At 73.8% G+C, this 57,671-nt stretch carries 47 protein-coding genes and 1 pseudogene (1 of these 48 running past the window's edge); 13 read left to right on the top strand and 35 right to left on the bottom strand.

The window, feature by feature from the left end; translation table 11 throughout:
* Positions 1 to 1,992: the 5' portion of an aconitate hydratase AcnA gene (gene acnA, locus ACH4SL_RS04675; protein WP_398441955.1), read on the bottom strand. It extends 726 nt beyond the left edge of the window; the window shows 1,992 of its 2,718 coding nt (coding positions 1-1,992); its start codon is at positions 1,990 to 1,992; its stop codon lies off the left edge, out of view.
* Between the two features lie 252 nt (positions 1,993 to 2,244).
* Here acnA and ACH4SL_RS04670 point away from each other — a divergent pair, with 252 nt between their 5' ends.
* The 3 genes from ACH4SL_RS04670 to ACH4SL_RS04660 all read left to right on the top strand — a co-directional run bounded on the left by ACH4SL_RS04670 (position 2,245) and on the right by ACH4SL_RS04660 (position 6,174).
* Positions 2,245 to 3,066, top strand: coding sequence for a class I SAM-dependent methyltransferase (locus ACH4SL_RS04670; protein WP_398441954.1), 822 nt, complete (start codon positions 2,245 to 2,247; stop codon positions 3,064 to 3,066).
* Positions 3,063 to 4,376 (top strand): hypothetical protein, encoded by a 1,314-nt coding sequence (locus ACH4SL_RS04665; protein WP_398441953.1) that lies wholly within the window; start codon positions 3,063 to 3,065, stop codon positions 4,374 to 4,376. Before ACH4SL_RS04670 ends, ACH4SL_RS04665 begins: the two co-directional genes overlap by 4 nt.
* Positions 4,377 to 4,644: 268 nt before the next feature.
* Positions 4,645 to 6,174, top strand: coding sequence for a helix-turn-helix domain-containing protein (locus ACH4SL_RS04660; protein ID WP_398441952.1), 1,530 nt, complete (start codon positions 4,645 to 4,647; stop codon positions 6,172 to 6,174).
* 54 nt (positions 6,175 to 6,228) lie between these two features.
* On the opposite strand, the gene ACH4SL_RS04655 is transcribed toward ACH4SL_RS04660, so the two are convergent.
* The 4 genes from ACH4SL_RS04655 to ACH4SL_RS04640 all read right to left on the bottom strand — a co-directional run bounded on the left by ACH4SL_RS04655 (position 6,229) and on the right by ACH4SL_RS04640 (position 11,314).
* Positions 6,229 to 7,500, bottom strand: coding sequence for an MFS transporter (locus tag ACH4SL_RS04655; protein ID WP_398441951.1), 1,272 nt, complete (start codon positions 7,498 to 7,500; stop codon positions 6,229 to 6,231).
* A complete protein-coding gene (locus ACH4SL_RS04650; protein ID WP_398441950.1) occupies positions 7,497 to 9,143 on the bottom strand; it encodes a TfuA-like protein in 1,647 nt (548 codons plus the stop codon). Before ACH4SL_RS04650 ends, ACH4SL_RS04655 begins: the two co-directional genes overlap by 4 nt.
* Positions 9,140 to 10,300, bottom strand: a complete 1,161-nt coding sequence (locus ACH4SL_RS04645) for a YcaO-like family protein (protein ID WP_398441949.1) — start codon at positions 10,298 to 10,300, stop codon at positions 9,140 to 9,142. The genes ACH4SL_RS04650 and ACH4SL_RS04645 overlap by 4 nt, the downstream gene beginning before the upstream one ends.
* A 597-nt stretch (positions 10,301 to 10,897) precedes the next feature.
* The gene (locus tag ACH4SL_RS04640; protein WP_398441948.1) at positions 10,898 to 11,314 is read right to left on the bottom strand and encodes a cold-shock protein; all 417 of its coding nucleotides are present in this window, start codon (positions 11,312 to 11,314) and stop codon (positions 10,898 to 10,900) included.
* Between the two features lie 361 nt (positions 11,315 to 11,675).
* Between ACH4SL_RS04640 and ACH4SL_RS04635 the strand changes: the two genes are divergently transcribed.
* Positions 11,676 to 12,731 (top strand): family 2 encapsulin nanocompartment cargo protein terpene cyclase, encoded by a 1,056-nt coding sequence (locus ACH4SL_RS04635; RefSeq protein WP_398441947.1) that lies wholly within the window; start codon positions 11,676 to 11,678, stop codon positions 12,729 to 12,731.
* A 98-nt stretch (positions 12,732 to 12,829) separates the two neighbouring features.
* Positions 12,830 to 13,702: a geranyl diphosphate 2-C-methyltransferase gene (locus ACH4SL_RS04630; RefSeq protein WP_398441946.1), complete on the top strand. Its 873-nt coding sequence runs from the start codon at positions 12,830 to 12,832 to the stop codon at positions 13,700 to 13,702.
* A 72-nt stretch (positions 13,703 to 13,774) separates the two neighbouring features.
* On the opposite strand, the gene argF is transcribed toward ACH4SL_RS04630, so the two are convergent.
* From argF to ACH4SL_RS04585, 9 genes and pseudogenes are all read right to left on the bottom strand, one after another.
* Positions 13,775 to 14,785 carry an ornithine carbamoyltransferase gene (gene argF / locus ACH4SL_RS04625; protein WP_398441945.1) on the bottom strand — a complete coding sequence of 337 codons (1,011 nt, stop codon included), beginning with the start codon at positions 14,783 to 14,785 and terminating at the stop codon, positions 13,775 to 13,777.
* 161 nt (positions 14,786 to 14,946) lie between these two features.
* Positions 14,947 to 16,170: an arginine deiminase gene (locus ACH4SL_RS04620; RefSeq protein ID WP_398441944.1), complete on the bottom strand. Its 1,224-nt coding sequence runs from the start codon at positions 16,168 to 16,170 to the stop codon at positions 14,947 to 14,949.
* 93 nt (positions 16,171 to 16,263) lie between these two features.
* Entirely contained in the window at positions 16,264 to 18,855 is a 2,592-nt protein-coding gene (locus tag ACH4SL_RS04615; protein WP_398441943.1) for a polynucleotide kinase-phosphatase, read from the bottom strand.
* Positions 18,852 to 20,372 (bottom strand): 3' terminal RNA ribose 2'-O-methyltransferase Hen1, encoded by a 1,521-nt coding sequence (locus ACH4SL_RS04610; RefSeq protein ID WP_398441941.1) that lies wholly within the window; start codon positions 20,370 to 20,372, stop codon positions 18,852 to 18,854. The genes ACH4SL_RS04615 and ACH4SL_RS04610 overlap by 4 nt, the downstream gene beginning before the upstream one ends.
* 104 nt (positions 20,373 to 20,476) lie before the next feature.
* Complete coding sequence (gene mmuM, locus ACH4SL_RS04605) at positions 20,477 to 21,394, bottom strand: homocysteine S-methyltransferase (protein ID WP_398441940.1); 918 nt, start codon at positions 21,392 to 21,394, stop codon at positions 20,477 to 20,479.
* An 81-nt stretch (positions 21,395 to 21,475) separates the two neighbouring features.
* A complete protein-coding gene (locus ACH4SL_RS04600) occupies positions 21,476 to 22,396 on the bottom strand; it encodes an LLM class F420-dependent oxidoreductase (RefSeq protein ID WP_398441939.1) in 921 nt (306 codons plus the stop codon).
* A 33-nt stretch (positions 22,397 to 22,429) separates the two neighbouring features.
* A complete protein-coding gene (locus ACH4SL_RS04595) occupies positions 22,430 to 22,891 on the bottom strand; it encodes a DUF6099 family protein (RefSeq protein ID WP_398441938.1) in 462 nt (153 codons plus the stop codon).
* A gap of 160 nt (positions 22,892 to 23,051) precedes the next feature.
* Positions 23,052 to 23,471 (bottom strand): nucleotide pyrophosphohydrolase, encoded by a 420-nt coding sequence (locus ACH4SL_RS04590; RefSeq protein WP_398441937.1) that lies wholly within the window; start codon positions 23,469 to 23,471, stop codon positions 23,052 to 23,054.
* Between the two features lie 323 nt (positions 23,472 to 23,794).
* Positions 23,795 to 24,994 (bottom strand): annotated as a pseudogene (locus ACH4SL_RS04585) (AAA family ATPase); the annotation flags it as partial.
* A 220-nt stretch (positions 24,995 to 25,214) separates the two neighbouring features.
* Here ACH4SL_RS04585 and ACH4SL_RS04580 point away from each other — a divergent pair.
* Entirely contained in the window at positions 25,215 to 25,760 is a 546-nt protein-coding gene (locus ACH4SL_RS04580; RefSeq protein ID WP_398441936.1) for a DUF1697 domain-containing protein, read from the top strand.
* Positions 25,761 to 25,828: 68 nt separating this feature from the next.
* Here ACH4SL_RS04580 and ACH4SL_RS04575 read toward each other — a convergent pair whose 3' ends face one another.
* The 4 genes from ACH4SL_RS04575 to ACH4SL_RS04560 form a co-directional block, all read right to left on the bottom strand.
* Complete coding sequence (locus ACH4SL_RS04575) at positions 25,829 to 26,221, bottom strand: type II toxin-antitoxin system death-on-curing family toxin (RefSeq protein WP_398441935.1); 393 nt, start codon at positions 26,219 to 26,221, stop codon at positions 25,829 to 25,831.
* Complete coding sequence (locus tag ACH4SL_RS04570) at positions 26,218 to 26,412, bottom strand: ribbon-helix-helix protein, CopG family (RefSeq protein WP_398441934.1); 195 nt, start codon at positions 26,410 to 26,412, stop codon at positions 26,218 to 26,220. The genes ACH4SL_RS04575 and ACH4SL_RS04570 overlap by 4 nt, the downstream gene beginning before the upstream one ends.
* A gap of 51 nt (positions 26,413 to 26,463) precedes the next feature.
* The gene (locus ACH4SL_RS04565; RefSeq protein WP_398441933.1) at positions 26,464 to 27,783 is read right to left on the bottom strand and encodes a class I SAM-dependent RNA methyltransferase; all 1,320 of its coding nucleotides are present in this window, start codon (positions 27,781 to 27,783) and stop codon (positions 26,464 to 26,466) included.
* Between the two features lie 150 nt (positions 27,784 to 27,933).
* Positions 27,934 to 29,985, bottom strand: a complete 2,052-nt coding sequence (locus ACH4SL_RS04560) for an APC family permease (protein WP_398441932.1) — start codon at positions 29,983 to 29,985, stop codon at positions 27,934 to 27,936.
* 237 nt (positions 29,986 to 30,222) lie between these two features.
* Here ACH4SL_RS04560 and ACH4SL_RS04555 point away from each other — a divergent pair, with 237 nt between their 5' ends.
* Together ACH4SL_RS04555 and ACH4SL_RS04550 are read left to right on the top strand one after the other, a co-directional pair.
* Positions 30,223 to 30,891: a potassium channel family protein gene (locus ACH4SL_RS04555; protein WP_398441931.1), complete on the top strand. Its 669-nt coding sequence runs from the start codon at positions 30,223 to 30,225 to the stop codon at positions 30,889 to 30,891.
* Positions 30,888 to 31,571 carry a potassium channel family protein gene (locus tag ACH4SL_RS04550; RefSeq protein ID WP_398441930.1) on the top strand — a complete coding sequence of 228 codons (684 nt, stop codon included), beginning with the start codon at positions 30,888 to 30,890 and terminating at the stop codon, positions 31,569 to 31,571. Before ACH4SL_RS04555 ends, ACH4SL_RS04550 begins: the two co-directional genes overlap by 4 nt.
* A gap of 89 nt (positions 31,572 to 31,660) precedes the next feature.
* Here ACH4SL_RS04550 and ACH4SL_RS04545 read toward each other — a convergent pair whose 3' ends face one another.
* From ACH4SL_RS04545 to ACH4SL_RS04495, 11 genes are all read right to left on the bottom strand, one after another.
* The gene (locus tag ACH4SL_RS04545) at positions 31,661 to 32,365 is read right to left on the bottom strand and encodes a DUF3159 domain-containing protein (protein ID WP_398442669.1); all 705 of its coding nucleotides are present in this window, start codon (positions 32,363 to 32,365) and stop codon (positions 31,661 to 31,663) included.
* Between the two features lie 90 nt (positions 32,366 to 32,455).
* Positions 32,456 to 32,854, bottom strand: a complete 399-nt coding sequence (locus tag ACH4SL_RS04540; RefSeq protein ID WP_078861927.1) for an OB-fold nucleic acid binding domain-containing protein — start codon at positions 32,852 to 32,854, stop codon at positions 32,456 to 32,458.
* Between the two features lie 24 nt (positions 32,855 to 32,878).
* The gene (locus ACH4SL_RS04535) at positions 32,879 to 33,562 is read right to left on the bottom strand and encodes a response regulator (RefSeq protein ID WP_398442668.1); all 684 of its coding nucleotides are present in this window, start codon (positions 33,560 to 33,562) and stop codon (positions 32,879 to 32,881) included.
* Between the two features lie 77 nt (positions 33,563 to 33,639).
* A complete protein-coding gene (locus ACH4SL_RS04530; RefSeq protein WP_398441929.1) occupies positions 33,640 to 36,189 on the bottom strand; it encodes a DUF4118 domain-containing protein in 2,550 nt (849 codons plus the stop codon).
* A gap of 129 nt (positions 36,190 to 36,318) precedes the next feature.
* Complete coding sequence (locus ACH4SL_RS04525) at positions 36,319 to 37,041, bottom strand: ABC transporter ATP-binding protein (RefSeq protein ID WP_398442667.1); 723 nt, start codon at positions 37,039 to 37,041, stop codon at positions 36,319 to 36,321.
* A gap of 23 nt (positions 37,042 to 37,064) precedes the next feature.
* Positions 37,065 to 38,060 carry an ABC transporter ATP-binding protein gene (locus tag ACH4SL_RS04520; RefSeq protein WP_398441928.1) on the bottom strand — a complete coding sequence of 332 codons (996 nt, stop codon included), beginning with the start codon at positions 38,058 to 38,060 and terminating at the stop codon, positions 37,065 to 37,067.
* Positions 38,061 to 38,127: 67 nt separating this feature from the next.
* On the bottom strand, positions 38,128 to 41,007 hold the full coding sequence (locus tag ACH4SL_RS04515; RefSeq protein ID WP_398441927.1) for a hypothetical protein: 2,880 nt from the start codon (positions 41,005 to 41,007) through the stop codon (positions 38,128 to 38,130).
* Between the two features lie 94 nt (positions 41,008 to 41,101).
* Positions 41,102 to 44,446 carry an FtsX-like permease family protein gene (locus ACH4SL_RS04510; protein WP_398441926.1) on the bottom strand — a complete coding sequence of 1,115 codons (3,345 nt, stop codon included), beginning with the start codon at positions 44,444 to 44,446 and terminating at the stop codon, positions 41,102 to 41,104.
* 278 nt (positions 44,447 to 44,724) lie between these two features.
* Entirely contained in the window at positions 44,725 to 45,495 is a 771-nt protein-coding gene (locus ACH4SL_RS04505; protein WP_398441925.1) for a DUF3710 domain-containing protein, read from the bottom strand.
* 2 nt (positions 45,496 to 45,497) lie between these two features.
* A complete protein-coding gene (gene dut, locus ACH4SL_RS04500; RefSeq protein ID WP_398441924.1) occupies positions 45,498 to 46,022 on the bottom strand; it encodes a dUTP diphosphatase in 525 nt (174 codons plus the stop codon).
* Complete coding sequence (locus ACH4SL_RS04495) at positions 46,019 to 46,624, bottom strand: PaaI family thioesterase (RefSeq protein ID WP_398441922.1); 606 nt, start codon at positions 46,622 to 46,624, stop codon at positions 46,019 to 46,021. The genes dut and ACH4SL_RS04495 overlap by 4 nt, the downstream gene beginning before the upstream one ends.
* Positions 46,625 to 46,700: 76 nt before the next feature.
* Here ACH4SL_RS04495 and ACH4SL_RS04490 point away from each other — a divergent pair, with 76 nt between their 5' ends.
* Positions 46,701 to 47,195 carry a DUF3093 domain-containing protein gene (locus ACH4SL_RS04490; protein ID WP_398441921.1) on the top strand — a complete coding sequence of 165 codons (495 nt, stop codon included), beginning with the start codon at positions 46,701 to 46,703 and terminating at the stop codon, positions 47,193 to 47,195.
* A gap of 43 nt (positions 47,196 to 47,238) precedes the next feature.
* On the opposite strand, the gene ACH4SL_RS04485 is transcribed toward ACH4SL_RS04490, so the two are convergent.
* The 4 genes from ACH4SL_RS04485 to ACH4SL_RS04470 all read right to left on the bottom strand — a co-directional run bounded on the left by ACH4SL_RS04485 (position 47,239) and on the right by ACH4SL_RS04470 (position 50,676).
* Positions 47,239 to 47,940 (bottom strand): hypothetical protein, encoded by a 702-nt coding sequence (locus tag ACH4SL_RS04485; RefSeq protein WP_398441920.1) that lies wholly within the window; start codon positions 47,938 to 47,940, stop codon positions 47,239 to 47,241.
* Between the two features lie 67 nt (positions 47,941 to 48,007).
* Positions 48,008 to 48,307, bottom strand: coding sequence for a DUF4193 domain-containing protein (locus tag ACH4SL_RS04480; protein WP_031512922.1), 300 nt, complete (start codon positions 48,305 to 48,307; stop codon positions 48,008 to 48,010).
* Positions 48,308 to 48,758: 451 nt separating this feature from the next.
* Positions 48,759 to 50,018, bottom strand: coding sequence for a sensor histidine kinase (locus tag ACH4SL_RS04475; protein ID WP_398441919.1), 1,260 nt, complete (start codon positions 50,016 to 50,018; stop codon positions 48,759 to 48,761).
* A gap of 4 nt (positions 50,019 to 50,022) precedes the next feature.
* Positions 50,023 to 50,676 carry a response regulator transcription factor gene (locus ACH4SL_RS04470; RefSeq protein WP_031512924.1) on the bottom strand — a complete coding sequence of 218 codons (654 nt, stop codon included), beginning with the start codon at positions 50,674 to 50,676 and terminating at the stop codon, positions 50,023 to 50,025.
* A gap of 232 nt (positions 50,677 to 50,908) precedes the next feature.
* On the opposite strand from ACH4SL_RS04470, the gene ACH4SL_RS04465 reads away from it, so the two are divergent.
* A complete protein-coding gene (locus ACH4SL_RS04465) occupies positions 50,909 to 51,082 on the top strand; it encodes a hypothetical protein (RefSeq protein WP_167984092.1) in 174 nt (57 codons plus the stop codon).
* A gap of 134 nt (positions 51,083 to 51,216) precedes the next feature.
* On the opposite strand, the gene ACH4SL_RS04460 is transcribed toward ACH4SL_RS04465, so the two are convergent.
* Entirely contained in the window at positions 51,217 to 52,038 is an 822-nt protein-coding gene (locus ACH4SL_RS04460) for an inositol monophosphatase family protein (protein ID WP_398441918.1), read from the bottom strand.
* Between the two features lie 63 nt (positions 52,039 to 52,101).
* Positions 52,102 to 53,262: a ferrochelatase gene (locus ACH4SL_RS04455; RefSeq protein WP_398441917.1), complete on the bottom strand. Its 1,161-nt coding sequence runs from the start codon at positions 53,260 to 53,262 to the stop codon at positions 52,102 to 52,104.
* A gap of 126 nt (positions 53,263 to 53,388) precedes the next feature.
* Between ACH4SL_RS04455 and ACH4SL_RS04450 the strand changes: the two genes are divergently transcribed.
* From ACH4SL_RS04450 to sepH, 3 genes are all read left to right on the top strand, one after another.
* Entirely contained in the window at positions 53,389 to 54,654 is a 1,266-nt protein-coding gene (locus tag ACH4SL_RS04450; RefSeq protein WP_398441916.1) for an MFS transporter, read from the top strand.
* Positions 54,590 to 55,933, top strand: coding sequence for a D-arabinono-1,4-lactone oxidase (locus tag ACH4SL_RS04445; protein WP_398441915.1), 1,344 nt, complete (start codon positions 54,590 to 54,592; stop codon positions 55,931 to 55,933). Before ACH4SL_RS04450 ends, ACH4SL_RS04445 begins: the two co-directional genes overlap by 65 nt.
* Positions 55,934 to 56,315: 382 nt before the next feature.
* A complete protein-coding gene (sepH, locus tag ACH4SL_RS04440; RefSeq protein WP_398441914.1) occupies positions 56,316 to 57,398 on the top strand; it encodes a septation protein SepH in 1,083 nt (360 codons plus the stop codon).
* Positions 57,399 to 57,671 lie beyond the last annotated feature (273 nt).

Below are 57,671 nucleotides of genomic sequence, written 5' to 3'. Positions count from 1 at the left end.
GTCCATCTGCATGCCCTCGAAGTACGGGGGCTTGCGGACGTAGGTGGACTCCGCGTCCCACTCGAAGGTGTTGCCGGTGGGCACCGGCAGCGCCTGCCACTGGGCGTCGCCCGCGAAGACGTCGCTGTAGGAGGTGCGGAACATGTCCTCACCGATCGCGGACGCGACCACGTCGTTGACCTCGGACTCCGACGGCCAGATGTCGGCCAGGTGGACCGCCTTGCCGTCCTGGTCGGTGCCCAGCGCGTCCCGCGTGATGTCCAGCTTCATCGAGCCCGCGATGGCGTACGCGACGACCAGCGGCGGCGACGCCAGGTAGTTCATCTTGACGTCCGGGTTGATCCGGCCCTCGAAGTTGCGGTTGCCGGAGAGCACCGAGGTGACCGCGAGGTCCGCCTCGTTGACGGCCTTGGAGACCTCCTCCGGCAGCGGGCCGGAGTTGCCGATGCAGGTCGTGCAGCCGTAGCCCACGAGGTTGAAGCCGAGCTTGTCCAGGTACGGCGTCAGGCCGGCCTTGTCGAAGTAGTCGGTGACCACCTTCGAGCCGGGGGCCAGCGTGGTCTTGACCCACGGCTTGCGGGTCAGGCCCCGCTCGACCGCCTTCTTGGCCACCAGCGCGGCGGCGACCATCACGTACGGGTTGGAGGTGTTGGTGCACGAGGTGATGGCGGCGACCGTCACCGCGCCGTGGTCGAGTTCATAGGTCGAACCGTCCTCGGCCGTGACCAGGGTCGGCTTCGACGGCACGCCGTTGCCGGAGGGCGCCGGGGAGTCGGAGGCCGGGAAGGACTCCTTGCCCGCCTCCTGGTCGTCCGTGACGTAGTTGCGCACGTCGACGGCGAACTGCTCGGCGGCCTTCGCCAGCACGATGCGGTCCTGCGGGCGCTTGGGGCCGGCGATGGAGGGCACCACCGTCGACAGGTCCAGCTCCAGCTTCTCGGAGTAGTCCGGCTCGGCGGCCGGGTCCAGCCACAGGCCCTGCTCCTTGGCGTAGGCCTCGACGAGCGCGACCTGCTGGTCGGAGCGGCCGGTCAGCCGCAGGTAGCTCACCGTCTCGGCGTCGATCGGGAAGATCGCGGCCGTCGAGCCGAACTCCGGCGACATGTTGCCGATGGTGGCGCGGTTGGCGAGCGAGGTCGCGGCGACGCCCTCACCGTAGAACTCCACGAACTTGCCGACCACGCCGTGCTTGCGGAGCATCTCGGTGATGGTCAGCACCAGGTCGGTGGCGGTGGTGCCGGTGGGCAGCTCGCCGGTGAGCTTGAAGCCGACGACGCGCGGGATGAGCATGGAGACCGGCTGGCCCAGCATCGCGGCCTCGGCCTCGATGCCGCCGACGCCCCAGCCGAGCACGCCCAGGCCGTTGACCATGGTGGTGTGCGAGTCGGTGCCGACCAGCGTGTCGGGGTAGGCCTGGCCGCCGCGGACCATGACGGTGCGGGCCAGGTGCTCGATGTTCACCTGGTGAACGATGCCGGTGCCGGGCGGGACGACCTTGAACTCGTCGAAGGCGGTCTGGCCCCAGCGCAGGAACTGGTAGCGCTCCTTGTTGCGGCCGTACTCCAGCTCCACGTTCTGCGCGAAGGAGTCGGGGGTGCCGAAGCGGTCGGCGATGACCGAGTGGTCGATGACGAGTTCGGCGGGCGCGAGCGGGTTGATGCGCGCCGGGTCGCCGCCCAGCTCCTTGACCGCCTCGCGCATGGTGGCCAGGTCCACCACGCAGGGCACGCCGGTGAAGTCCTGCATGATCACGCGGGCCGGCGTGAACTGGATCTCCTGGCTGGGCTGCGCCTGCGAGTCCCAGCCGCCGATGGCACGGATGTGGTCGGCGGTGATGTTCGCGCCGTCCTCCGTGCGGAGCAGGTTCTCCAGCAGCACCTTCAGGCTGTAGGGCAGCCGGGCGGAGCCCTCGACCTTGTCCAGCCGGAAGATCTCGTACGACTCGTCGCCCACCTGCAGCGTGCTGCGGGCGTCGAAGCTGTTCGCCGACACGGCAGTCTCCTTCATGCGTCGTGTTGCGTGCGTGCGCGCGTGTCCCCGGGACCGTCTGCACCACGGTCCCGGAACGGCTCGGCAGATATCTCGATGTCGAGATAACTCTAGTACATGACCGCCGGAGGTTCATGTGGGGCCACGGCCTCCGGGCTCCCGCCTTGCGCCGGACGGGTGGCGCGATGGTACGAAAGGGGATGACGGGACGTCATGTCCCTTTGTGCGCACGCCAACCTTGGGGGGTACCGCCGTATGCACGCCGGAGTAGCACTCACCGCCTATCTCGTCAATGAATCCCGGGCCCGGCGGCCCGAACTGGCCGCGGATCCGCTGGCCGGGGCATGGATCCCGGAGCCCGACCGGCCGGGCGTGAAGGAGCTGTGGCAGGGCTTCGCGGACACCGTCTACCCACACGACGACCTGGTCGTCGCTCTGCGTGGCCGCATCATCACGGACGTGCTCGCCGAGGCGCTCGCCGCCGACCCGGACACGGTGCTGGTGGTGTGCGGCGCGGGCTTCTCCTCCTACCCCTGGCTGCTGCCCTTCCGCGCCGCCGTCGAGGTCGACCTGCCGGACATGGCCGCCGCCAAGGAGCACCGCGCCGCCGAGCTGACGGCCGAGGGGACCCTGCCGCGCCGCGCGGTGCGGCACCTCGGGGCCGACCTGGGCAGCGCCGCCGACCGGGAGGCGGTGGCCGCCGCCGTGCGGGAGGTGTCCGCCGGGCGGCCGGTCGCCTACGTCGTGGAGGGCGTGCTGTTCTACCTGCCGGCCGCGGACGCGCTGGCGGTCGCCGGGCTGGGCGCGGCCTTCGGCGGCACGACGGTCAGCGCGGTGAGCTACTGGCCCGCCGCCGCCTCCGGCAGCCGGGTGCTGGCCGCGCAGCGGGAGTGGTTCCGCAGCCGCGCGGTGCCGCCGGAGGCGTCGTACCAGACCAACGCGGAGCTGACCGAGCTGTTCGGGTGCCCGCTGCGGGACCTGGGGCCCGAAGACCTCCAGCGCCGCTACCTGGGGGGTGTGCAGGTGCCGGAGTCCGAGCTGATCCCGGAGTACGTCGCCGTGGCGGTGGCCGGATGAGCGGGCCCGTACCGCCCGCGCCGGGGGGCGGCCCGCGCCCGGTGCTGCATCTGCAGAGCCGCGCCTACCCGCTGCACCACAGCTCCCCCGGCGCGGCCCTGGAGCCGTTGCCCGTGCCGGGGCTGGGCGACCTGCGGCCGGTCGCGGGGACCCTGAGCACGCTGGCGTACAACCCGGACGGCACCGTGGAGATCGACCTGACGCAGCTGGTCGGGCGCGCGGTGTCGCTGCCGGGCACCGAGATCGTCGCCTGCCATGCGCGCGTCCTGACCGCGGGGACGGTCCTGGTCGTCTACGCGCTGCGGCACGAGCAGGATCTGCGCGCCCTCGACCTCACGGCGCTGGACGCGCTGGACGCCGAGGTCAACCGGACCCTGCGGGAGGCTGACGCGCCACTGCTCACGGCGGTGCTCGCGGCCGCGGTGAGCAGCGGGCTGCTGCGGGACGTCGCGCTGCGGCCGGACCTCGCGCTGAGCGGCGAGCGGTCGCCCGTCGACCGCCAGTCCGCCCGCTACAACTGCCACTTCGTCACCCAGGACCCGCCGTGGGCGCCCGACGCCCGGCTGCCGCAGCTGATCGCGGGTCCCGGCTGCCGGATCCTGCTGCCGTACACCTACGCCTGGGACGGCGACCCGGCCGCGCCGCTGGACGACCTGCTGGCCATGACCGAGCCGACCGACATCGCCGTGGCCCAGCAGTCGCTGCTGATCGGGGCGCTCATCGCGGGGCGCTGGGTGCTGGCGGACCTCGCGCACGGGCATCCGGAGGGCACCGACGTGCACGCCTTCCGCCGCTTCCTGGACGGGCTGTGGGCCGACTTCCACCACCTCGACGGCTACCGCATGGAGTCGACGCAGACGCACCGGGCGAGCTACCTGTGCGCGCGCCAGGTGATCGGCCTCGACGACACCCAGGAGCGGGCCGACCGGCTGCTCGGCTACGTCAGCAGCTCCCTGCAGGCCGCCTCGTCGCAGCGGGCGGAGGAGCTGGACACCCGGCTCAACCGGGTGGCCGCGGCGCTGGCCGTGGTGAGCGCCGCGTCGTTCGGCCTGGACATCGCGGTCTTCCTGCTGCCGCAGGTGTCGCTCGCGACCAAGCTGGGCGTGGTCACGGGGCTGATCGGGATGGCGCTGTCCTGCCTGCTGGCGGTGATCGTGCCGCGGGTCAGGAGCGCCCCTGCGGCCGCCGCCCGCCGCCGGTCCGCCGCCCGCCGGGCGACGCGGGAGGCCCGGCAGGCCGTGGCCGGGGCCGCTGCCGTGCTGCCGGGGGCCGAGCCGGGCGGGGCGGCGGCCGTACCGAACGAGGGGTGAGGAGGCCGGGATTCACCCGGACGGCTGCGGGCGGCAGAGCGGGGAAGACGGACCGGGGGCGCCGGGGATCCCGGTGCTGCCACGGCGTGGCGCGTGACGGACCCGCTGGTCAGCCCGGGTGTGACGGCTGGTGCGGAGGTTGCGCGCGGGAAACGCGTGGATACGGTGGGTCCGTCGGCACCAGCGGACACGCCACAAGCGTATGAGGCACGCCACGAACGGCGGTACCGGCGTTGCCTCATCTCATATATGAGATAGGGTCACTGTCATGACCGACGACTACCTGGTACGTATCGGCAGGCTCATCCGAGACGCCCGTCAGCACCGGAACTGGACACAGACGCAGCTCGCGGAGGCCCTCGGCACCAGCCAGAGCGCGGTGAACCGGATCGAGCGGGGCAACCAGAACATCAGCCTTGAGATGATCGCCAGAATCGGCGAGGCGCTGGACAGCGAGATCGTGTCCCTCGGCTACGCCGGTCCGATGCATCTGCGGGTGGTGGGCGGCCGACGGCTGTCCGGCTCCATCGACGTCAAGACCAGCAAGAACGCCGGCGTGGCGCTGCTGTGCGCGACGCTGCTCAACGCCGGGCGCACCACGCTCCGCCGGGTCGCCCGGATCGAGGAGGTCTACCGCATCCTCGAAGTGCTCGGCAGCATCGGTGTGAAGGCCCGCTGGATCAACGACGGCAACGACCTGGAGATCGTGCCGCCCGCGACCCTCGACCTCGCCTCGATCGACACCGAGGCGGCCCGCCGCACGCGCAGCGTCATCATGTTCCTGGGCCCGCTGCTGCACCGGACCGACCGCTTCCGTATCCCCTACGCGGGCGGCTGCGACCTCGGCACCCGCACCGTCCAGCCGCACATGAACGCGCTGCGGCACTTCGGCCTCGACATCACCGCGACCGACGGCTCCTACCACGCCGAGGTGGCCGGCGGGATCACCCCGCACCGCCCGATCGTGCTGACCGAGCGCGGCGACACCGTGACCGAGAACGCGCTGATGGCCGCCGCGCGGCACGACGGCGTCACCGTCATCCGCAACGCCAGCTCCAACTACATGGTCCAGGACCTGTGCTTCTTCCTGGAGGAGCTGGGCGTCCGGGTCGAGGGCATCGGCACCACGACGCTCACCGTGCACGGCGTCTCGCACATCGACCGCGATGTCGACTACGCCCCGTCCGAGGACCCGGTCGAGGCGATGAGCCTGCTCGCGGCGGCCATCGTCACCGAGTCCGAGCTGACGATCCGCCGGGTGCCGATCGAATTCCTGGAGATCGAGCTGGCCGTGCTGGAGGAGATGGGCCTCGACTTCGAGCTGGCCCCCGAATACCGCGCGGACAACGGCCGTACCCGGCTGACCGACCTCACCGCGCGCCCCTCCAAGCTGCGCTCGCCGATCGACAAGATCCACCCGATGCCCTTCCCCGGGCTGAACATCGACAACGTGCCCTTCTTCGCGGCCATCGCCGCGACGGCGCAGGGCTCGACGCTCATCCACGACTGGGTCTACGACAACCGCGCGATCTACCTCACCGAGCTGACCCGGCTCGGCGCGTCCGTCAAACTCCTGGACCCGCACCGCATCATGGTCGAGGGCCCGACCCGCTGGCGCGCCGCCGAGATGATGTGCCCGCCCGCGCTCCGCCCCGCCGTCGTCGTGCTGCTCGCGATGATGGCCGCCGAGGGCACCTCGGTGCTGCGCAACGTCTACGTGATCAACCGCGGCTACGAGGACCTGGCGGAGCGCCTCAACTCGATCGGCGCCCAGATCGAGATCTTCCGCGACATCTGAGCCGCGGCGCCCTGACGGTACGGCGGTGCCGGGCGGTGTCCCGGCCCGCCGGCCTCATGGGGTGAGGTCGCGCATGCCGCGGATCGGGGACGCGTACAGCCACCCGCAGGACATGGCGGTGCCGAGCGCCCCGGCCAGCACGGCCCCCCGGACGCCGACGACCCCGGCCAGCGCCCCGCCCGTCAGGGCCCCCAGCGGTCGGGCGCCCCAGGAGACGAAGCGCATGGTGGCGTTGACCCGCCCCAGCAGGTCGGGCGGCACCGTGCGCTGGCGGTAGCTGATCTGCGCCACGTTGTAGACGACGATGCCGCCGGAGAGCGCGAAGCTCGCCAGCGCAGCCGACCAAAGGCCCCAGCCGGGGGACGCGAACGCGGCCGCCGGGGTCAGTGGTCCGGTGAGCAGCACGCTGAGCTTGAGCGCGGTCGCGTCGCCGAAGCGCGCGATCAGCCGGCGGACGCACAGGGTCGCGGCGACGCCCCCGCAGGCGCCCACCGTCAGCACCGCGCCGACGGTGGCCGCCGCCGCGTGCAGCCGCTGCACGAGCAGGACCAGCAGCATGGCGTACGCGACGCCCCAGAAGAACGTGATGGTCGTCGAGGTCAGCAGTACGGCGCGCAGCAGCCGGTCGCCGGTGACGTAGCGGATCCCCTCCCGGACGGCGCGGGTGAGACCGGTACCCGGCGAGCGGACGGCGGGCGCCTCGGGCCTGCGCACGAGGGAGAGGAAGACCGCGGAGCCGGCGCAGCCGGCCGCGCAGACGGTGAAGGCCTGCGGGGCGGTGAGCAGTTGCACCACCAGCCCGCCGAGTGCGGGACCGAGCAGTCCGGCGACCTGTTCGACGGCGGTCAGCGCGGAGTTGGCGGCCACCAGCTGGTCGCCGGCGACCACATGCGGCAGGTAGCTCTGGCCGGCCACGTCGAAGAAGACCGTGAGCGTCCCGACAACGGTCGCCACCGCGCACAGCAGGGCGAGCGAGAGGACACCGCACCACCACGCCACGGGGATCGCCAGCAGGGCCACGGCGCGGCCGGCGTCCGCCGCGACCATCAGCGGCCGCCGTCGCACGCGGTCCACCCACACCCCGGCGGGCAGCCCGATCACCAGGAAGGGCGCGGTCTGGCAGGCACTCACCGCACCCACGGCGAACGGCGAGGCGTGCAGCGTACCGGCGGCGAGCACCGGCATGGCCAGGCTCATGACGCGGAAGCCGAAGGTGCCCAGTGCCTGGGCGTACAGCAGCTGCCGCAGGGCCTGCCCACCGCCCCTGGTCGCCCCGGCCCGCCCGGTGGGCGGCCGCGCACCGGCCCGAGGCGCCGTCGCTGTCACTGTCCGCGACCACCGGTCACGGGCTCGGGAACGGGCCCGGCGGCCGCGAGCCGGGAAGCGGGCGCCCCGGCGGCCGCGGTGGCTTCGGCGACCGGGTGGGGGGCCGCGCGGTCGCCGATGCCACGGTCGGCGGTCCCGCGGTCAGCCCTGTCGCGGTCGGCGGACTCGCGGTCGGCGGACTCGCGGTCGCCGATGCCACGGTCGGCGGTCCCGCGGTCAGCCCTGTCGCGGCCGGCGTTCGCGCGGTCGGCGGACTCGCGGCAGGCCACCGCGAAGTAGCGGAAGACCTCCGTCGCGGCGGTGAAGGTCGCGAAGCCGCGGTCGCGGGCGGCGCGCAGGAGGTCGCCGGGGGCGTGCTCGTCCGTACCCCACAGTGCGCCGAGGTCGCGGCGCAGTACGTCGGGGCGGATGGTGTGGACCCGGCGGCGCGGGTCCGCCGCGGTCATGGCGGCGTTGGCCGCGAAGGCGGCCGCCACGGCGGCGCGGGTCGCGGCGCGGTCGGCGACGAGGGCGGCGACCCACCGGTCCGTCGCTCCCGGGTCGTCGGCGCCGGGCAGCACGCCGGGCGACATGCCCGAGAGGCGCACCAGGAGCCGCAGGAGGGCGGCGTCCCGGCTGAGGCCGGAGCGTTCGGCGTCGGAGAGGAGCGTTCCGACGTGGTCGGGGCGCAGGGTCGCGAGCGTCAGCCCGCGCTCGGCCGCCTCCGCGAGGACCTTCGCCTCGGCCTCGGCGAGGCCGCGGGCGCCGGCCGCCGCGGGGACGACCGGGAGGTCCGCCATCCGCCGCAGGCACGCGGCGTACCAGCGGGCGGGGAGGGCGGGGTCGGTCAGCTGCGCGTAATGGATCTCGGCGCCGGCCGGGACGTCCCGGCCGTCCGCCTCGCGGACGTCGTGGCGCAGCGTCCACCCTCGCAGCCGGTCGGTGCGCCAGAGCTGTGGGCTGCCGGCCTCGCGGAGCGGTGGCCACGGTGGCCCGGCGGGCGCGTCCGCCGTCCCTTCCGGGGACGTCACGAAGGCCAGCGCTTCGAGCGCGTCCAGCCGTTTGAGGTCGGTCTCCACCCGGTGGGCAGCGATCCAGGCAAGGAGGCGCTCGCCGGCCGCCGGGTCGAGTCCGCCGGTCCTGCGTACGGCCAGCCGCCATGAGCGTGAGGGGAAGGGAAGGGCGCGCGCCGACTCGACGACGCGGGCGGCCTCGTCGTGCGTGACCACGCCGGCGCGCGCCGCCTGCCGGGCGCCGTGGCGAATGTTGACGAGCGGGTCGCCGACGGCACGGAAGTCCCCGTCGCCGGCGTGCGCCACCGCGACCTCGTCGTCGGCGGTGAGGACGCCGTCGCGGTACATCGCGAAGATCCGCCCCAGGCCCGTCATCCCGAAGGGGTGCAGTTCGGCCGCCCGCAGCGCGCCCATACTGCTCGATCCGAAGACCCTGACCCCGCGGTCGAGAAGGTGCAGGACCTCCTTGTGCCGGACCGGCAGACTCTGGTGGAACAGCCCGTCCACGACGAGGACGGTGTCGCCCGCGCGTGCGGGCAGCCGCAGCAGGTCACCGTGCCGGACAGGCGGCAGCAGCAGGGCCCGGGGCGCCACGGCGAGCGCGTCGGCGGCGGGCAGCGAGGGGCCGAGGAAAACGTGGAGGGCGCTCATCGCGTCGCCGCCTCCTGGTGGCGGGGGATGTCGTGCAGGGCCATGTGCCCCAGGCCGGGGCAGAAGACCTTGGTCACGCAGAAGTCCTCCTCGTCCCTCAAATCCACGCAGAGCGGCTCCGTACCCGTCACCGTCTCGATGCGCCCGGCGAGCCGGCGTGCCTCGTCCTCGAAGGAGACCGCCCCGGCGTCGGGGACGTGGGAGACGTGCTCCCGCCACGGGGTGAGGGGGCCGGTCGTCACCGGGCGGGGAAGGATCCGCCGTCCCGGGCGGTAGACCTGGGCGCCGATGTCGTCGCGCGTGCCGGTGATGAACGTGAGCTGGCTCTGCGCGGCTTCGGTGAGCGCCCGCGAGAGGGCCACCGCGGGGTCCGAGTGCGCCCCGGCGCCGCTGAAGAGGGACAGCCCGAATCCGGGGGACCACAGGTAGCAGACGAAGCAGGTGACGCCGACCCGGCTGGGCGCGCTCACCAGCTCCACCCAGGCGCCGTGTTCGTCCAGCCGGTCGAGTAGCGCCCGCGCGTTGGGCTCGTCCACCGACGCCGGGTCCACGTACGTGCGGGCGGCGGCGGGCACGTCCGCGAGGGCGGCGGTGGCATCGCGCTCGGCCACCTCGTACAGCCCGTGCAGGACGGCCTCCCAGCGGTTGTTGCCGGAGGCCAGGCCGTTGCTGGTGGCGATCAGCGGCGGCGGCCACGCGCTCGGCTGCCACCGCATCTCCACCGCCGCGCGGGGCACGAGCGTCGGCGTTCCGGAGCGCACTCCGGCGGCCGGCACCCAGTCCAGCCGGGTGGAGTCGGTGGCGACGGCCCGCGCGTCGGTCTCCATGTCGGCGATGCGGTAAGGGAGGCGCAGTTCCACCGCGGCGGCCCCGGACGCGGCCGCGGGCGGTACCGCGTATTCGGCGTACCAGGTCTCGATCGCCTCCATTGCCGCGGAGACCTGGGCGGACACCAGATCGGCGCCTTTTCCCTGCGAGACGGAAAGGGTCGCCGCGAGCGGGCGGACAGCGAGGACCACCGGGACACCCAGGGTGTCGAGGCCCGTGACGTCGGCGAGCCGTGTGATACCGAACCGCGGGAAATGCGGCCGGATCAGCTCCAGGGTCTCGGCGGGCAAGCGGGCGCGGTGGGTGCCCTTGAAATAGGTCCTGTGCACAGGCCGCCTCCGGTCGGGAGCGGGTGGAGCGGTCGGGTCCCGCGGCACGGCTGCCGCGGGACCCGACCGGTCACCGGCTGCTGGGTCGGGTCAGCCCTCGTACGTGACGTCGTCGCAGAAGGCGACGCCAGGCGCGTTCTCACAGGCGGCCTGCACCGAAGTGGCGTCGGCGGGGGTCTCGGGGGTGAAGTCCTCGTTGGTCATGGCGGATCCCTCCGTGTCGTGGTGTGGCGCTCCGGCGGGCAAGCGCCGGGCCCGCGGTGCGGACGGGGTCATCCTTGCGCTGGGCCGCAGGACACCAACAGAGATAAATGAGCCAGATGGACTCATTCATCTTGGCTAAAAGGAATCTGGCGCCGCCGCAATACTCCGGAAATACGCAGCACACAGGCTTGCGCGCGCTTTCCCGTAGTAATTACGCATTCAATGACCGACGGGGGGAATGAGTGAAGGAAGTGAACCGAGGGTCTGCAGAATTCTGCTGTGAATTCCTGTGGATGGTGATGACCCGGTTTTTCCTTCAGCCCACGACGGCGACCGGGGCGACCCGTGTGTCACGGTCGACGGTGACGGCCGCGCCGCCGATCTGCGTAGGGCTCAGTCCTCGACCCAGCCGTGGCCGCGGGCGAAATCCACCGCGCGGCGCCGGATCTGGAGTATCTGCTCGCCGGTGAGCGAGGGGGCCGCCGCGAGCAGGGCCTCGGTGAACTCCCGGGTGAAATCCTCCCGGGAGAGCACGTCGCACATCGGCTCGCCGTCGACGACCGGGCCGGAGATCCCGGGCGCGAGGCCCTCGGCCGGCCGCTCGACACCGTCGGCCAGGCGTACGGAGGAGGCCTTCAGACCGCGGTCGCCCTCCTCGATGTCGAACTCGACCTGCAGTCCGGAGCGGAGGTACGACTCCGGGATCAGCAGGTCGTTCACGTGCAGGAAGACGTCCTCACCGCCGAACGCCGGAGCGATGAACCCGTAACCCCGGGCACTGTCGAAACGCAGCACTCGACCGGCAACCACAGCGACCCCCACCCGACACGAACCCGACGCGAACCCGCCACCATCGTATCGAGCACGCGATCGCAGCGTCAGCCGCCCAGTGGACAACCGGGCGCGCGCGGCGCGGGAGGCGGTGCGAAGGTTCCCGCGCACCCCCGGCGTGCGGAGGCGTACGCCGGAGCACTCTGCCTCAACTCGCATGTTTACACCACCAGTTGCGCGTAGCTCCCCCTTTCACGCCATACCCGGCGGCACCACCCGCTGCTTGACTTGGTCCCGCGGATGGCCACCGGGCCGGCAGCGCAGGCGCGGTACGGCCGGCGGGCGTCCGCGGGAAGATCCGGATCGGCCCCGCGGCCGAGTGACCGAGTGGAGTGACGCGATGAGCGCCCCCGCGAACGCCGGGCCCCGGCGCCCGCTGCCCGGGCCGCCGGTTCTCCGGCCCGCCGGCATGCGCCGCCGCGGGGTGATCCCCGGTATCAGGCACCGCCCCGTACCCCCCGCGGACCCGCAGAAGGCCGCGGCCGTCGACGAGCGGCTGGAGGCGTGGGCGCGCGAGCTGGACCTCTTCCCGCCGGCCTGGAACGGCGACTTCGCGGGCTTCCAGTTCGGCCGGGCCGTGGTGCTCCAGCACCCGAACGCCCTCGACCTGGACCGCCTGACGGTCGCCGGCGAGCTGCTGCTCGCGGAGAACCTGGTCGACAGCTGCTACTGCGAGGAGGACGAGGGCCGCGGCGCCTCCCGGCACGGCCTGGGCGGCCCGCTGCTGCTGGCGCAGTCCGCGATCGACCCCTTCCACGGCACACCGGAGCTGGAGCGGGACTGGCAGCGCGGGGTGCAGGCGGACGGCCCGCTGCGCTCGTACCACTGGGCGATGAAGGACCTCGGGCGCTTCGCCACCCCGAGCCAGACCGACCGCTTCGTGCACGACATCGCCCGGCTGCACCTGGGCTATCTCGCCGAGGCCGCCTGGGCCGAGACGCGCCACGCCCCCCAGGTGTGGGAGTACGTGGTGATGCGGCAGTTCAACAACTTCCGCCCGTGCCTGTCGATCGTGGACGCGGTCGACGGCTACGAGCTGCCCGAGGCCCTCTACGCCCGCCCGGAGATCCAGCGGATCACGGCTCTGGCCTGCAACGCGACGACGATCGTCAACGACCTCTACTCCTTCGCCAAGGAGCTGGAGAGCGATCCCGACCACCTCAACCTGCCGCAGGTGGTGGCCCGCAACGAGGGCCGCGGGCTCAAGCACGCCTATTTCCGCAGCATCGAGATCCACAACCAGGTGATGGACGCCTTCGAGGAGGAGGCCGCGGCGCTGTCGCTGACCTCGCCGCTCGTCGGCCGCTACGCCCAGGGCCTGTCCGACTGGGTGGCCGGCAACCACGAGTGGCACGCGACCAACAGCCACCGCTACCACCTGCCCCAGTACTGGTGAGCGGGCCCTGCCGCGACGGCGGGCGCGTTCACCACGGGCGACTCACCGCGCCCGCATCCATATCAGTACACCGGTACCAGCACCGCTAGGAGCCACCGTTGGCCATCCCCCAGTCCGGCGCCACCGTCTCGCTGCCCGCCCAGTCGACGTACCAGTCCCGCGTCGCGGACTACTGGAACGCCGAGGAGAATCCGGTCAACCTCGAACTCGGCAAGATCGACGACCTCTACCACCACCACTACGGGGTCGGTGACGTCGACTGGTCCGTCGTGGAGGAGCCGGATCCGGCGCGGCGGCAGCAGCAGGTGACAGCCGAGCTGCACCGCCTGGAGCACGCGCAGGCGGAACTCCTCGCGTCGCACCTCGGAGCGCTCTCCCCCGCCGACCGGGTCTTCGACGCCGGCTGCGGGCGCGGCGGCGGCAGCGTGGTGGCGAACCAGCGCTACGGCTGCCACGCCGACGGCGTGACGCTCTCCACCAAGCAGGCCGACTTCGCCAACGAGCAGGCGCGCGCCCGCGGCATCGACGGCAAGGTGCGCTACCACCACCGCAACATGCTGGACACCGGCTTCGAGACCGGTGGCTACGCGGCCTCGTGGAACAACGAGTCGACCATGTACGTCGAGCTCGACCTGCTCTTCGCCGAGCACTCGCGGCTGCTGCGCCGCGGCGGCCGCTACGTGGTGATCACGGGCTGCTACAACGACACCTACGGCCGCGCCTCGCGCGAGGTGTCGCTGATCAACGCGCACTACATCTGCGACATCCACCCGCGGTCGGAGTATTTCCGCGCGATGGCCCGGCACCGCCTCGTGCCCGTGCACGTGGAGGATCTGACGCCGGCCACGATCCCGTACTGGGAGCTGCGCAAGACCGCGGACCATCTGGTCACGGGCGTCGAGGACGCCTTCCTCGACGCCTACCGCAACGGCAGCTTCCAGTATCTGCTGATCGTGGCCGACCGGGTCTGACGCCGCCTGCCGACGCCCTCGCGGCCGGGCCCCGGACCGGGCCCGGCCGCGAGGGCGTCGCCGTCCGCCGTGTCAGGCGAGGGTGGCGACCATGATGGCCTTGATGGTGTGCATGCGGTTCTCCGCCTGATCGAAGACGACCGAGTGCGCCGACTCGAAGACCTCGTCGGTGACCTCCAGCTCGCTCAGCCCGTACTGGTCGTGGATCAGCCGGCCGACCTCGGTGCCGAGGTCGTGGAAGGCGGGCAGGCAGTGCAGGAACTTCACGTCCGGCTTGCCGGTGGCGCGCAGCACGTCCATCGTGACCGCGTAGGGCGCGAGCGCGGTGATCCGCTCCGCCCAGACCTCCTTGGGCTCGCCCATCGACACCCACACGTCGGTGACGACGAAGTCGCAGCCCCGCACGCCCTCCGCGATGTCCTCGGTGAGGGTGATCGCGGCGCCGGAGGACTCCGCGAGCTTGTGCGCCTGGGCGACGACGTCGTCGGCCGGCCAGTACGCGCGGGGGGCGACGATCCGCACGTCGAGGCCGAGCAGGGCGCCGGTGACCAGGTAGGAGTTGCCCATGTTGAACCGGGCGTCGCCGAGGTAGGCGAAGGAGACGCCGCGGTCGGCCAGGCCCGCGACCCCGCCGGTGTGCTCGGCCATGGTGAGCACGTCGGCCAGCATCTGGGTCGGGTGCCAGTCGTCGGTGAGGCCGTTGTAGACCGGGACCCCGGCGTGCGCGGCCAGCTCCTCGACCGCGGCCTGGCTGGCGCCGCGGTACTGGATGGCGTCGAACATCCGGCCGAGCACCCGGGCGGTGTCCTTGACCGACTCCTTGTGCCCTATCTGCGAGCCCGCGGGGTCCAGGTAGGTGGTGGCGGCGCCCTGGTCGGCGGCGGCGACCTCGAAGGAGCAGCGCGTACGGGTCGAGGTCTTCTCGAAGATCAGCGCGATGCTGCGGCCGCGCAGCCGGGGCTCTTCGGTACCGGCCTTCTTCGCCGCCTTGAGCTCGGCGGCCAGCTCCACCAGGCCCAGGAACTCCTCGGGCGTGCAGTCCAGCTCCTTGACGAAGGGGCGGCCCTTGAGGTCGACGGCCATGACGGGGACTCCTCGGTTGGTGGTACACGGCAACCATGGAAGTCTATACGAGACCTGGCATGCTTATACAGTGCCTCTTTCGGGCGGTCCCGGGCTGCTGTGCCCCTACCCCTGCGATGCCCGGCCGGGGCGCCGCTCACACGGCTCGCGGCGGGTCCTCCTCACACGGGATCCCGCTCGATCGGGCAGCTCATGCAGCGCGGGCCGCCGCGGCCGCGGCCCAGCTCGCTGCCCGGGATCTCGATGACCTCGATGCCGCGCTTGCGCAGGAAGGTGTTGGTCGTCGCGTTGCGCTCGTAGGCCACCACCACGCCGGGCTCCACCGCCAGCACGTTGCAGCCGTCGTCCCACTGCTCGCGCTCGGCGGCGTGCACGTCCTGCGTCGCGGTCAGCACCTTGACCGAGTCCAGGCCGAGCGCGGCCGCGATCGCGCGGTGCATGTGCTCCGGCGGGTGGTCGGTGACCTTCAGCTCGCCCTCCTCGCCGCCGGGCTCGATGGTGTAGGACGGCAGCATCCCCAGGCCGGCGTACTGCGTGAAGGTGTCGCCGTCGACCATGGTCATCACCGTGTCGAGGTGCATGAACGCGCGCCGCTTGGGCATGTCGAGCGCCACGATGCAGCGGGCCGAGCCGGCCGCGAACATCCTGCGGGCCAGCATCTCGACCGCCTGCGGGGTGGTGCGCTCGCTCATCCCGATGAGGACCGCGCCCGAGCCCAGCACCAGGACGTCGCCGCCCTCGATCGTCGAGGGGTAGGCGCTCTGCCCCTCGGACCAGACGTGGAAGCGGCCGCCCGCGAAGAGCGGGTGGTGCCGGTAGATCGCCTCGAAGTGCACGGTCTCGCGCTGCCGGGCGGGCCAGCGCATCGCGTTGATGCTGACCCCGTCGTAGACCCAGGCCGAGGTGTCGCGGGTGAAGATGTGGTTGGGCAGCGGGGCGAGCAGGAAGTCGTCCAACTCCAGGGCGTGGAAGCGGACCGAGACCGGCTCCCCGTGGCGGGCCAGGAATTCGCGCTTGGTCATCCCGCCGACCAGCGCCTCGGTCAGCTCCGGGGTGCTCAGCTCGTCGAAGGCGGCCCGCAGGTGCTCGGTGGCGAGCGGGCCGTACTCCTTCTCGTCGAAGACCCGGTCCAGGACGAGCGCCTTGGCCGCGGGGCGCTCCAGGGCCTCGGTCAGCAGGTCGCCGAACAGGTGCACCTCGACGCCGCGGTCGCGCAGCACGTCGGCGAAGCCGTCGTGCTCCGCCCGGGCACGGCGCACCCACAGCACGTCGTCGAAGAGCAGCGCGTCCTTGTTGCTGGGGGTCAGGCGCTTCAGCTCCAGGTCCGGGCGGTGCAGGATGACGCGGCGCAGCCGCCCGGCTTCGGAGTCGACGTGGAATCCCATGGGATCAGACCTTCCCACCGGGGATGGGCTTTATCACCTGCCCGGCCCCCGCCCGGCGGACCCGCACCCCGCGGCGGGGTGCGGGTCCGCCGGTCACAGCCGGGGGTCGACCGCTTCGGACTCCAGGGCCAGGACGGCGAAGACGGGCTCGTGGACGCGCCACAGCGGCTCACCGCCCGCGAGGCGGTCCAGGGCTTCGAGGCCGAGGGCGTACTCGCGCAGGGCGAGCGACCGCTTGTGGCCCAGGGAGCGGTGCCGGAGGCGGACGAGGTGGTCGGGGCGGGTGTACTCGGGGCCGTAGATGATCCGCAGGTACTCCCGGCCGCGGCACTTCAGGCCCGGCTGGACGAGGCCCCCGCCGGGCTCGCGCAGCCCGGTCGCGAGCGGCTTGACGACCATGCCCTCGCCGCCCGCCGCCGTGAGGTCGAGCCACCATGTGGTGCCCGCGGCGACGGACGCCTCGTCGGCGGTGTCGACCAGCAGCCGCCGGGTGGTGCGCAGCAGCCCGGAGCTGTCACCGGCGGCCAGCCGGTCGAGCAGGGCGAGCTGCCGGTCCTGCGGCAGCTCGGCCGCGAGGCTGCGGCCGCGGACGGCGAGGATCTGGAAGGGCGCGAACTCCACGCCCGCCAGGCCGTCGGTGGTCCAGCAGTAGCGGCGGTAGGCGTCCGTGAACGCCTGCGCGTCCGCGGCCCTCCCGCGCTGCCGGGCCAGCAGCGCGCCGACGTCGGCGCCGCGGCCGGCCGCCGACTCCAGTGCGGCGAGCGCCGGGGGGAAGGCGGCGCCCGCGGCGGCCCCGACCGCCGCGTACTGGGTGCGCAGCAGGCCGGAGGCCTTGAGGGACCAGGGCAGCAGCTCGCCGTCCAGCAGCAGCCAGTCGGTGTCCAGCTCCGCCCACAGGCCGGCCGTGTCGGCGGCGGCCCGCAGCCGGCCGAGCACCTGCTCGGTGACCGCCGGGTCGTCGAAGAAGGGCCGCCCGGTGCGGGTGTGCAGCGTGCCCGTCACCCCCGCGGCCGTGCCGAAGCGCTCGGCGGCGGCCGCCTCGTCGCGGCACACCAGGGCGATCGCGCGCGAGCCCATGTGCTTCTCCTCGCACACGACCTCGCGCACCCCGGCGTCGCGGTAGTAGGCGAAGGCCTCCGCGGGGTGTTCGAGGAAGCCCTCCTCGGCGGAGGTCGCGCAGGGCGCCATGGTCGGCGGCAGGTGGCACAGCAGCCGCGGGTCGACCGCGAAGCGGCTCATCACCTCAAGCGCCGCCGCGGCGTTCTCCTCGCGCACCGCGAGCCGGCCCATGCGGGACGTCTCCACGATCCGGCGGCCGGCGACGTCGCCGAGGTCGAGCGGGCGGCCCTCGCGCCCGCCGGGCGCCTCGCTGAGCAGCGGCCGGACCGGTTCGTACCAGACGCGCTCGGCGGGGACGTCCACCAGCTCGCGCTCCGGCCAGCGCAGCGCGGTCAGCCGGCCGCCGAAGACGGCGCCGGTGTCGAGGCAGAGGGTGTTGTTGATCCAGGAGGCGGCGGGCACGGGCGTGTGGCCGTAGACGACCGCCGCCCGGCCGCGGTAGTCCTCCGCCCACGGGTAGCGGACGGGCAGGCCGAACTCGTCGGTCTCGCCGGTGGCGTCGCCGTAGAGGGCGTGCGAGCGCACCCGGCCGGAGGTGCGGCCGTGGTATTTCTCCGGCAGCCCGGCGTGGCAGACCACCAGCCGGCCGCCGTCCAGGACGTAGTGGCTGACCAGTCCCTCGATGAAGGTGCCGACGCGGCGCCGGAAGTCGGGGTCGCGCTCGTCCTCGGCGGCGAACTGCTCCACCGTCTCGGCCAGGCCGTGGGTGAGCTGGACCTGGCGGCCCTTGAGGTGGCGGCCGAGCTTGTTCTCGTGGTTGCCGGGCACGCACAGGGCGGTGCCGGCCTCGACCATGCCCATGACGCGGCGCAGCACGCCGGGGCTGTCCGGGCCCCGGTCGACGAGGTCGCCGACGAAGACCGCGGTGCGGCCCCCGGGGTGCCGGCCGTCGTCGTAGCCGAGCTTGGCCAGCAGCGCCTCCAGCTCCGCGCTGCAGCCGTGGATGTCGCCGATGATGTCGAACGGCCCGGTGAGATGCCGCAGGTCGTTGTAGCGCGGCTCGGTCACCACCCGGGCGGCGTCGATCTCCTCGGTGCCGCGCAGGATGTGGACCTTGCGGAAGCCCTCCCGCTCCAGGCCGCGCAGCGAGCGGCGCAGCTCGCGCTGGTGGCGCTGGATGACGTGCCGCGGCAGGGCGGCGCGCTCGGGGCGCGCGGCGTTGCGGTCCGCGCACACCCGCTCGGGGACGTCGAGGACGATCGCGATGGGCAGTACGTCGTGCTCCCGCGCCAGCTTCACCAGCTGCCGGCGGGCCTCCGGCTGGACGCTGGTGGCGTCCACGACCGCGCGGCGGCCCGCGGCGAGCCGCTTGCCGGCGATGTAGTGCAGGACGTCGAAGGCGTCGGCCGTCGCGCTCTGGTCGTTCTCGTCGTCGCTGACCAGGCCGCGGCAGTGGTCGGAGGAGATGACCTCGGTGGGCTTGAAGTGCCGTGCGGCGAAGGTGGACTTGCCGGAGCCGGTGGCGCCGATCAGCACCACCAGGGACAGGTCGGTGACCGCGAGGCTGCGTCCCTCGGCGGACGCGGCGGGGGCGGTGCTGCCGCGGGTGTCGTCGGTGCCGGTCATGCCGCCTCCTCCTCCTTCTTCTTCTCGTCGTGCGGTGCGTGCGGGCCGTGCGGTCCGTGCGTGGTGAACAGGGCGAGCTGGGTCGGCGGGCCGACCTCGGGGTCGTCGGGGCCGACGGCGTGGAAGTCCACGGTGTAGCCGTGCCGTCCGGCCACCGCCCGCGCCCAGTCGCGGAACTCCCGCCTGGTCCACTCGAAGCGGTGGTCGTGGTGCCTGCGGTGGCCCGCGGGCAGTGTCTCCCAGCGCACGTTGTACTCGACGTTGGGCGTCGTCACGACCACCGTCCCGGGCCGGGCGGCGCCGAAAACGGCGTATTCGAGCGCGGGCAGCCTCGGCGGGTCCAGATGCTCGACCACCTCGCTGAGCACCGCCGCGTCATAGCCCTTGAGCCGCTTGTCGGTGTACGCGAGCGATCCCTGGAGCAGGGTGACCCGGGACGACTGCCGCTCGCCCATGCGGTCCAGCCGCAGCCGGCGGGACGCGATCTCCAGGGCCCGCACCGACACGTCCATGCCGACGATCTCGGTGAAGCGCGGGTCCTTCAGCAGCGCGGCCACCAGCTGGCCCTGGCCGCAGCCCAGGTCCAGCACGCGGGCGGCACCCGCCGTGCGCAGCGCGGCGAGGATCGCCTCCCGGCGCTGCACCGCGAGCGGCTCAGGGCGCTCCTTCCCCTCCTTCCCCTCTTCGGCCTCCTCCGGCTCCTCGGCCGCGACGGCGTTGTCGATCTCCTCGACCTCCACGTCGTCGGCGTCCGCGAGCCGCACCAGCTCCAGCCGCTCGTCGGCCTCCCGGGTCAGCGACCGGCGGCGGGACAGGTACCGGTGGCTGATCAGCCGCTGCTCGGGGTGCGCGGCCAGCCAGCCCTCGCCGAACCGGAGCAGCTTGTCGACCTCGTCGGCCGACACCCAGTAGTGCTTGGCGTCGTCCAGCACCGGCAGCAGGACGTACAGATGCCGCAGGGCGTCGGCGAGCCGCAGCTCGCCCTCCAGCACCAGCCGCACGTAGCGCGACCCGCCCCACTCGGGGAAGGCGGCGTCCAGCGGCACCTGTTCGGCCGCCACCTGCCAGCCCAGCGGCTCGAACAGCCGGGCCACCAGTGCGGCCCCGCCGCGCGCGGGCAGCGCGGGCACCTCGATCCGCAGCGGCAGCGGCGCCGCCGCCCGCTCGGGCAGCTCCCGGCACTCGCCCCGCAGCGCGCTCGCGAACACCGTCCGCAGCGCCACCGCCAGCAGCGACGACGCCGCGTACGGGCGGTCGTTCACGTACTGCGCCAGCGCCGCGTCGGGCGCGGTGCCCTTGCGGCCCTTGCTCCGCCCGCGCCGGGCGAGCGCCGGCGGATCGACCTCCAGCAGCAGCGCCGCGGTACAGCGCTCGGCGTCCGCCTCGGGGTAGAAGACGTGCGCGTCGCCGTAGGAGGTGGCGAAGGTCTGCGCCTTGCCGGGGTGCTTGTGGAGCAGGAAGCCGAGGTCCGTCGCCGGGCCCGCAGGCGTTCCGCTCGTCGAGATCGTCAGGAACACCCGCCGAGTATCCGCCTGCCGCCGCCCCCTTGACGAGGCGTTTTCCCATCCGGCGCCGCGCACGGTCCTGGATCACCGCACCCCGGGATCACCGCGGCCCGGGATCACCGCGCCCCGCGGTCCAGCCGGCCGCGCAGGGCCTGGATCGTCGCCGGGCCGACGCGGCAGCAGCCGCCGATCAGCCGGGCGCCGGCCGCCTGCCAGGCGAGGGCCGCCTCGGCGGTGAAGGTGGGCGGGCCCACCCAGCTCCGCGCGGCGGCGTCCCACCGCTCGCCGCTGTTGGGATAGGCCACGGCGGGCTTGCCGGTGACCGCGACCGCCAGCTCGACGGCGGCCAGGACGTCCTGCGGCGCGCAGCAGTTGACGCCCACCGCCACCACCTCGTCCCGCCCCGCCGCCAGCGCGAAGGCCTCGGCGAGCGGCTGGCCGGCCCGCGTCCTGCCGCCCTCGACGGTGTAGGACAGCCACACCGGCAGCCCCGTCGGCGCCGCCGCGCACAGCATCGCCTCGGCCTCGTCGATGTCCGGCACCGTCTCCAGCGCCAGCACGTCGGGCGCCGCCTGCGCCACCGCCTCGATGCGCGGCCGGTGGAAGCCGGTCAGCTCCCGCACCGTCCTGCCGTACCGCCCGCGGTATTCGCTGCCGTCGGCCAGCACCGCGCCGTAGGGCCCGACCGAGGCGGCCACCGCGATCCCCGGGCGCTCCGCCGCCGCTTCCCGGGCCAGCGTGACGCTGCGCCGCAGCAGCGCCGACGCCTCCGCCCGGCCGATGCCGCGGCGGGCGAAGCCCTCGTAACCGGCCTGGTAGCCCGAGGTGATGAGCACGTCCGCGCCGGCCCGGACGTAGGCGGTGTGGGCGGCGCGGATCTGCCCGGGGTCGTCGGCCAGCAGCCGGGCCGTCCACAGCGGGTCCGCCAGGTCGCAGCCCTGGTCGGCCAGTTGGTTGGACAGCCCGCCGTCGAGCACCAGCGTGCCGCCCGCCGCCGGCCACCGGCGCTCCCCGCCGGGAGCCGGCGGAAGCACCGGCCGAAGCTCCGGAGGATCCGGTGGAGGGTCCGGCGGCTGCGCGGACGGCGGGGCGGGCGGCGGGGTCATCGCGTGGTCTCAGCCCAGCTGCGGCTTGACCTGGGAGGCGATCAGCTCCAGGTGCTCCAGGTCGTGCAGATCCAGGGTCTGGAGGTAGAAGCGCGTGGCTCCCTGCTCCGCGTAGCGCCCGATCTTCTCGACGACCTCGGCCGGGGTACCTGCCAGCCCGTTCTCCTTCAGTTCGGCGACCTCGCGGCCGATCGCCGCCGCCCGCCGGGCCACCTCCGCGTCGTCCTTCCCCACGCACACCACCAGCGCGTTGGAGTACGTCATGCTCTCCGCGGGGCGGCCCGCCGCCCGCACCGCCTCCCGTACCCGGGTGAACTGCGTGCCGGTGTCGGCGATCGAGGCGAAGGGCACGTTGAACTCGTCGGCGTAGCGCGCCGCCAGCTCGGGGGTGCGCTTGGCGCCCATCCCGCCGATCAGCACCGGCACCTTCTCCTGCGCGGGCTTCGGCAGCGCCGGGGACTCCGCGAGCCGGTAGAACTTCCCTTCGAAGTCGAAGGTCTTGCCCACCGGGGTCGCCCACAGCCCGGTGATCACCGCCAGCTGCTCCTCCAGGCGGCCGAACTTCTCCTTCGGGAAGGGGATGCCGTACGCCGTGTGCTCGGCCTCGAACCAGCCGGCGCCGAGGCCGAACTCGATCCGGCCGCCCGACATCGCGTCGACCTGTGCCACCTGGATCGCCAGCACCCCCGGCAGTCGGAAGGTGCCCGCGGTCATCAGCGTGCCGAGCCTGATCCGGCTGGTCTCCCGGGCCAGGCCCGCGAGCGTGATCCACGCGTCCGTCGGCCCGGGCAGCCCGTCGCCGCCCATCGTCATGTAGTGGTCCGAGCGGAAGAAGGCGTCGAAGCCGAGGTCTTCCGTCGCCTTGGCGACACGCAGCAGCGTGTCGTAGTCGGCCCCCTGCTGGGGCTCGGTGAAGATTCGCAGGTCCATTCCCCCATCCTGCACTCCTCGCGCGCCACCACGTCAAACGCCACATGACGACTCCCCGCCGCGCGCCCCGCCGCCGTCCGCGCCCTCGCGGACCAGCGCCCGTACCCGCTCCCTCGCCTCGTCCACCGCGTCCAGCGCCTCGACGCAGCTCCAGTACGCCCCCTCGTCCTCCACCGCGCATGTCAGCACCACCAGCGCCTGGTTGATCTCGCCCAGCAGCATCCGCAGTGCCCGCAGCGTCCCCGACGGATCGCGCACCGCCGTCAGCCGGGCGGCGCGCGGCGGCCCTGCCCCCGCGACCGCGACCGGCGGCACCACCCGCCCCGGCCGCGTCTCCTCCCCCGCGGGACCGGCCGACGCGTGCCCCGCGGACAGCAGCCGCGACACCGCCTCGACCAGCTCGCCCGCCTGCCAGGCCTCCTCGATGACGTCCTCGGGCCGCGGCGCGCCGCGCATCACCCGCTCCGACTCCGCCACCAGCCGTGCCGCATCCATCGCCTACCCCCTGGGTCCACGGGGTGGTGACCCGTTCACCACCTGCCGTCATGACTCAGCGTGACAGATCGTGAACAGTCGGCGAAAGGGCCTGCTCCCCCGCCTGTGGATAACTTCGCGAGGCGGCCTCCTCAACAGGAAGGAGAGCAATCGGCGCGGTTCAGCCGGGCTCCGGCGCCCCGTCCGCCGGCCGCTCCGCACCCGCTCCCGCCCCCGTCCCGCCCGCGGCAGTAGCTGCCCCCGGGCCCCGCGGCGTCCGCGGGAAGCGCTGCTCGTTGCGGTCGATCTTCGCGTCGAGCGCGGCCAGCACGTCGACGTCCAGCACCGCGCAGAACTGCAGCAGATACGCCAGTACGTCGGCGACCTCGTCCCGCACGCGGTGGGCGGATTCCGGGTCCGCCATCACCGCGGCCGCCTGCTCGGGCGTCAGCCACTGGAAGATCTCCAGCAGTTCGGCCGCCTCGACGCTCAGCGCCGACGCGAGGTTCTTGGGGGTGTGGAAGGGCTGCCAGTCGCGGGCCGCAGCGAAGTCGACGAGGCGGCGCTGCAAGCCCGCGACGTCCAGTGGTTGTCCGGTCACCCCGCCTGGTCTACCCCATCGCCCCCGCCGGCCTCGCCCCGGGCACCCGCGCCGCCCGCCGGCTCCTCGCCCGCCGGGGCGCCCGCGCCCGGTCCGGGGAGGTCGTCCAGGCCGAAATCCCCGTCCGGCCCCGGTTCGCCCTCCGGATCCGGGTCGTCGCCCAGCGCGAATCCGCCCTGCTCCGCACCGCCGTCCGCCTCCGGGACGCCGCCCGCGCCCCAACCGCCCGCTGCCCCCGTCGCCGAGCCGCCCGAGCCCGGATCGCCGCCCGCGCCCGGATCACCGCCCGCCCCCGCGGAGCCGCCCTCCCCCGTGTCCTGGGCCGGCACCCGCCGCTTCACGCCCAGCCGCGCCAGGGTCACCCCGGCCGAGCCCTCCGCGCACGCGGCGTCCTGCAGCGTGCCGATCAGCCGGATGTGCCCGCGGTTGGCGGCCACCCGTGCGAGCCGGAGCAGTTCGCGCACCTGCCTGCCGTCCAGCCCGACGTCGAAGCCGTCGGCCAGCACGGTCAGCACCTGGCCGGCGGGCAGCAGCTCCGTGCTCGTGTCGACGTCCAGCACTCCCGGGCCGGTGAGCAGCACCAGCGCGAGCGCCACGAAGCGGAGTTCGCCGTCGCCGAGCCGGTCGACCGGCACCACGCCGAGCGGACCGCGGTCGACGGCGGCGATCACGGCGTCCAGCGGCGCGAGCCCGTCGCGCGGCGACGGCAGGAAGGCGGGCAGTACGGTCAGCCCCTTCACGGGCGGGGCGCACACCTCGCGCACGGCGTTGACGAGCGCGGCGTGCCGGGTGACGCACTCGCCCTCGGTCCTGGCCAGGACGGCGGACAGGTTGTCGCACGCGGCGCGCAGCCGCCCGTCGCCCGGCACGACCGGCGCACGCATCAGCTCGGGCCGCGGCGCGACGGGGAAGACGCCGCGCAGCGCCACCACCAGCTGCTCCGCGGCCGCGAGCACCTGCCGCTGCCCGTCCGTACGGCCCGAGACGCGCAGCGGCAGCAGCGCGGTGGCCAGGACGTTGTCGGGCAGCGGGGCGCGCGTCACCGGAACGTCGCCCGCGGTGTGCCAGGCGGCCTGCACCGTGGGCCGGGAGGGATCGCGCAGCGCGGTGGTCAGCAGCGTCCGGCCCGCACCGATCAGCCGCTCGCCGACGATCCGCAGCGTGGGCTCGGCCTGCACCGCGACGTCCAGCCGGACCGCGCCCACCGGCCCGTTGACGGTGCATCCGAGGCGGAAGCCGCGCCGCCCTTCGGGGTCCGCCGGCAGGCCCTGCGGCACGCACGCGCCCGCGCCGCCGCGCACGCCGGCGTCGAAGACCTCGGCCAATTCCGCGCCGGAGGCCAGCTTGCCGAGCGCGGCGAGTCCTTCGAGGGCGCTGGACTTGCCCGTGCCGCTGCCGCCGGTGAGCAGGGTGAGGGGGCCGAGCCGGAAGGTCGCCCCGCGGTGCGACTTGAAGGCGGACAGCCGCAGTTCGGTGACGGCGGGGCGGAGGTGGCCCGCGCGCCGGGGGGCACTGGTGCTCATGGCGGCGAAGGTAGTCAGCGTCCGGCGTGCGGAACCGTTCCACCGTCCCCCACATCACCCGAACGAGGGACGTTACGCGTGTTTCCGCGAAAAACGCGCCCTCTTGCGCCCCGGCACCGCTCCCGTACGCCCGTCCCGGTACGCCCCCGCACGCCCCCACGCCTCTCGCCGGTCCCGCCGCCCGCGCCCGTTGTCGTACCCCAGGGCTACCGTGTCGGACGTGACCACCACCAGATATGTGGCGCTGCTGCGCGGGATCAACGTCGGAGGCAAGGCGAAGGTCCCGATGCAGACGCTGCGCGAGCTGCTGGCCGCCCTCGGCGGTACGGACGTCCGGACGCATTTGCAGAGCGGCAACGCGGTCTTCGCGCACGAGGAGCGCGACCCGCGCCTCCTGGAGGACGCGCTGCGGCAGGCGCTCGCCGACGAGCTGGGCCTGGACATCACCTGCATGGTGCGTACGGCCGCGGATCTCGCGCGGGTCGTCGCGGCGAACCCCTTCGACATGACCGGCGTGAACGGATCGCGCTTCCTGGTCGTCTTCCTCGCCGGCCCCGTCCCGCAGGACCGCCTCGCCGCGCTGGACCTCCCGGCCTTCGCCCCGGACGAACTGCGCGCGGGCGAACGGGAGATCTACGCCCATTTCCCCGACTCGATCCGCGACTCCAAACTCGCCGCGCGCCTCACCGACCGCGGCCTCGGCACAGCGGCCACGTCCCGCAACTGGAACACGGTCACCAAGCTGCTGGAACTCAGCGGCGGCTGAGCGCCCGCCGCCCGCGTAGTACGCGACCGTGTGACGCCTCCGCCCGGCGGACGCCCGGCCGCCGGGCGTCAGGAGAGGGGGAACCACGCCGACAGGCACTTGGCGATGGCGGGGACGTCGAGGGCGTCCTGCGCCACTTCCTCGACGAAGGGGCCCGCCACAGAGACGGGCGGCGGGGCGGTGTCGCCACCGGCGCCGTTGAACCGCAGGAAGACGCGCATCGCGAGCCAGGCGGTGCGCTTGTTGCCGTCGACCAGCGCATGGTTGCGGGCGACCGAGTGCAGCAGCGCCGCGGCCTTCTCGTGCAGCGTGGGATACAGCTCGACCCCGAACACATGGGTCCGGGGCCGCTCGATCGCCGACACCAGGAGCCCCATGTCCCGCACGCTGTGCTCGGTGCGGTTGACCGCGCGGACGACGGCCAGGATCTCGTCGATCTGGACATACCGCACCGCGGTCACTTCAGGTAGTCCAGGATCTCCGCATCGCTGTCCAGGAGCTCGGCCAGGACGTCGTCGACCTTCAGCTCGGCCCGGTTCTGGGCGTCACGGATGGCCTCGACGGCAAGCTCCTGCTTGCTGCGGCCCTCCCGGCGCGCACGCTCGGTGAGCTGCGCGTCGAGGTCGTCGGGGAGCCGGAGTGTCATCGCCATACACCGATGATACCGGACTGGTATCACGGCGGCGAGGCGTCGACGGCCGCGCTACTTCGCCGGTTCCAGGATCGCCACGCACTCCATGTGGTGGGTCATCGGGAAGAGGTCGAAGGCGCGCAGGCGGACCGGGTGGTAGCCGGATGCCGCGAAGTAGGCGAGGTCGCGGGCCAGGGCGGCGGGGTCGCAGGCGACGTAGGCGATGCGGCGGGGGGTGAGGGTGGCGAGGTGGTCGACGGTGGGGCGGCGGGCGCCGGTGCGCGGGGGGTCGAGGACGACGAGGTCGACCTCGGTGATGCCGGTGCGGGGCAGGACGTGGTCGACCTTGCCCTGCTCGATGCGGACCCGCGGGAGGTCCTGGAGGTTGTGGCGGGCGTCCTGGACCGCACGCCTGCCGGACTCGATGCCGAGCACCGCGCCGCTCTCGCCGACCCGCTCGGCCAGCGCGCCGGCGAACAGGCCGACGCCGCAGTACAGGTCGAGGGCCATGTCGCCCTTGCGCGGCATCAGGCCCTGCATGACGGCCTCGACGAGGAGGTCGGCCGCCCGGAGGTGGACCTGCCAGAAGCCGCCGTCGCCGACCCGCCAGGTGCGGCCCGCCGCGCGCTCGCGGACGAAGTCGCGGCCGTGCACGCGGTGGACGGCGTGGTCGCGCTCGCCGATGCGCAGTACGGAGACGGGGCGGTCGAGCTCGACGATGGGCAGCCGCCCGCCGGGGCGGGGGGTCAGCACGACCTGGCGGTCGCTTGAGCCGGTCGCCGCGATCGCCTCGACGGCGGCCATCTGCGGCCAGGTCCTGGCCTCGACGCCGAGCTCGGAGACCTCGGGCGCGGCGATCATGCAGTGGTCGACGACCTCGACGTCGTGCGAGCGGTGCCGGCGCAGGCCCGCGCGCCCCTCGGCGTCCACCGCGTACTGCACACGGGTGCGCCACGCGGGCACCTCACCCTTGGCGACCTTGTCGCCGGGCGCGGGCTCCACCGTGCCGTCCCACCCGGCCTGCTCGGGAGTGAGGCCGGCGAGGCGGGCGAGCTGCTCGGTCAGGACGGCGGCCTTCAGGCGGCGCTGCGCGCCGGGAGCGGCGTGCTGCCAGTCGCAGCCGCCGCAGCGGCCGGGCCCGGCGAAGGGGCAGGGGGCCTCGACCCGGTCCTTGGACGCGGTCAGGACGCGTACGGCGTCGGCCCGCAGGTAGCGGGCGCCCTCCTCGCCCTCGGTGACGCGGACGACGACCCGCTCGCCGGGCAGCGCGTGCCGCACGAAGAGCACCTGTCCTGCCTCGTTGCGGGCGAGGCAGTGACCGCCGTGTGCGACCGGCCCGATCTCTACCTCGTACTCCTGGCCGACCAGTGACGGGGCGGGCTCGGTCTGCATGGCGGTGGTGCTCCTGCGGGTGCGTGGGTGCGGTGCCGTGCCGTGCGGGTGCTGTGCCGTGCGGTCACAGGCGTGCGGACGGCATGCCGGAAGGTGCGACGGTCCACTCTACGGGCCCCGGAGGACACCCGCCGCCGCCCCGGCCGGGCCTCAGTGCTCGCGCGGCCGCTCGGGCTGCTGCGACTGGGGGCCGACGGGGCCGCGGCGGATCGAGCCCGGGGCGTTCCAGTCGGCGCGCCGGCGGGCCCGGACCCGGGCCACCTCGGAGGACTCCAGCTGGTACGGCACCGAGGTGACCATCACGCCCGAGGTGAAGAGCAGCCGGCCCTTGAGGCGCAGCGCGCTCTGGTTGTGCAGCAGGTGCTCGTACCAGTGGCCGACGACGTATTCGGGGATGTAGATGGCCACCACGTCGCGCGGGCTGTTGCGGCGCAGGCCCTTGACGTAGTCGATGATCGGCCGGGTGATCTCGCGGTAGGGCGAGTCGAGGACCTTGAGGGGTACGTCGATGCCGCGCCGCTGCCATTCGGCCTGGAGGGCCTTGGTGTCGTCGGGGTCGACGTTGACGCTGAGCGCCTCCAGCGTGTCGGAGCGGACCAGCTTGGCGTACGACAGCGCGCGCAGGGTGGGCTTGTGGACCTTGGAGACCAGCACGATGGAGTGCACGCGCGACGGGCGCACGTAGTCGTCGCCCGGCTCGTCGTCGGCGGCGATCTCGTCGGAGACCCGGGTGTAGTGGCGGCGGATCGCGGTCATGGTGGCGTAGAAGACGCACATGCCGAGGACCGCGACCCAGGCGCCGTGGGTGAATTTCGTCAGCAGCACGATGACGAGCACCAGGCCGGTGAGGAAGGCGCCGAAGGTGTTGATGGCCCGGGAGCGGACCATGTGGCGGCGCTTGGCCTGGTCGGTCTCGGTGCGCAGCAGCCTATTCCAGTGCCGGACCATGCCGGTCTGGCTGAGGGTGAAGGAGACGAAGACGCCGACGATGTAGAGCTGGATGAGCCGGGTGGAGTCGGAGCCGTAGACGACGACCAGGATGCAGGCGAAGGCGGCGAGCAGCACGATGCCGTTGGAGAAGGCCAGCCGGTCGCCGCGGGTGTGCAGCTGGCGGGGCAGGTAGCGGTCCTGGGCGAGGATCGAGCCGAGCACCGGGAAGCCGTTGTACGCGGTGTTGGCGGCCAGGAAGAGCACCAGGGCGGTGGCGGTGGCCAGGAAGACGAACGCCACGGAGTTGTGGCCGAAGACCGCCTCGGCGACCTGGGCGATGACCGGGTCCTGGGTGAAGCCGGAGCCGACCGGCCTGCCATGGTCGAGCAGGTCGGAGGCGGGGTTCTCGGCCATCCTGACCTTGGTGTTCACCGCGAGCGCGATGATGCCCAGGAGCATGGTGACCGCGAGCAGGCCGATGAGCGCGAGGGTGGTCGCGGCGTTCTTCGACTTGGGCTTGCGGAAGGCCGGGACACCGTTGCTGATGGCCTCGACGCCGGTGAGCGCGGCGCAGCCGGAGGAGAAGGCGCGCAGCAGCAGGAAGACCAGGGCGAAGCCGCCGATGCCGGAGGATTCGGCGTGGATGGTGAGATGCGCCGTGGGCGCGTGCATGTCGTGCCCGGTGGCGATCCGCAGGATGCCCCAGGCGATCATGCAGAAGACGCCGAAGACGAAGGCGTAGGTCGGGATCGCGAAGATCGTGCCGGACTCGCGCACCCCGCGCAGGTTCATCAGCATCAGCACGATGATCATGGCGACCGCGCCCAGCACCTTGTGCGTGACGAAGAACGGCACGGCGGAGCCGAGGTTCTCGATGCCCGAGGCGATCGACACCGCGACGGTGAGGACGTAGTCCACCATCAGCGCGCTGGCGACGGTCAGGCCCGCCCGGGGCCCCAGGTTGGTGGTGGCGACCTCGTAGTCGCCGCCGCCCGAGGGGTAGGCGTGCACGTTCTGCCGGTAGGACGCGACGACGGTGAACATCACCACCGCGACCGCGACGACGATCCACGGGCTGTAGTGGTACGCCGCCCCGCCGGCGATCGACAGGACGAGCAGCACCTCGCCCGGTGCGTACGCCACCGACGACAGCGAGTCGGACGCGAAGACCGGGAGCGCCAGCCGCTTGGGCAGCAGCGTCTCGCCGAGTCTGTCGCTGCGCAGCGCCCGGCCGATGAGGATCCGCTTCGGCAGGTCGGTCAGTTTGGACACCCCGCGATGTTAAGGGATCGTCAATACGTGCGGGTCCCCCCGGTCGGACTCGGGCTGTGGCGATCCTGTGTGCCCGGCGGGCGCGGCGCCCGGCGCCCTGCGGTGGACGCAACCTTCTGCCGTGCCGGGCGCGTGTGTAGCTTTGGCCGCGGTCTGAGACGCTGGACGAGGGCCCTGACGACCAGATCGGTCGCGGGCCGGTCTCGGGCGAAAACGTTGGCAGCCGGAAGGACGGTCGTGCACGTCGTGATTATGGGGTGCGGGCGGGTGGGGTCCACCCTCGCGCACTCCCTCGAACAGCAAGGTCACACGGTCGCGGTGATCGATCAGGACCCCACGGCCTTCCGCCGTCTCGGGTCCGGGTTCGGCGGGCGGCGGGTGACCGGGGTGGGGTTCGACCAGGACACGCTGCGCGAGGCCGGAATCGAGGAGGCGGGAGCCTTCGCGGCGGTCAGCAGCGGTGACAATTCCAACATCATCGCGGCCCGGGTGGCGCGCGAGATGTTCGGGATCGAGAACGTCGTGGCGCGGATCTACGACCCCCGGCGGGCCGAGGTCTACCAGCGGCTCGGGATCCCGACGGTGGCCACCGTGCGGTGGACGGCCGACCAGATGCTGCGCCGGCTGCTGCCCTCCGGCGCGGAGCCGCTGTGGCGCGACCCCAGCGGCGGGGTGCAGCTCGCGGAGGTGCACACCTCGCCGGCCTGGATCGGCCACAAGGTCAGCCGGCTGCAGGAGGAGACCGGCGCCCGGGTGGCGTTCGTCACCCGGCTCGGCGAGGCGATGCTCCCCAGCGCGCAGACCGTGCTGCAGGAGGGCGACCTGGTGCATGTGATGCTGCGCACCGACGAGGTCGCGGCCGTCGAGGCGGCCTTCGCCAAGGGACCCGAGGAGGACCACTCATGAGGGTGGCCATTGCCGGCGCCGGCGCGGTCGGCCGGTCCATCGCGGCCGAGCTGCTGGAGAACGGGCACGAGGTGCTGCTCGTCGACAAGAACCCGACGTCGATCTCGGTGGAGCGGGTCCCGCAGGCCGAGTGGCTGCTGGCCGACGCGTGCGAGATCACCTCGCTCGACGAGGCGGCGCTGCAGCGCTGCAACGTGGTGATCGCCGCGACCGGTGACGACAAGGTCAACCTGGTCGTGTCGCTGCTCGCCAAGACGGAGTACGGCGTGCCGCGGGTCGTCGCCCGGGTGAACAACCCGAAGAACGAGTGGCTCTTCAACGAGTCCTGGGGCGTGGACGTCGCGGTGTCCACCCCGCGGCTGATGTCCGCGCTGGTCGAGGAGGCGGTGAGCGTCGGCGACCTGGTCCGGCTGCTGCGCTTCAGCCAGGGCGACGCCAACCTGGTGGAGCTGACGCTGCCCGAGGAGGCCGCGCTCGTCGGCACCCGGGTCGGCGACGTGGAGTGGCCGCAGGACACCTCGCTGGTCACCATCATCCGCGGCAACCGGGTGCTGACCCCCTCCAAGGACGACGCGCTGGAGGCGGGCGACGAGCTGCTCTTCGTGGCCGCCCCGCACCGCGAGGAGCAGTTGGAGGACCTGCTGTCGGTCCAGGGCCGCGGCAGCGCCAGCGGCGGCTGACCGGCCGCGCAGGCCTCGTGTACGGCGGTGGCCCGGGTCCTCGAAGACTTCTTCGAAGGGCCCGGGCCACCGCCGTCGTGTACGAGGCGCTACGGCTGCTTGACCGGCTGCTCGGCGTTCTCCGCCGACGCGGCGCGCTCCTTCTCGGCCTTGCGCTCCTCCTCGGCGGCCTCCATCTCGGCGAAGACGTCGATCGGCGGCGGCGCCTTCACCAGGAAGATCCAGGTGAAGTAGACCGACAGCAGGAAGGGCGGGATGCCGAGCGCGACCTTGACCCAGCCCAGCTGCGTGACGTCGCCCTTCCAGTAGAGCGGGAAGAGGATCGCCGACTTGGCCAGCAGGATCAGGCCCCAGGCCCAGCTGGCCTTGGTGTAGGCGGCCAGGCGGCCCGGGTTGCGGGTGCGCCAGGACAGGTTCTCCCGGAAGACCGGGCCGAGGATCAGGCCCAGCAGCGGGAAGCGGACGAGCGCCGAGATCACGTACGCGATGCCCAGGCCCAGGGTGTAGAGCATGCCGGGCAGGTAGAAGTTCTTCGCGTTGCCCGACATCATCGCGAAGAGCACGCCGAAGCCGATGCCGAAGACACCGCTGAAAGCGTGCTTGAGGGTGTCCTTGCGGACCAGCCGCACGACGGCCAGCACCAGCGACAGCGCGAGCGCGGCGAACGCGGAGGGCGCGATGCTGTGGTTGATCGTGTAGATCACCACGAAGACCAGGCCCGGGACGGTGGTCTCCACCATGCCCAGCACCCCGCCGAACGCCTCCAGCAGGGCGGCCTCGGTCGCGGCGCGCACGTCGGTGTCGTCACCGCCGTCCGGCGGCGCGCCCGCGGGGCGGGTGTCCTCGTGGTTCTCGTGGTCCGTGTTGTCGATCGACGCCACCGGCTACTCCTGTCCGACCGGACGCAGTTCGTACTTGGGGTTGAACAGCACCGGACGGCCATGGTTCATGGAGATCCGGCCGGAGGCGATGATGCGGCGGCCGGGTTCGATCCCGGTGATGCTGCGGCGGCCGAGCCAGACCACGTCCAGCGCGGCGGATCCGTCGAACAGCTCCGCCTCCAGTGCGGGCACCCCCGCCCGAGGACGGAGAGTGACCGTACGCAGCGTACCGGTGACGGACACTATCTGGCGGTCGGAGCAGTCCTTGATCCGCGTACAGCCGACCGCCCGGGACTCCTCCTGGAGCTCCTCGGAGTGCAGTTCCTCCTGGGAGGACGACAGCCGGCCGAGCATACGACGGAAGCGTCCCGCGGGTCGCTCGTCACGGATGGCACCACTCATGCGTTCCAGCGTACCGGCCGGACCTCACGCCTCGAAGCGGTAGCCCATGCCGGGTTCGGTGATGAAGTGCCGCGGGCGGGCCGGGTCCGCCTCCAGCTTGCGGCGCAGCTGCGCCATGTAGACCCGCAGATAGTTGCTCTCCGTGCCGTACGCGGGACCCCAGACCTCCTGGAGGAGCTGCTTCTGCGACACCAGCCGGCCGGGGTTGCGCACCAGCACCTCCAGCAGGTGCCACTCGGTGGGGGTGAGGCGGACGTCGGCGCCGTCGCGGTGCACCTTGCGGGCGGCCAGGTCGACAGTGAAGCTGTCCGTCTGCACGGCCGAGGCGCCCTCGTCCGGCGCGGTGGGCGCGGCGCGGCGGACCGCGGCGCGCAGCCGGGCCAGCAGCTCGTCCATGCCGAAGGGCTTGGTGACGTAGTCGTCGGCTCCGGCGTCCAGTGCCTCGACCTTCTCGTCGGAGGCGTGCCGGGCCGACAGCACGATGATCGGCACCCGGGTCCAGCCGCGCAGGCCCCGGATCACCTCGACGCCGTCCATGTCGGGCAGCCCCAGGTCCAGCACCACGACGTCGGGGTGCCGGGCCGCCGCCAGCCGCAGCGCGGCCGCCCCGTCGTGCGCGGCGTCCACCTCGTAGGACCGCGCCCGCAGGTTGATCACCAGCGCCCTGACGATCTGCGGTTCGTCGTCGACCACCAGCACCCGGTACATCCGCCGCTCCCTCCCGCTCCCCGGCTCGCGCCGCTCGCCCCCGCCGGCCGCGGGCTCGCGGCCCGCCGCCCCGCCGCTCATGTGGTCGCCGTCGCCGGCAGCCCGGGGCGGGCCGGTTCGCCGCCGGCCGCCGCCCGCAGGGTGAGCACCATCGTCAGGCCGCCGCCGGGGGTGTCCTCGGCGACCAGGGTGCCGCCCATGGCCTCGGCGAAGCCGCGGGCGACCGCGAGGCCGAGGCCGACGCCGGTGCCGCGCGGGGCGTCGCCGTACCGCTGGAAGGGCTCGAAAATCTGCTCCTTGGCGTCCTCGGGGACACCCGGGCCGCGGTCGGCGACGCGTACCTCGACCCGGTCGCCGAGCGCGCTCGCCGCGACCAGTACGGGCTCGCCGGGAGGGTTGTACTTGACGGCGTTCTCGACGACGTTGGCGACGCTGCGCTCCAGCAGGCCGGGGTCGACGGCGACCATGGGCAGCGACTCGGGGATGTCCAGGGTGACGCCGTCGTCGGGAACGCCGCCGAGCGCCTTGGGCACCACCTCGTCGAGGTCCAGCTCGCGGATCAGCGGGTTGACGGTGCCGGTCTGCAGGCGGGACATGTCCAGCAGGTTGCCCACCAGGTGGTCCAGCCGGTCGGCGCCGTCCTCGATGCCGGCCAGCAGCTCCGCCTCGTCCTCCGGCGACCAGGCGACGTCCGCGGAGCGCAGCGAGCTGACCGAGGCCTTGATACCGGCCAGCGGGGTGCGCAGGTCGTGCGAGACGGCGGCGAGCAGCGCGGTGCGTATCCGGTTGCCCTCCGCGAGCTCGCGGGCCCGGCCGGCCTCGTCGGCGAGCCGCTTGCGGTCCAGCACCACCGCGGCCTGCGCGGCGAAGGCGGACAGCACCCGGCGGTCGGCGGCGGGCAGCACCCGGCCGAGCAGCGCGAGCGAGAGCCGGTCGTTGACGGCCACCTCCACGTCGGCGTCCTCCGGGCGTACGCACGGGACGGCGCCGACGGAGGCGGCGCAGGTCCACGCGTCGCTCGCGGGGTTGTCGTCGTCCCGCTCCAGCAGCACCACGGAGTCCATCGTGAAGGTCTCCCGCACCCGCTCCAGCAGCGCGTCCAGCGAGCTCTCGCCGCGCAGCACGCTGCCCGCCAGATGGGACAGGATCTCCGCCTCGGCGCGCAGCCGGGCGGCCTGCTGGGTGCGTCTGGCGGCGAGGTCCACCACCGAGGCGACGGCGATGCCGACCATCACGAAGATCACGATCGCGATGATGTTCTCGGGCTGCGCGATCGTGAAGGAGTGCGTGGGGCGGGTGAAGTAGTAGTTCAGCAGCAGCGAGCCGCCCACCGCGCACACCAGGGCCGGCAGCAGCCCGCCGGTGAGGGCCGCGGCCACCGTGAGGGCCAGGAAGACCAGCATGTCGGTGGCCTGGCCCATGCCGGGGTGCCACTGGGTGAGCAGCAGCGTCAGCAGCAGCGGGCCGGCCACGCCGGTCAGCCAGCCGGCGACGACACGGGAGCGGCCGAGCTTGGCGCCGCGCGCGGAGGGCAGTCCGCGGCCCTTGGCGACCTGCTCGTGGGTGACGATGTGGACGTCGATGTCGGCGCTCTCGCGGGCGACGGTGCTGCCGACGCCGGGGCCGAAAACGTACTGCCAGGGCTTGCGGCGGCTGCTGCCGAGCACGATCTGGGTGGCGTCGGTGCCGCGGGCGAAGTCCAGCAGGGCGTCGGGGACGTCGTCGCCTATGACGTGGTGGAAGGATCCGCCGAGGTCCTCGACCAGGGTGCGCTGGACGGCCAGCTCCTTGGCCGAGCCGGACACCGGGCCGTCGCTGCGCACGATGTGCACGGCCATGATCTCGCTGCCCGAGCCCTTGGCGGCCATCCGGGCGGCCCGCCGGATCAGCGTGCGGCCCTCGGGCCCGCCGGTGAGGCCGACGACGATGCGCTCGCGGGCCTGCCAGGCGGCCGAGATGCGGTGCTCGGCGCGGTATTCCTGGAGGTATTCGTCGACCCGGTCGGCCGTCCACAGCAGCGCCAGCTCGCGCAGCGCGGTCAGGTTGCCGGGGCGGAAGTAGTTGGACAGCGCCGCGTCGACCTTGTCGGGCGCGTAGATGTTGCCGTGTGCCATACGGCGGCGCAGCGCCTGCGGCGACATGTCGACCAGCTCTATCTGGTCGGCGCGGCGGACCACCTCGTCGGGGACGGTCTCGCGCTGCCGCACCCCGGTGATCGACTCGACGACGTCGCCGAGCGACTCCAGGTGCTGGATGTTGACGTTGGAGACGACGTCGATGCCCGCCGTGAGCAGCTCCTCGACGTCCTGCCAGCGCTTGGCGTTGCGCGAGCCGGGCACATTGGTGTGGGCCAGCTCGTCGACGAGCGCGATCTCCGGGGCGCGGCGCAGGATCGCGTCGAGGTCCATCTCGGTGAAGGCCGTGCCGCGGTAGTCGCACTCCCGGCGGGGTATCTCCTCCAGGCCGCGCATCATCACCTCGGTGCGCGGCCTGCGGTGGTGCTCGACGTAGCCGATCACCACGTCGGTGCCGCGCTCGGCCCGCCGGTGGGCCTCGGAGAGCATGGCGTAGGTCTTGCCGACGCCGGGGGCCGCCCCCAGGTAGATGCGCAACGTGCCGCGTGCCATGGTCAGACCTTAGATCGGCCGAAGCGGACACATCGGACTCGGGGCCTCCGTCCGGGCGCACCTTGACGCCGTCTTGACGCCTGCGTACGTCCATGGTCCCTCGCGAGCGCCCCGGGGGCGTCCCGCGGCTCAGCCGTCCGAGACGATCCGGCCGTCGCGCAGCTCCAGCACCCGGTCGGCCAGCGCGATGAGCTGGCTGTCGTGGGTGGCGACCAGCGCGGTGACGCCCTCGCTGCGCACCACCGCCCGCAGCAGCTCCATCACGGCGAGTCCGGTGTCCGCGTCGAGCTGGCCGGTGGGCTCGTCGGCGATGATCAGGTCGGGCCGGTTGGCGAGCGCGCGGGCGATGGCGACGCGCTGCTGCTGGCCGCCGGACAGCTCGCCGGGGCGCTGGGCGGCGTGGTCGGCGAGGCCCACCAGGGCGAGCAGCAGCGACACGCGCTCCTCGCGCTCCTTCGGCGGGGCCTTGCGCAGCCGCATCGGCACCCCGACGTTCTCCGCGGCGGTGAGGATCGGGATCAGGCCGAAGGACTGGAAGACGAAGCCGATGCGGTCGCGGCGCAGCGCCAGCAGGTCGTCGTCGCCTAGGCCGGCGAGGTCGGTGCCGTCCAGGGATATCCGGCCGCCGTCCGGCGAGTCCAGGCCGCCCACCAGGTTGAGCACGGTGGTCTTGCCGGAACCGGAGCGGCCCTTGAGGGCGACCAGCTCGCCGCGCCCCACCGAGAAGGACACCCCGCGCAGCGCGTGCACGGCCGTCTCCCCGCTGCCGTACGTCCGGCGCAGGTCCTCGACCACCACCATCCCGCCGGTCCCCGGCACCGTCGCCACCGCCGCGGCGGACTGCTCGGCCATCCCCGCGCCTCCCTCCTGGTCGCTCATCCCTCGTCCCGCCCCCGCTGCTCCCCGCCGGGCGCCTGCCCGGCCCCGTCGCCCGCCGCCGCCGGATCCCCGGCGCCGCGGTCGGGCCACACCCCGATGTGGTCGTGCTCCGCGGTGAGCCGGACACGGCGGCTCAGGCCGTAGCGCTCGGTGTACTCCCGCGGGAGCTGGAGCCGCCCCACCCGGTCCAGGACGGCGAACTCCTCCGCGACGCCCGGCCCGTCGCCGTCGGCCCCGCCCCCGGGGCGCAGCACCTCGGTCGCCGTGCGGCCGTCGCGTATCCGTACCGTACGCCGGACCTGCTCGGAGACGGCCGGGTCGTGGGTAACGATCAGGATCGTTACGCCCAGCTCGGTGTTCGTCCGGCGCAGGGCCGCGAAGACCTCCTCGCCGCTGGCGGTGTCCAGCTCGCCGGTGGGCTCGTCGGCGAAGAGCACCCGGGGGGTGTTGGCCGCGGCCACCGCGATGGCCACGCGCTGCTGCTGGCCGCCGGACAGCTCGCCGGGACGGCGGTCGCGGCAGTCGGCGACGCCCAGCATGTCCAGCAGCTCCACGGCCCGCTCGGCGCGCCGGGGGCGCGGCACCCGGGCGTAGCCCATGGGCATGGTGACGTTCTCCCGCGCCGTCAGGTACGGCAGCAGGTTGCGCGCGGTCTGCTGCCACACGAAGCCGACCGTGCGGCGCCGGTAGTCCAGCCGCTCGCGGCGCTTCATGGCCAGCAGGTCGTGCCGCGCGACCCGGGCGCGGCCGGCGGTCGGCAGGTCGAGCCCGGACAGGATGCCCAGCAGCGTGGACTTGCCCGAGCCGGACGCCCCGACGACGGCCAGCAGCTCGCCCTCGTCGACGGTCAGGTCCAGCCCCTGGAGCGCCTGCACCTCGACGCCCTCCGTGCGGTAGACCCGCACGAGGTTGTCGCAGACGATGAGCCCCTCGTCGGGCGCGGGAGCGGCGGAGGCCATGGCGCGGGCCTGGAGCGTGGCGAGGTCGGTCATACGTGCTCCCGGTGGTCGTCGTGCGGTCCGGCGGTACGGGACGCGGTGCGGTGGACGCTCATGCCGTTCATACGGCGTCCCCCAGCCGCAGCACCGCGCCCAGTCCGCGGCGGCGGCCCGCCCAGGTCTCGACGGCGACGGCGGCGGCCACCAGGGCGGCCAGGCCCGCGCCGAGCCCCACGGTCAGGGCGTAGTCGGTGTGCAGCGCGGGCGCGGCGGGCCCGCCGGTGAATTCGCGCAGGGTCAGCGCGGGCCCCAGGATGCCGGGCAGCAGCAGGCCGAGCGCCACTCCCCCGGCGACCGCGGCGAGCGCCATCGGCAGCAGCTCCAGCAGGTCCAGCGCCGCGATGCCGCGGGTCGGCAGGCCCAGGGTGCGCAGCCGGGAGGCGGTGCGGCCGCGGTCGCCGGCCGACAGCAGCAGCTCCAGCACCAGGGCGACCAGCGCGAGCAGTACGGCGAGCGCGGTGGCGGTCGCGTACGTGCGGCGCACCCCGCGCAGCAGCCCGTCGTTTGCGGCGAGTGACAGCTCGTCGGCCTTGATCCGGACCTCCCCGGAGGGGCCGGCGGCCCGCTGGCCCGCGACCCGCAGCAGGTCGCCGTTCAGGTGCGGGCCGTAGAGGAGCACGGCGGCGGTGTCGTACTCGCTCTTGTCGAGCATGCGCAGTTCGGCGGAGTCCACCAGCAGCAGCGGGCTCTCGGCGGCCAGCGCCGTGGAGCTGTCGGCCTTCTCGCCGCGCCCGGCGTCCTGCTGGTCGACGCTCATCAGCGGCCCGAGCGCGGGGTCGCGGCGGACGGCGTCCGGCAGCCGGCCCACGACGCGGACGGAGACCGTGCTGCGGTTGAGGGTGGTGGTGTACGTGTCGCCGATCGCGCCGCCCGCGAAGTCCGCGGTGGCCAGGGCCGGCAGGACGTAGCGGCCCTTGACGGGCGCGGGCTCGGGCCTGTTCGCGAGGCCCGCGGCTTCGAGCGCGCGGGCGGCGGCGGAGTCCGGGGCCTGGGTGGCGAGCACGGAGGCGTCGATGCCCGCGACGCGGGTGGTGGTGTAGCGGGCGCCGTCCTTCACGCTGGTGAGCTGGTTGAGCAGGCTGCGCACGACGGTGGCCTTGCGCACGCCCTGGATGCCGGTGAGCTCCCGGTCCGCGGTGCCGTCCCGGCCCGCGCCGATCACCACGGCGTCGGCGCCCGACGACCACACCGCCGCGGTCCGGCTGCCGTCGGCGACCGTACGGGACACCAGGCCGCCGAAGACCGCCGTGGACAGCGTCATGACCAGCACCAGCAGGGCCAGCGCGTGCCCGGGGGCCTCCCGGGCGGCGCGCGAGAAGGCGATCAGCGGCACCGTCCCGCGCCGGCCGCGCGCGGCCCGCGACACCAGCCGCAGCGGCAGCGGGTAGATGCGCACCAGCAGCACCACGGCGGCGGCCCCCAGCAGCGCGGGCACCACCGCGAGCTGCAGGTCGAGACCGCCCGCACCGGCGCCGTGCAGGCGCAGCATCGCCACCCCCGCCACGGCGACCAGCAGCACCATGACCTCGACGGCGAGCCGCCGCAGCGCCGGGGGCCGGCTCTCCCGGCCGCCGCGGTCCCGGGCCGCGGCCAGCGTGAGCAGCGGCAGCGCCAGCCAGGCCACGGCGGCGACCAGCAGCGCGGGCAGCAGGCTGCCGTGCCCGGTGCCGCCCGCGGGTGTGGCCCATACGGCGGCGCCGGTGCCGAGCGCGGCGCCGAGCAGCGCGGCGGGTGCGGTCTGGACGAGCCGGACCAGCGCGAGGTCCGTCGCGGAGGCGCCGCGGGCGCGCTGCAGCCGCTGGGCCCGCTCCCGGCGGTGGACGGCGAGCCGGGCGGTGACCACGACGGTGACCAGGCCGACCGCGATGAGCCCGGCGAGCGCGAAGGACTCCAGGGTGCGGGCCTGGTCGCGGGCCCGCGCGAAGGGCTCCACGAGGTCGGGCACGCTGTCGTCGGTGCTGAGGGCGGTCGTGGGGTGGGGCCCGATGCTGCACGGGGCGGCCATGTAGTCGTCGGCGTCGGGGCAGTAGGTGTCGGCGACGGCCGCGGTGAAGCTGTCGGCCTCGTCCTGGAGCGTGCGCAGCCCCGCCGGGGTCGCCATCCGGGTCGCCTGCTCGGGCGTCATCCGGATCGAGTCGCGCCACTGCACGGTGTAGGAGGTGCCGCGGCCGCGGGTGTCCTGCTGGAGCGCGTCGACCGATGCCGCGTCGATCACGGCCTGGGCCCGCCACAGGCCGTCGACCCGGGTGGGCCGGCCGAGCAGCGCCTCCTCGTGCCAGAGCGGGGGCGCGGCGCCGGCCGGCGCGGCGAAGAAGCCGCTGACGACGGCGTCGGTGTCGTTGAAGCCGATGTCCCGCGAGAGGTGGAAGTGCTGGCCCACGGTGAGGTGCAGGGCGTCGCGCGCGGCGGTGGAGAAGGCGACCGGGATCGGCGAGGTCCGGGTCGGCCGGCCGGGCGGGGTGCCCTGGGTGTACGTGGACTTCGGCGGTGCGTCGTCCGCGTACAGCAGCCCGATCTGGAGGGCGCCCGCGCCGGTGGTGGTGCGCAGCTGGGGTATCTCGATGCGGGTCGAGTCGTGCACGAGCATCGATCTCAGCAGCGGCTTCGCCGCTCTGAAGAAGTCCTCGCCGACCGCCTGGAGGTTGTCCGCCAGCGGGGAGACGGACGGATCGCGCGGGGGCACGGTGGCGTCGCGCAGCAGGTTGAGGCTGTGCGTGATCTCGCCGTCGCTCTGCCGCGCCACGGCCAGGCGGCTGCGCAGCGCGTCCCCGGCCCAGCGGTCGAGCAGCGGCGGCCCGGCGGCCGTGATCAGCGCGAGCAGGGCGACGACCACGGTCAGGCACGCCAGCAGCGGCGCCTCCGCCCGCGCCTCGCGCCGCACCTCCGGATCCCGTACCCCGCTGCCCGGCCGCAGCCGGCGCACCACCCCGAAACCGCTCATGCCCGTCCCCCCGCCTCGCCTCGAAAGAGCCCCTGCCCACCGCCGGGCCCCGCCGCTTTCCGCACCGCGCCGCCCCCCGTCCCGTACGCCCGGCTCATCCGTCGTCACCCGCCCGCAGGACGCGGACCAGGTCGACGCGGGCGAAGGCGCGGGCCAGGGCGGTGACGACGGCGACGATGAGCAGCGCTGTGCCGAGGGCGACCGCGGCGACCTTCGGCCAGGGGACGGTCACGGTGAGGCTCGGGACGATCGGGGCTCCCGTGGCGTCCACGCTGACCAGCGGGGTGATCACGGCCGCGAGCAAGGCGCCCAGCGCGCTGCCGACCACGACGGCGAGCAGGGCGAGGCCGAGCTGCTCGGTCCACAGCAGCGCGGCCAGTTGGCGTCTGCGGACGCCGATGGCGCGCAGCAGCGCGAATTCGCCGCGCCGCGAGCGGGCCGACATCGCGGTGTGCAGGGTGAATCCGATGACCGCGAAGGCCGGGGCCAGCACCAGGGCGAGCACCAGCGCGGAGCGGGTGCCGCGCTGCAGCGGGTCGTCGCGGATCTGCCGGGCGGCCTGCGGCACTGTCGTGGCGGTGCCGGCCGCCGGGTCGGCGCGCAGCGCGGCCGCGGCGGCGGTGGCGTCGCCCTGCCGGGCGGACAGCAGCCAGAAGTCGTCGGTCGGCGGTTCGTCGCCGGCCGCGACCACGGCGGCGGCGAGCGCGCGCGAGTCGACGAGCAGCCGGCCGTAGGTGCGGTCGACGCCGGGCACCGCGGTGATCCGGCCGATGATCTTCACCTTGACGGTCTCGCCGACCCCGGCGTCCAGGGCGACGACCGCCCCGGTGTCGAACTCCCCGGTGGCCTGGAGCGTGGCGTCGGCGAGCGCGGGCACGGGCGGCTGCCCGGGCGGCGTCACGGGGCCGAGGTCCATGCCCCACTGCGGCGGCACGACCCCGGGCATGGGGCCGCGGAAGGTGCCGGAGAAGAGCGCGCCGGGCACCCGCTTGTTGCTGCACAGGTGCGGGCTCGCCACCACCTCGGGGTGGATGTCGCCGGGGAGGCACCCGGCGTCGTCGAAGACCGGGTTGGTCAGGTCGCGCCACATGGCGCCCTGCGGCGCCGCGGCGGAGTCGATCCGCAGGTGGTAGAGGCGGCGCTGGTAGGGGTAGCGGATGCTCACGCCGATCCTGATGACGCGCAGCGGGTAGTGGCGGACGGCCGGGGCGCGCCCGGTGAAGCCGAGCGGCAGCCGCACGGTGTACGGCGTGCCGTCGGTGACCGGCAGCGAGGTGGTGATGTGGTCGGGGAGCCCGTCGGCGTCCTCGATCGTGAGGGTCAGCTCCACCGGCACGTACGGCCCCTTGCCGCCCGCGGACAGCCGTACGGTGAGCGGCAGTTCGGTGGGGCGGCCGGGCAGGGTGAAGCCGTGGTCGGGGACCGCGGCGCCGAGGCCGGCCAGCAGGTCGGCGGGGGGCCGGTCGGTGAGGTCGGAGCGCACCGCGGGCACGGGCCCGGTGCCGGAGTCCTTCTGGGTGGCGAGGATCGCCGCGGTGTTCACGCCCTCCGCGGTCAGGACCTGGTTGCCGCGGCTGAGCGGCAGTTCGGTGACAGGGGTGACGGCGGTGATCCCGGGCAGGCCCGCGTAGACGTCGTGCCGCTGCGCGAGGGGCGGCACCTTCCCGAGGGTCTGCACCGGCGGGGTGACGCGCAGGTCGCCGCCGACGGCGAAGGTGGCCTGGTCGTGCGCCCCGCGGTCGAGGATCGCCAGTGCGGTCACGCCGAGCGAGCCGACGGCGAGCGCGAGCGTCATGAGCAGCGCGGGCCCGGTGTGCCGGGCGGCGCGGCGGCCGACCTGCCAGCCGCCGAGCGGCAGGACGAAGCCGGAGGCGCGGCGCGCGGCGCGGTCGATGAGCGGCGCGGCGAGCGGCAGCAGCCGCAGGCTCAGCAGCGTCGCCGCCGCGGTCATCAGCACGGGGGTGAGGATCAGCACCGGGTCGACCGAGGCGCCGCTGACCCCGCCGGCCACCGGGCTGCGGTAGTGGCGCAGTTCGAGCCAGCCGGCCACCGCGACCGCGGCGAGCACCAGGTCGGTGCCGGCCCGCTGGAAGGCGGCCGCGCGGGCCCCGCGCAGCCGCAGTCGCATGCCCGCCCGCCGGTCGGCGGCGGCGCGGGCGGTCGGGAGCAGCACCGCGACGCCGTGCACCGCGAGGGCCAGCAGCGCCGCGGTCCAGCCGACGGCGGTCGCGCCGGACGCGGGCAGGTCGCCGTGCAGCAGCCCGGCGCCGCGCAGCCCGGCGAGCAGCGGGCCGGCCAGGAAGGGCGCGGCCACCGCCGCGGGCACCGCGACCAGGGCCCACTGCCCGGCGGCCGCGCCCACCAGGCGGCCCGTCCCGGCGCCCCGCGCGCCCTTGAGCGCGATCTCGGCGGCCCGCGCCTGGGCGAGCTGGCGGGCTGTCAGCACCAGGGCGGCGGTGGCGAGGGCGGCGACCAGGGCGGCGGGGATGTCCATCCCGGCGCGGGCGACGGCCATCGGCGCGGACAGCGCGGCGAGCGTGTCGGGCAGCCCCGAGAAGGCGTAGACGCCGCTCATGGCGGGCGGCCTGCCCTGGAAGACGGAGACGGCGGTGTCGCTGCCGGCGAAGCGCGCGGCGCGGTCGTGGAGCGGGCCGATCGCGCCGAGGGTCAGCCGGGAGATGTCGGGGGTGCCGATCCAGGCACCGAGCGCGTCGGCGGTGAACGCGGACTGCGCGGTGAAGGCGCCGGGGGCGACGAGGGCCAGGCTGTCGGTGGTGCCGTAGGAGCTGCTGAGTCCGGTCAGGACACCGGGGTCGCCGGGCGCGGGGCGGTAGATCCCGGTGAGCCGCAGCACGACGCGGTGCGGGCCGACCTGGAGCTGGAAGCTGTCGCCGACGCCCAGGCCGATCCGGGCCGCCGCGGGCTGGCTGAGGGCCGCCTGCAGGGGGGCGCCGGGCCCGCCCGCGGTGGCCTGCGGCCAGCCGCCCGCGGTGAGCCGGGCGTGCGCCGCGGGGTCCGGCAGGGCGATGACCACGGAGGAGGCGCCGCTGACCGAGCCGTCGGCGCGGAGCAGGGAGTATTCGGAGGACAGCGAGGCGGGGGCGCGCAGCGCGGTGTACGTGTGGTGCGGCACGTCGCCGAAGACCCGGTCGAGCGCGCCGCGGGCGGCCTTGTCGCCGCCGGCCAGGTCCTGCGGCCGGTAGTGGCCGAGGATGTCGACGCCGGTGTCGGTGCCGGTGGACAGCCGCTGCCGGACGGCGCTCTGCACGGAGCGGTCGGCGAGCGCGGCCAGGGCCGACAGCACGGTGGCCGACAGCAGGATCGCGAGGGCCGCGGCGAGCAGGACCGCCAGGTGGTGGGTGCCGCCGCGGACGGCGGCGGGCGCGGCGGGGCCGCCTGTTCTGCGGCGCGCGGACCCGGGCCGTACGTCCGTCGCCATGCGCCGTTCCACCCCCGTGCCGCCCCCGGTGGACGACCGTGCGGACGTCCGGCGGTGACGCTAGTCGCGGAGGTAGCGCTGTGCAAGACTTTCGGATAACCGGAAGTTATTTTCCGGTTCAACGCAATCCTTTGCATGCTTTTTGCATGACGGCAGTGGGCCCGCGGCCGGTTCCGCACGGAGCACGTTCCGGGCACACGGCTGCGCGGGCGCGTATCCGGCACTGCCGGGTACGCGCCCGCGCGGGTACGGCTCGAACGGCGCGCGGCGCCGGGGCGTCAGTGCAGCTCGGTGATCTCCGGGCCGCGGCGCATCGGGTCGATGCCGTCGCCGAACCGCGACTGCGGCTCGGCCGCGGCGCCGCCGTCCGGCACCATCTGGGCGTCGTTGGGCAGCTTCAGGACGATCGGGTCGCGCGGCGCCATCGGGGACTCGCCGCGCACCACCACGGTGTCGCGGAAGACCGACTCCAGCACGCCCGCGGCCTGCGGCTGCACCGCGCCCTGCCCGGAGATGACCCCGCGCAGGAACCAGCGCGGTCCGTCGCAGCCGACGAAACGCACCAGCTGCACACCGTTGCGCCCGTCCGGCAGCGGCACGGGCACCTGGGCGCGCAGCTCCCAGCCCAGCGGGCCCTCGACCTCGTCGACGACACCGCCCTGCTGGGTGATCCCGGAGGCGATCTCCTCGCGGACCTCGCCCCAGATCCCCTCGGACTTGGGCGCGGCGAAGGCCTGGAGCTGGACGGCGCTGTCGCGCAGCACCACGGTCGCGGCGACGATCGACTCGCCGGCGACCTCGACCCGCAGCTCCATGCCCTCGACCCCGGGCACGAACATTCCGCCGAGGTCGACCCGGCCGTCCGCCGGGCTGCTGGTCTCGGACACGTCCCACGGGCCGTCCGGCCGCGGCGCGGGCGGCAGGTTGTACCGGCGGGCGTCCCCGGAGTCGTCCGACTCGGCAGCGTCTTCGGCCGGCTCTTCGTCGGCCTCGACGGCCTCGTCGAGCTCGTCGAGGGCGTCTTCGCGCTCCTTGCGACGACGGAACACGGTCACTGTCCTTCCCGGTCTGCTACGACCGATGCGTATCCATGTCTGGACGTGTCAGCCGAGGGCGCTTCCCCCGCGGCATGACCCCCCGTGGAGCCGAAGCCCCCCGCGGCCCGGGCAGATCCGGGCAGTTCCGCCACCTCGTGGAAGCGGACCCGCTCGACCTGCTGCACGACCAGTTGGGCGATCCGGTCACCCTTGGCGAACCGCACGGATTGGCGCGGGTCGAGATTGACGACGATCACCTTGATCTCTCCACGGTACCCGGCATCCACCGTTCCCGGGGCATTCACCATGGCCACACCGCAGCGCGCGGCCAGCCCGGAGCGCGGGTGCACGAAGGCCGCGTAGCCGTCGGGCAGCGCGAGCGCGATCCCGGTCGGCAGCACGGCGCGCTCACCGGGCGCCAGCTCGGCGGACTCGGTGGTGGTGAGGTCGACCCCGGCGTCACCGGGGTGCGCGTAGGAGGGCACCGGCACGGAGTCGTCGAGACGGCGCAGCAGCACGTCCACCGGCGGCCGGCTCACGGGTTCACCTCGAAGGCGCGGGCGACCTTGACCTGGTCCGGGTCGGCCATCGCGGCCCGGATCTCCTCGGGGCGGCCGTTCCCGGTGAAGTGCTCCAGCTTGACCTCGACGAAGAGCGCGTCGGCGCGCACCGCGAGCGGCCCGTCGGGGGCGCCGATCCGGCCCTCCGCCGAGCTGTAGATCTTGCGGCCGGCCACCGCGGTGCAGCGGGCCGACAGGTACAGGGTGGTGCCGACCGGCACCGGGCGCAGGAAGTCCGTCTCCAGCCGGCCGGTCACGGCGATCACGCGCAGCATCCAGCCGAGCGCGCCCAGCGTCTCGTCCAGCGCGGAGACCAGCACCCCGCCGTGCGCCAGGCCCGGCGCGCCCTGGTGGGCGGGCTGCACGGTGAACTCCGCGGTCAGGGTGACGCCCTCGCCGGCCCGCGCCGCCAGGTGCAGCCCGTGCGGCTGGCCGTCGCCGCAGCCGAAGCACTGGTCGTAGTGCGAGCCCAGCAGCTCGCCCGGCGCCGGGGCGTCGGGGTGGCGGACGGGCGCGGCGGCGTCCGCGGGGGGTGTCAGGCCGGCGCGCGGGGCGCCGGGGGGTGTCGTGGCTGCACTCACGCCCGAGACCCTACCCTCCTGGGGCCGCGGTGCGGGCGGCGCGGGCACGCACATTCGCGCGTGGCAGTCTGGTGGCATGCAGCCTTACGACGAACGCCTCACCGTCCCGCGCTCCTGGTGGTTCCTCGCCATCGGCGTGGGCGTCGCGATGGCGCTGATCCTGCTCCCCTTCGGCCCGCTGCCGCTGCTGGCCGGGCTGGTGGTCGGCGCGGCGCTGTCGCTCATGGCGGTCAGCTCGTACGGGTCGGTCCGGATCCGGGTGGTGGCCGGTTCGCTGGTGGCCGGAAAGGCCCGCATCCCGGTCGGCGCGCTGGGCGAGGCCACCGTGCTGGACCGCGAGGAGACGGTGGCGTGGCGGACGTACAAGGCCGATCCGCGGGCCTTCATGCTGCTGCGCTCGTACGTGCCGACCGCGGTCCGCGTCGAGGTGACCGACCCGGCGGACCCGACGCCGTACGTCTATCTGTCGACCCGCTCGCCGCAGCGGCTGGCGGCGGCGCTGGAGGCGGTACGGACGCAGGAGCCGGCGGCGGACGCCGAGGCCGCGCCGGGGGCCGCCGAGGCGCGCTGAGGGCGCACCGGGGGGCCGGGGCGGGGGACGGCCGGGGCCGCGGTCAGAAGTCCGGGTAGAGGCCGGCCTCGGACTCCGGCACCTCGGGCCAGGGGAACTGCGCGGCCCGCAGGTCGCGGCGGATCCGCTCGGCGAGCTTGCGGGTGTCGCGGCGGTTGACCACCGCGCCGACGGCCGCGCCGATCATGAACGGGGTCAGCGTCGGTGCGTTGCGCAGGGTGCGGCGCAGCAGCTGCTGGCGCACGCTGCGCTTCATGCTGCTGCCCAGGGCGACGTTGACCGTGGACAGCTTCAGCACGTCGATGCCGCGCCGCTCGGTCCAGGACCACAGATAGGCGGTGGCCCGCTCGCGGGCACCGCCGGGGACGCGCAGTCCGTAGACCTCGTGCAGCTCGGCGATGAGCTTGTACTCGATGGCCGCGACGCCGAGCGTCTCGGTGGCCAGCTCGGCCGGCATGGTCGGCGGGCTGGGCAGCATCGCGGCGGCGCCGACACCGGCGCCGACCGTCATCGTGCCCCGCACCGCGGCGGCGATCAGCCGGTCGGCGATCTCGTCGGGGCCCTGGCCGGGGAACTGCCTGCGCAAGGCGGCGAGATCCCGCACCGGAATGCGGGGCGCCACCTCGATCAGCCGCTCCGCGACCGACCCGATCCCGGCCTTCGCGGCGCTCCCGCTCCTGCGGGCACCGCCGCGCACACCGCTCACGCCGTGTCTGACGCCGCGGCCGAGACCGCGTGCGGTCATGGCCGCGAGCGAGGCCGCACGGCCTCGCTCGGTGCCCTCACGGCCCGCCGGTGCGCCGGACACCGGATCAGGCCGCGCAGTCGCGGCAGATCGGGTTCCCGTTCTTCTCCGACGCGAGCTGGCTGCGGTGGTGGACCAGGAAGCAGCTCATGCAGGTGAACTCGTCCGCCTGGCGGGGCAGCACGCGGACCGACAGCTCCTCGTTGGACAGGTCGGCTCCGGGCAGCTCCAGGGATTCGGCCTGGTCGAACTCGTCGACGTCGACGGCGGAGGTCGTCTTCTCGTTCCGCCGGGCCTTCAGTTCTTCGATGCTGTCCTCGTTGACGTCATCGTCGGTCTTGCGTGGCGTGTCGTAATCAGTAGCCATTTTCGCTCTCCCCCTGTGGGTGTCTGCGGTGTCTCCAGCGCACGTAACGCGCGGGAGGCCGGACTTGTGCCCGACCTGAAGCGGAGATTTTGCCTCACATCAAGGCCCGTTACTCAATCGACACCCAGCCGCACCCCCGAAGAGGTGATCACGACTGTGGCCGATCATGGTCGGCAGTGACCGGGAATCTGTCCGGCGCAGCCGCCAGTACCTGTACTTCCCGTGATCATGACCTGCGGAAACATGGATTTTCCGGTCTTTTCCCCAATGTCTTGATCACCGAGTGTAGGCACTGGGTAGATCGTGTGTGCGATCGATCACAACCATCCCATGGTCGTCACAGACCGCAAAATTACTCGCAAAGCGAACAGTCGTCGGGCATGTCGCGACACTCCGTGATCACCCGAGTGACACGCTTCACATCCGCCGGGCGCCGCCGACGAGGCCCAGGTCAGACCGGGATCGCCACCCGCATCACCAGCCCGCCGCCCTCACGGGGCTCTGCGGAGATGACCCCGCCGTGGGCGCGGGCCACCGAGCGGGCGATGGACAGCCCGAGCCCCACGCCCTTGTCGCTGCCCGTGCGCTCGGTGCGCAGCCGCCGGAAGGGCTCGAAGAGGTTGTCGATCTCGTACGCCGGGACGACGGGTCCGGTGTTGACCACGACGAGCACCGCGTGGCCGTGCACGACCTCGGTGCTCAGGTCGACCCAGCCGTCCTCGGGCACGTTGTAGCGCACCGCGTTCTGCACCAGGTTCAGCGCGATGCGCTCCAGCAGCACGCCGTTGCCCTGCACCACCGCGGGCGACACGGCCGCACGCAGCTGCACGCCCTTGGCCTGGGCCTCGGCGCTCGCCTGGTCCAGCGCCCGGGAGGCGGCCTCCGCCAGGTCCACCGGCTTGCGGTCGACGATCTCGTTGTCGCTGCGGGCGAGCAGCAGCAGGCCCTCGACGAGCTGCTCGCTGCGCTCGTTGGTGGACAGCAGCGTCTTGCCGAGCTGCTGGAGATCCGCGGAGGCCCCGGGGTCGGAGAGCTGCACCTCCAGCAGCGTGCGGTTGATCGCGAGCGGGGTGCGCAGCTCGTGCGACGCGTTCGCGACGAAGCGGCGCTGGGCGTCGAAGGATCTCTCCAGCCGGTCGAGCATCTCGTCGAAGGTGTCGGCCAGCTCCTTCAGCTCGTCGTCGGGGCCCTCCAGCTCGATACGGCGCTTGAGGTCGGAGCCGACGACGCTGCGGGCGGTGCGGGTGATCCGGCCCAGCGGGGCCAGCACCCGGCCGGCCATCATGTAGCCGAAGGCGAACGCGACGACCGCCAGGCCGATCAGGGCCAGCAGCGAGCGCTTGAACATGGTGTTGAGCGCCAGGTCCCGCTGGTGCTGCATGCACTCGTTGACCGTCGCGGTGAATTCCTTCGCGCCGGTGACGGAGCTCAGCTGCGGGCAGTTGGTCTGCTCGAACTGCAGGGTGCCGCCGGTGATGTTGAAGGGCAGCTCGCCGCCCTGCTTGGCCGCCTGCGCGGCCAGCAGGTAGATCACCCACAGCAGGAGCACGCCCGCGATCAGGAACATCCCGCCGTAGAGCACGGTGAGCCGTATCCGGATCGTCGGCCGCAGCCACGGCGGCGGCCGGTCGGCCGGCTGCGGATCCCACGGCGGGCGCGGCGGCGCCTGAGGGGCGGGCGGTGTCGGGGACGAGGAGGAAGCGGTGGCCACGCGATCAGATCCGGTAGCCCGAGCCGGGCACCGTGACGATCACCGGCGGCTCGCCCAGCTTGCGGCGCAGGGTCATCACGGTCACCCGCACGACGTTGGTGAACGGGTCGGTGTTCTCGTCCCAGGCCTTCTCCAGCAGCTGCTCCGCCGAGACGACCGAGCCCTCGCTGCGCATCAGCACCTCCAGCACGGCGAATTCCTTGGGCGCCAGATGCACCTCGTTGCCGTCCCGCGTGACCTCGCGGCGGTTGGGGTCGAGCCGGATCCCGGAGCGCTCCAGGACGGGCGGCAGGGCCGTCGTCGTACGGCGGCCGAGCGCGCGGACGCGGGCGGTCAGCTCGGTGAAGGCGAAGGGCTTGGGCAGGTAGTCGTCGGCGCCCAGCTCCAGGCCCTCCACGCGCTCGCTGACGTCCCCGGCCGCGGTGAGCATGAGCACCCGGGTGGGCAGGCCCAGCTCGACGATCTGGCGGCACACGTCGTCGCCGTGGACGACCGGCAGGTCGCGGTCGAGGACGACCACGTCGTAGTCGTTGACGCCGATCCGCTCCAGGGCGGCACCGCCGTCGTAGACCACGTCGACGGCCATCGCCTCGCGGCGCAGGCCGGTGGCAACCGCGTCCGCGAGCAGTTGCTCGTCCTCGACGACCAGTACGCGCAAGGCGCTGTTCCTTCCATGAGCTGTGTGGATTCCCGTCCATCCTGCACCGGGGACCGGTAAATCGGCGGTAAGTGCGGAACCCGTGGAATTTCCGCGGGGTCGGCGAGGTTTCCGCCGCGGGTATGGCGGGGAGGACGACTGCACACCCACCCACCACGCCCGTCGCGTGTCGTCACGCGCGGCATCTGGCTTGACACGCAGCGCGTGTCAACGGAGACGAGGAGGGGGCGCCATGGACGCGTTCACCACCGGAATCCTGCAGCGCATACACACCACGGAGTCCGATCTGCGCAGGGCCCGCGAGACGGGCGACGAATTCCTCGTCGAGGTCGAGCAGGGAGAGCTGGACGATCTGCGCCGGCTCGCGGCGGAGCACGGCGTGGACGTACGGCCCAAGGTCGCCTGACCCCCGAGCCGCACGCCCCGGCCCCTGGAGGGAGCCGGGGCGTTCGCATGTCCGGGGGCGGTACGGTGCCGCGGCCGCGGTTCCCGGGGCCCTGGGGCCCCGGGGGCGGCCCGGCGGCCGCCCGCCGGAGCCGGTCAGTCGTGCCAGGCCCCCAGGTCGTCCAGCAGCCGCTGGAGCGGCTCGAACAGCCCGGCCGGGGCGGCGACGGTCAGCTCGCCCGAGGGGCGCTCCCCCGGCCGGCCGCCGGTGAGGGCCCCGGCCTCCCGGGCGAAGAGATCCCCGGCGGCGAGATCCCAGGGGTTCAGGCCGCGCTCGTAGTAGGCGTCCAGCCGCCCGCAGCCGAGGTCGGCCAGGTCGATCGCGGCCGAGCCCGCGCGGCGGATGTCGCGGACCTGCGGGATGAGCTCGCGGGCCACCGCGGCCTGGGCGGCGCGCCGCTCGGTGAGGTAGCCGAAGCCGGTGGCGACGAGCGCCTGCGCCATCTCCGGCGCCGGGCGGCAGCGCGCGCGCACCCCGTTGACGAAGGCGCCGCCGCCCAGCACGGCCTGGTAGGTCTCGGCGCGCAGGGGCGCCTCGACGACGCCGACGACGACCTCGCCGTCCTTCTCGGCCGCGATGCTGACCGACCACGACGGCAGGCCGTAGAGGTAGTTCACGGTGCCGTCGAGCGGGTCGACGATCCAGCGCACCCCGCTGCTGCCGGGGCTGCTGGCGCCCTCCTCGCCGAGGATGCCGTCGTCGGGGCGGGAGCGGGCGATGCGGTCGGCGATGAGCTTCTCGGCCGCGATGTCCATCTCGGTGACGACGTCGATGGGGCTGCTCTTGGTCGCGGCGACGCCCAGGTCGGCGGGGCGGCCGTCGCGCAGCAGCGCGCCGGCGCCGCGCGCGGCGTCCAGGGCGACCTCCAGCAGTTCGGCGTACAGCGTGCCGTTGCCGTCCGGTGGCGGTGTGCTCACGTCGTGCTCCTCGGGTCGTGGGCCCCGGTCGCGGCGACCGGGGCTGTCGGGGGCGCCATGCGCTCAGTCCAGGCCCGCGGCGGCGGGCAGCGGGGTCCGGGCGGGGCAGCAGCCGCGCGGGCAGACGTCGTGGCTCGCGCCGAGCGCCCCGAGCGCGCAGCGCGGGACGGCCTGGCCGCGCTCGGTGGCGGCGCGCTCCAGGACCAGCTCGCGCACGGCCGCGGCGAAGCGCGGGTCGGCGCCGACGGTGGCGGCGCGGGCGACCGGCAGGCCGATCTCCGCGGCCTTGGCGGCGGCCTCGGTGTCCAGGTCGTACTTCACCTCCATGTGGTCGGAGACGAAGCCGATGGGCACCATCACGACGGCGGGGGCGCCGTCGGCGTGCTGCTGCTCCAGGTGGTCGCAGATGTCGGGCTCCAGCCAGGGGACGGTCGGGGCGCCGCTGCGCGACTGGTAGACGAGTTCCCAGGGGCGGTCCACGCCGTCGGCGGCCCGGACCGCGTCGGCGACCAGCCGGGCGGTGTCCAGGTGCTGGGCGACGTAGGCGCCGCCGTCGCCGTGGTCCCCGACCGGTCCCGAGGTGTCGGCCGCGGCGGTGGGGATGGAGTGGGTGGTGAAGGCCAGCCGGGCGCCGGCCCGTACCTCCGGCGGCAGCTCGGCGAGCGCGGCGAGGGTCGCGTCGGCCATGGGGGCGACGAAGCCGGGGTGGTTGAAGTAGTGCCGGAGCTTGTCGACCTGCGGCACGGCGCGCCCCTCGGCGCCGAGCGCGGCCAGGGCGGCGGCGAGGTTCTCGCGGTACTGCCGGCAGCCGGAGTACGAGGCGTAGGCGCTGGTGGCCAGGACCAGGACGCGGCGGTGCCCGGCGTCGGACATCTCCCGCAGGGTGTCGGTCAGGTAGGGCGCCCAGTTGCGGTTGCCCCAGAAGACCGGCAGATCGAGGCCGTGGTCGGCGAAGTCCTTGCGCAGCGCGTCGAGCAGCTCGCGGTTCTGTGCGTTGATCGGGCTGACACCGCCGAAGAGGAAGTAGTGCCGGCCGACCTCCTTGAGGCGCTCGCGGGGGATGCCCCGGCCGCGGGTGACGTTCTCCAGGAAGGGCACGACGTCGTCGGGCCCCTCGGGGCCGCCGAAGGACAGCAGCAGCAGGGCGTCGTACGGCGCCGGGCCGCCGGTCGGCGTACCGGTCCCGGGCGCGGGGGTGTCGGGCGTGGGTGACTGCTCTGGCATGACTCCGATCCTGCCACCCGGGGACCCCGCCGCCCGACCAGGTCCGGCGCCGGTCGAGCGGTGTTCACCGGCCGCTTCGCTCCGTAAGCTGTATAGACCATCCACAGTCCTTACGGGAGCACCGCCGTGACCAGCCCCTACCGTGCGATCTTCGCTGCTCCCGGCAGCCGGGCGTTCTCCGCGGCGGGGCTGATAGGCCGGATGCCGCTGTCCATGCTGGGCATCGGCATCGTCACGATGATCTCCCAGGTGACCGGCCAGTACGGGCTCGCGGGCGCGCTGTCGGCGACGACGGCGCTGTCCGGCGCGGCGATCGGCCCGCAGGTCTCCCGGCTGGTGGACCGCTACGGCCAGGCGCGGGTGCTGCGCCCGGCCGCCGCCGTCACGGTGCTGGCGGTCGCGGTGCTGCTGGTGGGGGTGCGGGCGGGGGCGCCGCACTGGGTGTTCTTCCTGGGCGCGGCCGGGGTGGGCGCGACGCCGAGCCTGGGCGCGATGGTGCGGGCCCGCTGGTCGGTCATCCACCGCAACGCCCCGGAACTCCTCCACACCGCCTATTCGTTCGAGTCGGTGGTGGACGAGATCGTCTTCATCGTCGGACCGATCCTTTCGGTCGGCCTGTGCACGGTCTGGTTCGCCGAGGCGGGACCGCTGCTGGCCACCGTCTTCCTGGGCGTCGGCGTGCTGCTGCTGGCCGCGCAGCGCGGCACGGAACCGCGGCCGCATCCGCGCGCCCACCAGGCGGGCGGCTCGGCGCTGCGGGCCCCGGGCATGCCGGTGCTCATCGTCGTCTTCGCGGGGATGGGCGCGATGTTCGGCGCGGTCGAGGTCATCACGCTGGCCTTCGCGGACGAGCGCGGCCACAAGGCGCTGGCCAGCCTGGTGCTGGCCGCGTACGCGCTCGGCTCGTGCCTGGCGGGCGTGGTGTTCGGGCTGGCGCAGCCGCGCGGCAGCGCACGCGGCAGGTTCCTGCTGGGTGTGACCCTGATGGCGGTGAGTATGATCCCGCCACTACTGGTCGGAAACCTGGTGTTCCTGGCCATGGCGCTGTTCGTCTCCGGCATCACGATCGCCCCCACCATGGTGACGACGATGAGTCTGGTCGAACGGCTCGTGCCGCGGACGCGGCTGACCGAGGGCATCACGTGGACCTCCACGGGCCTGGCGGTCGGGGTGTCCCTGGGGGCCGCGCTCGCCGGTCGGGTGACCGACGCGCACGGTGCCTCGACGGCGTTCGCGGTACCCGCCGGCGCGGCGTTCCTCGCCGCGGCGGCGGCAGGACTCGGGTACCGCCGGCTGCGGCCGGCGCCGCAGCGGGAGGACGTGCACGGTGAGTACGACGACGAGGACCGGGAAGCGTTCGGCGCGCTCGAAAAGCACGGCGACGTGGCGTAACTGGGCCGGGAACGTCGCCGCGCGCCCGGTGCGCAGCGTCGCGCCCGCCTCCCCCGACGAGCTGGCCGCGGTGCTCCGCAAGGCCGCCGAGGACGGGCTGACGGCCAAGGCGGTCGGCTCCGGGCACTCCTTCACGTCCGCCGCCGCGACCGGCGGGGTGCTGATCCGCCCCGACGGGCTCACCGCGATCCGCTCCGTCGACCGCGCCGCCGGCACCGTGACGGTCGAGGCGGGCGTGCAGCTCAAGCACCTCAACGCGGCGCTTGCCGCCGAGGGCCTCTCGCTCACCAACATGGGCGACATCATGGAGCAGACGGTGGCCGGCGCGATCAGCACCGGCACCCACGGCACCGGCCGCGACTCGGCCTCCATCGCGGCGCAGATCACCGCGCTGGAGCTGGTCACCGCCGACGGCTCGATGCTCACCTGCTCCGCCACCGAGCGGCCCGAGGTCTTCGCGGCCGCGCGCGTCGGGCTGGGCGCGCTCGGCGTGGTCAGCGCGGTCACCTTCGCGGTGGAACCGGTCTTCCTGCTGACCGCGCGCGAGGAGCCGATGCGCTTCGACCGGGTGATGTCGGACTTCGACGCGCTCACGAGCGAGAACGAGCACTTCGAGTTCTACTGGTTCCCGCACACCGACAGCTGCAACACCAAGCGCAACAACCGCAGCCAGGGACCCGCGGCGCCGCTGCCCGCGGTCCGCGGCTGGATCGACGACGAGCTGCTGTCCAACGGCGTCTTCCAGGCCGCCTGCACGCTCGGCAGGGCCGCCCCCGGCACCATCCCTGCCATCGCCCGGATCTCCAGCCGCGCGCTGTCCGCCCGCACGTACACCGACATCCCCTACAAGGTCTTCACCAGCCCGCGCCGGGTGCGCTTCGTGGAGATGGAGTACGCGGTGCCGCGCGAGGCCGCGGTGGACGCGATCCGGGAGCTGAAGGCGACGGTGGAGCGGTCCGACTTCCGGATCAGCTTCCCCGTGGAGGTACGGGTCGCGCCGGCCGACGACATCACGCTGTCGACGGCGTCCGGCCGCAGCAGCGCCTACATCGCGGTGCACATGTACCGGGGCAGCCGCTACCAGGAGTATTTCACCGCGGTGGAGCGGATCATGACGGAACGGGAGGGCCGGCCGCACTGGGGGAAGATGCACACCCGTGACGCGGACTATTTCCGCGCCGTCTACCCGCGGTTCGCCGAGTTCACCGGATTGCGCGACCAGTTGGACCCGGGACGGCTTTTCGGCAACGACTACCTCCGCCGGGTGCTGGGTTCGTAGGACTTCGCCCTTTTTATCCAGCGGCGTTCACTCCCCCGGGTGAGACGCGTCACTCAACTCCCGCCGGGCGCACCACAATCGGCGGCGCGGCAGCCACCCTGCGGTGGCCCAAATGGAGTACCGTGACGATTCCGTGCTCCCGGTGCCCGTCCGGTCGCTCGGACGGACGGGAGGTAGCTGCGACGGCAGTCGCCCCGCTGCATGGCGTAAGGTCACCCAGAGTGGCCAATCGTCCACCTTCCCATAACGGGGTGTCACCGCACAGGGACGACACGCCGGGCAACTCTGCAAGGTTGTGGCACGCTGCACCCGGGAAGGCCACACTCGTCCAACGGGAGCAGCGACGCACCCGACGTCGGCAGGCACCATCCGGGAGGTAACCGTGCCCGAACTGCGCGTCGTGGCCGTCAGCAACGACGGCACACGACTGGTGCTCAAGGCTGCCGACAGCACGGAATACACGCTCCCGATCGACGAGCGGCTGCGTGCCGCCGTGCGCAACGACCGGGCCCGCCTCGGCCAGATCGAGATCGAGGTCGAGAGCCATCTGCGGCCCCGCGACATCCAGGCGCGGATACGCGCGGGTGCCTCCGCGGAGGAGGTCGCACAGCTCGCCGGCATCCCCGTGGAGCGGGTCCGCCGCTTCGAGGGTCCCGTGCTGGCCGAGCGCGCCTTCATGGCCGAACGGGCCCGCAAGACCCCCGTCCGGCGGCAGGGCGAGAGCACCGGCCCGCAGCTCGGCGAGGCGGTGGCCGAGCGGCTGCTGATGCGCGGCGCCGAGAAGGAGACCGTGCTGTGGGACTCCTGGCGGCGTGACGACGGCACGTGGGAGGTGCTGCTCGTCTACCGCGTCGCCGGCGAACCGCACTCCGCGAGCTGGACGTACGACCCGCCGCGCCGCCTGGTGCAGGCCGTCGACGACGAAGCCAGGTCGCTGATCGGCGAGACCCCGCAGACGCAGGCGCAGGAGCCGAGCTTCCCGTTCGTGCCGCGGATCGCGCGGCTGCCGCGCGAGCGCACGATGGACCGCGCGCTGGAGCGCCCGGAGCGGCCCGACCGCACCGAGCGGCCGGACCGCGCCGCCGCTCGCGCCGAGGAGCGCGGGGCCGCTGCCGCCGCGGCGGAGGCGGACGAGCGCGACTCGCTCACGAGCCTGCTGGAGGCGGTGCCGAGCTTCCGCGGGGACATGGTGGTGCCCGCGCCTCCGGCGGCGGCTCCGGACGCGCCGCCCGCCGCGCAGGAGCCCGCCGCCGAGGCCGAGCAGGAGTCCGCGGCCCCTGCCGCCTCGGCGGGGTCCGCGTACGCTGACGTCCTCATGCCGCGGGCGGTCGCGGGCCACCGCGACCGGCTGATCGGCACGACCGACCGCCAGGCCGAGGCGGACGGCGTCCGCCCGGGCCGCCGGGCGACCGTCCCGAGCTGGGACGAGATCGTCTTCGGCAGCCGCCGCAAGAAGCAGGAGTAGCCCCCGCGGGGCCCGCATCCGCCGCCGCACCCCGCTTGAGCCTCCCGCCTGCGCGCGGTGCGCTTTTCCGCGCCGGGCGAGCGTTTTCCGCTGCCGCGCGGGGCGACGTTAGGCGCGCGGGGACGGTGCGCTTGCCGCGCGGGGCGAGCGTTTTTAGGGGCGCGGGGAACTGCGCGACCAGCCCCCACCGGGGCGCGGGTCGTCACCGACCCAAAGGGTCTCTTCGGTCCGATCCGGACCACCGGCCGGTGGTGGGTTGCTCGCGCAGTTCCC

Source organism: Streptomyces sp. NPDC021020 (genome assembly GCF_044333285.1).
In the GTDB taxonomy this organism is placed as follows: Bacteria; Actinomycetota; Actinomycetes; order Streptomycetales; family Streptomycetaceae; genus Actinacidiphila.
Note: the sequence above shows the minus strand (reverse complement) of the source record. Positions and strands in the feature narration are given on the sequence as shown.

Coding starts and splice junctions, on each gene's coding strand:
- ACH4SL_RS04530 (WP_398441929.1), bottom strand. CDS start 36,189: ATGGCACGCGGCACGTTGCGCATCTACCTGGGGGCGGCCCCCGGCGTC.
- ACH4SL_RS04535 (WP_398442668.1), bottom strand. CDS start 33,562: ATGTACCGGGTGCTGGTGGTCGACGACGAACCGCAGATCGTCAGGGCG.
- ACH4SL_RS04490 (WP_398441921.1), top strand. CDS start 46,701: ATGCAGCCTTACGACGAACGCCTCACCGTCCCGCGCTCCTGGTGGTTC.
- ACH4SL_RS04480 (WP_031512922.1), bottom strand. CDS start 48,307: ATGGCTACTGATTACGACACGCCACGCAAGACCGACGATGACGTCAAC.
- ACH4SL_RS04570 (WP_398441934.1), bottom strand. CDS start 26,412: ATGGCGATGACACTCCGGCTCCCCGACGACCTCGACGCGCAGCTCACC.
- ACH4SL_RS04670 (WP_398441954.1), top strand. CDS start 2,245: ATGCACGCCGGAGTAGCACTCACCGCCTATCTCGTCAATGAATCCCGG.
- ACH4SL_RS04600 (WP_398441939.1), bottom strand. CDS start 22,396: ATGGACCTGCGAATCTTCACCGAGCCCCAGCAGGGGGCCGACTACGAC.
- ACH4SL_RS04565 (WP_398441933.1), bottom strand. CDS start 27,783: ATGCAGACCGAGCCCGCCCCGTCACTGGTCGGCCAGGAGTACGAGGTA.
- ACH4SL_RS04660 (WP_398441952.1), top strand. CDS start 4,645: ATGACCGACGACTACCTGGTACGTATCGGCAGGCTCATCCGAGACGCC.
- ACH4SL_RS04595 (WP_398441938.1), bottom strand. CDS start 22,891: ATGGATGCGGCACGGCTGGTGGCGGAGTCGGAGCGGGTGATGCGCGGC.
- ACH4SL_RS04510 (WP_398441926.1), bottom strand. CDS start 44,446: ATGGCGACGGACGTACGGCCCGGGTCCGCGCGCCGCAGAACAGGCGGC.
- ACH4SL_RS04455 (WP_398441917.1), bottom strand. CDS start 53,262: ATGCCAGAGCAGTCACCCACGCCCGACACCCCCGCGCCCGGGACCGGT.
- ACH4SL_RS04615 (WP_398441943.1), bottom strand. CDS start 18,855: ATGACCGGCACCGACGACACCCGCGGCAGCACCGCCCCCGCCGCGTCC.
- ACH4SL_RS04515 (WP_398441927.1), bottom strand. CDS start 41,007: ATGAGCGGTTTCGGGGTGGTGCGCCGGCTGCGGCCGGGCAGCGGGGTA.
- ACH4SL_RS04665 (WP_398441953.1), top strand. CDS start 3,063: ATGAGCGGGCCCGTACCGCCCGCGCCGGGGGGCGGCCCGCGCCCGGTG.
- ACH4SL_RS04465 (WP_167984092.1), top strand. CDS start 50,909: ATGGACGCGTTCACCACCGGAATCCTGCAGCGCATACACACCACGGAG.
- argF (WP_398441945.1), bottom strand. CDS start 14,785: ATGGCCGTCGACCTCAAGGGCCGCCCCTTCGTCAAGGAGCTGGACTGC.
- ACH4SL_RS04540 (WP_078861927.1), bottom strand. CDS start 32,854: ATGAGTGGTGCCATCCGTGACGAGCGACCCGCGGGACGCTTCCGTCGT.
- ACH4SL_RS04485 (WP_398441920.1), bottom strand. CDS start 47,940: ATGACCGCACGCGGTCTCGGCCGCGGCGTCAGACACGGCGTGAGCGGT.
- ACH4SL_RS04525 (WP_398442667.1), bottom strand. CDS start 37,041: ATGGCCGAGCAGTCCGCCGCGGCGGTGGCGACGGTGCCGGGGACCGGC.
- ACH4SL_RS04550 (WP_398441930.1), top strand. CDS start 30,888: ATGAGGGTGGCCATTGCCGGCGCCGGCGCGGTCGGCCGGTCCATCGCG.
- ACH4SL_RS04520 (WP_398441928.1), bottom strand. CDS start 38,060: ATGACCGACCTCGCCACGCTCCAGGCCCGCGCCATGGCCTCCGCCGCT.
- ACH4SL_RS04620 (WP_398441944.1), bottom strand. CDS start 16,170: ATGGGATTCCACGTCGACTCCGAAGCCGGGCGGCTGCGCCGCGTCATC.
- ACH4SL_RS04650 (WP_398441950.1), bottom strand. CDS start 9,143: ATGAGCGCCCTCCACGTTTTCCTCGGCCCCTCGCTGCCCGCCGCCGAC.
- ACH4SL_RS04635 (WP_398441947.1), top strand. CDS start 11,676: ATGAGCGCCCCCGCGAACGCCGGGCCCCGGCGCCCGCTGCCCGGGCCG.